50 protein-coding genes and 1 pseudogene (2 of these 51 only partly in view) are annotated in these 57671 nt (G+C 45.7%); 27 read left to right on the forward strand and 24 right to left on the reverse strand.

The genetic code is table 11. The features are described from left to right. The 13 genes from L2717_RS05450 to gmk form a co-directional block, all read right to left on the reverse strand. Positions 1-418: the 5' portion of a COG4648 family protein gene (locus L2717_RS05450; protein WP_220771926.1), read on the reverse strand. It extends 131 nt beyond the left edge of the window; 418 of the gene's 549 nt are visible here — the first part of the coding sequence; the start codon lies at positions 416-418; its stop codon lies off the left edge, out of view. Then, positions 418-666 carry an acyl carrier protein gene (locus L2717_RS05455; protein ID WP_220771924.1) on the reverse strand — a complete coding sequence of 83 codons (249 nt, stop codon included), beginning with the start codon at positions 664-666 and terminating at the stop codon, positions 418-420. The genes L2717_RS05450 and L2717_RS05455 overlap by 1 nt, the downstream gene beginning before the upstream one ends. 9 nt (positions 667-675) lie before the next feature. Beyond that, the gene (locus L2717_RS05460; RefSeq protein ID WP_220771923.1) at positions 676-930 is read right to left on the reverse strand and encodes a phosphopantetheine-binding protein; all 255 of its coding nucleotides are present in this window, start codon (positions 928-930) and stop codon (positions 676-678) included. Beyond that, positions 914-1771, reverse strand: coding sequence for a lysophospholipid acyltransferase family protein (locus L2717_RS05465; protein ID WP_220771921.1), 858 nt, complete (start codon positions 1769-1771; stop codon positions 914-916). Before L2717_RS05465 ends, L2717_RS05460 begins: the two co-directional genes overlap by 17 nt. Continuing rightward, positions 1764-2510, reverse strand: coding sequence for a beta-ketoacyl synthase chain length factor (locus L2717_RS05470; RefSeq protein ID WP_220771920.1), 747 nt, complete (start codon positions 2508-2510; stop codon positions 1764-1766). Before L2717_RS05470 ends, L2717_RS05465 begins: the two co-directional genes overlap by 8 nt. A gap of 345 nt (positions 2511-2855) precedes the next feature. Then, positions 2856-3752, reverse strand: a complete 897-nt coding sequence (locus tag L2717_RS05475; RefSeq protein ID WP_220771919.1) for a DUF3014 domain-containing protein — start codon at positions 3750-3752, stop codon at positions 2856-2858. 211 nt (positions 3753-3963) lie between these two features. Beyond that, entirely contained in the window at positions 3964-6039 is a 2076-nt protein-coding gene (gene recG, locus L2717_RS05480) for an ATP-dependent DNA helicase RecG (RefSeq protein WP_220771990.1), read from the reverse strand. 189 nt (positions 6040-6228) lie between these two features. Next, positions 6229-7173: a calcium/sodium antiporter gene (locus L2717_RS05485; protein ID WP_220771918.1), complete on the reverse strand. Its 945-nt coding sequence runs from the start codon at positions 7171-7173 to the stop codon at positions 6229-6231. Between the two features lie 182 nt (positions 7174-7355). After that, a complete protein-coding gene (locus tag L2717_RS05490; protein WP_220771917.1) occupies positions 7356-9020 on the reverse strand; it encodes an AMP-binding protein in 1665 nt (554 codons plus the stop codon). 225 nt (positions 9021-9245) lie between these two features. Then, entirely contained in the window at positions 9246-9629 is a 384-nt protein-coding gene (locus L2717_RS05495; protein WP_220771916.1) for a RidA family protein, read from the reverse strand. 25 nt (positions 9630-9654) lie between these two features. Beyond that, a complete protein-coding gene (gene spoT / locus L2717_RS05500) occupies positions 9655-11760 on the reverse strand; it encodes a bifunctional GTP diphosphokinase/guanosine-3',5'-bis pyrophosphate 3'-pyrophosphohydrolase (RefSeq protein WP_220771915.1) in 2106 nt (701 codons plus the stop codon). Positions 11761-11804: 44 nt separating this feature from the next. Continuing rightward, positions 11805-12089 carry a DNA-directed RNA polymerase subunit omega gene (gene rpoZ, locus L2717_RS05505; RefSeq protein WP_076497135.1) on the reverse strand — a complete coding sequence of 95 codons (285 nt, stop codon included), beginning with the start codon at positions 12087-12089 and terminating at the stop codon, positions 11805-11807. A gap of 59 nt (positions 12090-12148) precedes the next feature. Next, the gene (gene gmk, locus L2717_RS05510) at positions 12149-12772 is read right to left on the reverse strand and encodes a guanylate kinase (RefSeq protein ID WP_220771914.1); all 624 of its coding nucleotides are present in this window, start codon (positions 12770-12772) and stop codon (positions 12149-12151) included. 257 nt (positions 12773-13029) lie between these two features. On the opposite strand from gmk, the gene L2717_RS05515 reads away from it, so the two are divergent. From L2717_RS05515 to L2717_RS05530, 4 genes are all read left to right on the forward strand, one after another. Continuing rightward, positions 13030-14631, forward strand: a complete 1602-nt coding sequence (locus L2717_RS05515) for a hypothetical protein (protein ID WP_220771913.1) — start codon at positions 13030-13032, stop codon at positions 14629-14631. A gap of 175 nt (positions 14632-14806) precedes the next feature. After that, entirely contained in the window at positions 14807-15679 is an 873-nt protein-coding gene (locus tag L2717_RS05520; RefSeq protein WP_220771912.1) for a nucleotidyltransferase family protein, read from the forward strand. Further along, a complete protein-coding gene (locus L2717_RS05525; RefSeq protein ID WP_220771911.1) occupies positions 15672-16736 on the forward strand; it encodes a phosphotransferase enzyme family protein in 1065 nt (354 codons plus the stop codon). Before L2717_RS05520 ends, L2717_RS05525 begins: the two co-directional genes overlap by 8 nt. Before the next feature lie 186 nt (positions 16737-16922). Then, positions 16923-18341, forward strand: a complete 1419-nt coding sequence (locus tag L2717_RS05530) for an MFS transporter (protein ID WP_220771910.1) — start codon at positions 16923-16925, stop codon at positions 18339-18341. A gap of 9 nt (positions 18342-18350) precedes the next feature. On the opposite strand, the gene L2717_RS05535 is transcribed toward L2717_RS05530, so the two are convergent. After that, positions 18351-19244: a sulfotransferase family protein gene (locus L2717_RS05535; RefSeq protein ID WP_220771909.1), complete on the reverse strand. Its 894-nt coding sequence runs from the start codon at positions 19242-19244 to the stop codon at positions 18351-18353. Between the two features lie 393 nt (positions 19245-19637). On the opposite strand from L2717_RS05535, the pseudogene L2717_RS05540 reads away from it, so the two are divergent. From L2717_RS05540 to L2717_RS05555, 4 genes and pseudogenes are all read left to right on the forward strand, one after another. Further along, a pseudogene (locus L2717_RS05540) lies at positions 19638-19828 on the forward strand (DUF4172 domain-containing protein); the annotation flags it as partial. A gap of 223 nt (positions 19829-20051) precedes the next feature. Then, positions 20052-23219 (forward strand): DUF3427 domain-containing protein, encoded by a 3168-nt coding sequence (locus L2717_RS05545; RefSeq protein ID WP_220771907.1) that lies wholly within the window; start codon positions 20052-20054, stop codon positions 23217-23219. Positions 23220-23675: 456 nt separating this feature from the next. Continuing rightward, positions 23676-24359, forward strand: coding sequence for a pyrimidine 5'-nucleotidase (gene yjjG / locus L2717_RS05550; protein ID WP_220771905.1), 684 nt, complete (start codon positions 23676-23678; stop codon positions 24357-24359). 207 nt (positions 24360-24566) lie between these two features. Then, positions 24567-25253 (forward strand): MarC family NAAT transporter, encoded by a 687-nt coding sequence (locus tag L2717_RS05555; RefSeq protein WP_220771903.1) that lies wholly within the window; start codon positions 24567-24569, stop codon positions 25251-25253. 113 nt (positions 25254-25366) lie between these two features. Here the strand turns inward: L2717_RS05555 and L2717_RS05560 are convergent, their stop codons facing one another. Continuing rightward, positions 25367-26230, reverse strand: a complete 864-nt coding sequence (locus tag L2717_RS05560; protein WP_220771989.1) for a YicC/YloC family endoribonuclease — start codon at positions 26228-26230, stop codon at positions 25367-25369. A gap of 410 nt (positions 26231-26640) precedes the next feature. Here L2717_RS05560 and rph point away from each other — a divergent pair, with 410 nt between their 5' ends. Both rph and pyrE read left to right on the forward strand, forming a co-directional pair. Beyond that, positions 26641-27354, forward strand: a complete 714-nt coding sequence (gene rph, locus L2717_RS05565; RefSeq protein WP_076497122.1) for a ribonuclease PH — start codon at positions 26641-26643, stop codon at positions 27352-27354. 143 nt (positions 27355-27497) lie between these two features. Beyond that, positions 27498-28139 carry an orotate phosphoribosyltransferase gene (gene pyrE, locus L2717_RS05570; protein WP_006079863.1) on the forward strand — a complete coding sequence of 214 codons (642 nt, stop codon included), beginning with the start codon at positions 27498-27500 and terminating at the stop codon, positions 28137-28139. A 160-nt stretch (positions 28140-28299) separates the two neighbouring features. Here the strand turns inward: pyrE and folE are convergent, their stop codons facing one another. The 5 genes from folE to coaBC all read right to left on the reverse strand — a co-directional run bounded on the left by folE (position 28300) and on the right by coaBC (position 33634). Continuing rightward, complete coding sequence (folE, locus tag L2717_RS05575) at positions 28300-28950, reverse strand: GTP cyclohydrolase I FolE (RefSeq protein WP_076497120.1); 651 nt, start codon at positions 28948-28950, stop codon at positions 28300-28302. 269 nt (positions 28951-29219) lie between these two features. After that, positions 29220-31193, reverse strand: a complete 1974-nt coding sequence (locus tag L2717_RS05580) for an alpha/beta hydrolase family protein (RefSeq protein WP_220771902.1) — start codon at positions 31191-31193, stop codon at positions 29220-29222. 134 nt (positions 31194-31327) lie between these two features. Continuing rightward, positions 31328-31921, reverse strand: coding sequence for a nucleoid occlusion factor SlmA (gene slmA / locus L2717_RS05585; RefSeq protein ID WP_220771901.1), 594 nt, complete (start codon positions 31919-31921; stop codon positions 31328-31330). 34 nt (positions 31922-31955) lie between these two features. Beyond that, positions 31956-32414, reverse strand: a complete 459-nt coding sequence (dut, locus tag L2717_RS05590) for a dUTP diphosphatase (RefSeq protein WP_115406458.1) — start codon at positions 32412-32414, stop codon at positions 31956-31958. Next, positions 32411-33634 (reverse strand): bifunctional phosphopantothenoylcysteine decarboxylase/phosphopantothenate--cysteine ligase CoaBC, encoded by a 1224-nt coding sequence (gene coaBC / locus L2717_RS05595; RefSeq protein ID WP_220771899.1) that lies wholly within the window; start codon positions 33632-33634, stop codon positions 32411-32413. The genes dut and coaBC overlap by 4 nt, the downstream gene beginning before the upstream one ends. A 121-nt stretch (positions 33635-33755) precedes the next feature. On the opposite strand from coaBC, the gene radC reads away from it, so the two are divergent. From radC to L2717_RS05620, 5 genes are all read left to right on the forward strand, one after another. Further along, positions 33756-34433, forward strand: coding sequence for a RadC family protein (radC, locus tag L2717_RS05600; protein ID WP_220771897.1), 678 nt, complete (start codon positions 33756-33758; stop codon positions 34431-34433). Between the two features lie 121 nt (positions 34434-34554). After that, on the forward strand, positions 34555-34791 hold the full coding sequence (rpmB, locus tag L2717_RS05605) for a 50S ribosomal protein L28 (protein WP_220771895.1): 237 nt from the start codon (positions 34555-34557) through the stop codon (positions 34789-34791). A gap of 6 nt (positions 34792-34797) precedes the next feature. After that, the gene (rpmG, locus tag L2717_RS05610) at positions 34798-34971 is read left to right on the forward strand and encodes a 50S ribosomal protein L33 (RefSeq protein WP_160054468.1); all 174 of its coding nucleotides are present in this window, start codon (positions 34798-34800) and stop codon (positions 34969-34971) included. Positions 34972-35295: 324 nt separating this feature from the next. Beyond that, positions 35296-36615: an amino-acid N-acetyltransferase gene (gene argA, locus L2717_RS05615; RefSeq protein WP_220771893.1), complete on the forward strand. Its 1320-nt coding sequence runs from the start codon at positions 35296-35298 to the stop codon at positions 36613-36615. Positions 36616-36734: 119 nt separating this feature from the next. After that, positions 36735-37253 (forward strand): PH domain-containing protein, encoded by a 519-nt coding sequence (locus L2717_RS05620; RefSeq protein WP_220771891.1) that lies wholly within the window; start codon positions 36735-36737, stop codon positions 37251-37253. A gap of 30 nt (positions 37254-37283) precedes the next feature. Here L2717_RS05620 and rarD read toward each other — a convergent pair whose 3' ends face one another. Then, a complete protein-coding gene (gene rarD, locus L2717_RS05625; protein ID WP_220771889.1) occupies positions 37284-38168 on the reverse strand; it encodes an EamA family transporter RarD in 885 nt (294 codons plus the stop codon). A gap of 192 nt (positions 38169-38360) precedes the next feature. After that, a complete protein-coding gene (locus tag L2717_RS05630; protein WP_220771887.1) occupies positions 38361-38825 on the reverse strand; it encodes a thioesterase family protein in 465 nt (154 codons plus the stop codon). 256 nt (positions 38826-39081) lie between these two features. Here L2717_RS05630 and recQ point away from each other — a divergent pair, with 256 nt between their 5' ends. Then, positions 39082-40905, forward strand: coding sequence for a DNA helicase RecQ (gene recQ / locus L2717_RS05635; protein ID WP_220771885.1), 1824 nt, complete (start codon positions 39082-39084; stop codon positions 40903-40905). 23 nt (positions 40906-40928) lie between these two features. Here recQ and L2717_RS05640 read toward each other — a convergent pair whose 3' ends face one another. Next, positions 40929-42689: a tetratricopeptide repeat-containing diguanylate cyclase gene (locus L2717_RS05640; RefSeq protein WP_220771883.1), complete on the reverse strand. Its 1761-nt coding sequence runs from the start codon at positions 42687-42689 to the stop codon at positions 40929-40931. A gap of 506 nt (positions 42690-43195) precedes the next feature. On the opposite strand from L2717_RS05640, the gene leuA reads away from it, so the two are divergent. From leuA to glpK, 6 genes are all read left to right on the forward strand, one after another. Further along, complete coding sequence (gene leuA / locus L2717_RS05645) at positions 43196-44764, forward strand: 2-isopropylmalate synthase (protein ID WP_220771881.1); 1569 nt, start codon at positions 43196-43198, stop codon at positions 44762-44764. A 71-nt stretch (positions 44765-44835) separates the two neighbouring features. Beyond that, on the forward strand, positions 44836-45930 hold the full coding sequence (leuB, locus tag L2717_RS05650) for a 3-isopropylmalate dehydrogenase (RefSeq protein ID WP_220771880.1): 1095 nt from the start codon (positions 44836-44838) through the stop codon (positions 45928-45930). 23 nt (positions 45931-45953) lie between these two features. Next, complete coding sequence (gene leuC, locus L2717_RS05655; protein WP_220771987.1) at positions 45954-47354, forward strand: 3-isopropylmalate dehydratase large subunit; 1401 nt, start codon at positions 45954-45956, stop codon at positions 47352-47354. A 27-nt stretch (positions 47355-47381) separates the two neighbouring features. Then, entirely contained in the window at positions 47382-47987 is a 606-nt protein-coding gene (gene leuD, locus L2717_RS05660; protein WP_220771878.1) for a 3-isopropylmalate dehydratase small subunit, read from the forward strand. A 528-nt stretch (positions 47988-48515) separates the two neighbouring features. Further along, complete coding sequence (locus L2717_RS05665; RefSeq protein ID WP_220775138.1) at positions 48516-49865, forward strand: outer membrane protein transport protein; 1350 nt, start codon at positions 48516-48518, stop codon at positions 49863-49865. A gap of 390 nt (positions 49866-50255) precedes the next feature. Then, a complete protein-coding gene (gene glpK, locus L2717_RS05670; protein ID WP_220775124.1) occupies positions 50256-51740 on the forward strand; it encodes a glycerol kinase GlpK in 1485 nt (494 codons plus the stop codon). Positions 51741-51876: 136 nt separating this feature from the next. Here glpK and L2717_RS05675 read toward each other — a convergent pair whose 3' ends face one another. Next, positions 51877-52206, reverse strand: a complete 330-nt coding sequence (locus L2717_RS05675) for a hypothetical protein (RefSeq protein WP_220775125.1) — start codon at positions 52204-52206, stop codon at positions 51877-51879. A gap of 634 nt (positions 52207-52840) precedes the next feature. On the opposite strand from L2717_RS05675, the gene mraZ reads away from it, so the two are divergent. The 5 genes in view from mraZ to murE are tightly spaced (at most 31 nt apart) and all read left to right on the forward strand, a layout consistent with a single transcriptional unit that may run on beyond the window. Beyond that, entirely contained in the window at positions 52841-53299 is a 459-nt protein-coding gene (gene mraZ, locus L2717_RS05680; RefSeq protein ID WP_220773667.1) for a division/cell wall cluster transcriptional repressor MraZ, read from the forward strand. Between the two features lie 31 nt (positions 53300-53330). Continuing rightward, complete coding sequence (gene rsmH / locus L2717_RS05685) at positions 53331-54272, forward strand: 16S rRNA (cytosine(1402)-N(4))-methyltransferase RsmH (RefSeq protein ID WP_220773666.1); 942 nt, start codon at positions 53331-53333, stop codon at positions 54270-54272. Positions 54273-54282: 10 nt separating this feature from the next. Further along, positions 54283-54597: a cell division protein FtsL gene (ftsL, locus tag L2717_RS05690; RefSeq protein ID WP_220773665.1), complete on the forward strand. Its 315-nt coding sequence runs from the start codon at positions 54283-54285 to the stop codon at positions 54595-54597. 13 nt (positions 54598-54610) lie between these two features. Further along, positions 54611-56365 (forward strand): peptidoglycan D,D-transpeptidase FtsI family protein, encoded by a 1755-nt coding sequence (locus L2717_RS05695; protein WP_220773664.1) that lies wholly within the window; start codon positions 54611-54613, stop codon positions 56363-56365. Further along, a protein-coding gene (gene murE / locus L2717_RS05700; RefSeq protein WP_220773663.1) for a UDP-N-acetylmuramoyl-L-alanyl-D-glutamate--2,6-diaminopimelate ligase crosses the window boundary here: on the forward strand, positions 56362-57671 show its 5' portion. Its footprint extends 193 nt past the window's final position; the window shows 1310 of its 1503 coding nt (coding positions 1-1310); it begins with the start codon at positions 56362-56364; the stop codon falls past the right edge of the window. The genes L2717_RS05695 and murE overlap by 4 nt, the downstream gene beginning before the upstream one ends.

Here is a 57671-nt window from a genome sequence, read left to right on the forward strand (position 1 = left end):
CTATCGTGCCATTTAAGATAAATAAGCCGCACCAAAGTAGGGTGACTTTTTTAAGATAAGGTATGGCTTCATCCGGTAAATCGGGTTCTTTTAAGCGGGCTAAACGCTCTATCATGCAAGGGCCTTTGTGCAGCGAGTAACTGAACAGTGCCAGCATAGTAAGATTAATTACCACAGGGTAATACAGTAGCCAGTCGCTGCGCTTTGTCAGATAACTGCCTGCGGTGAGCCCAATCCCCACTAGTAATGGTAAAACTAACGTCTTAACCTTTTGCTTTTGTAGTATTAAACGCACTGTCAGTAATAAACACAGTACTAATGCTATGGTGCCAGCAGGTAAATAATTCAGCCCTAAATATACCGCCAGCGGATAGGCCAATAAGGTTAGGGCGGTTAATACCTGTAGCAAGGCGCGCATTAGTCTTTCACTAAACCTTCGATGGCATTAACCACATCGTTGATGGTGCGTACTGATTTAAAGTCATCGGGTTTAATTTTTTTGCCCGTCAGCTGCTGTAGTTTAATCACCAGATCGACGGCATCGATACTGTCTAGATCGAGTTCTTTGTACAGATTCGCTTCTGGCGTTATCGCACCAGCATCTATTTCGAATTCGTCCACTAAAATAGTGGTCAGCATCGCGAGGATTTGTTCACGACTTTGCATATTCCTCTCCTATGGACGCTGTGATTCGATAAAACGAGCTAAGCTGGCAACACTGTTAAAATGGGCCTTAGTCGCATCAGAATTAGCTTCGATTTTGATATCAAATTTTTTCTTAATAGCTAAACCCAGCTCGAGGGCGTCGATAGAATCTAAACCTAGACCTTCGCCAAACAGCGGCGCATCGGTTTGGATATCATCAATACTGACATCTTCTAAATCGAGACAATCGATGATTAACTGCTTTATTTCATTGTTTAAGTTCATAAGTATGTTCTAGTTGTTGTTTATAATAATGCTCAAGATCCCGGGTTAATTGTCGGGCCATTTTTGCCTGTTCACCTAAAGCTGTTTGGTACTTTTGGTAAGAAACGATTGCGCCGATTTCAACGGCCATCCCTATGGTCTGTCTTGGGATCTCATACCAAGGTTGATCCTTTGTCAAACCGCGCACGTTGGTACGTAGCACCACAGGTAAAATATCTACTTCGACCCTTAGAGCAATATTGGCGGCGCCGCGGGCAAAGGGGTTAATTACCTGACCGACAACCGTGCGCGTACCCTCAGGGAAGATAATTAAATTGGTGCCTCTAGCCAGTACTTCGCGGCAATCTTCTAGCAGGAGTTCCGCGCCGCGATTAGGAATATAACCCGCGCAGGATAAGGCGCCACGCAAAAACGGATTGCGCCATAAGCCTTGCTTGACGATGCAGCCTGCATTAGGCATTAGGCTTATTAGTACCACCACATCAACTAAGCTGGGATGATTGGCGATAACAATAATGCCTCTGGCAGCATGTAATGTTTGCGCATTATGGCAGCTGACTTTGATCACGCCAGCCCAAGTGAGCATAGCGACAAAGCCTTTGAACATAATATGCACGGCTTTTTGTACCCGAATAACCCGCTCCTCAGGTGTACCCGGCCAACAACGCAGTAGCGGCAGAATAGTTAACGAGCTGAATAAACCGCCTAAACCAAAGGTAATATAACAACTTACACCACCTAACCAACGTGACAGATAATGCAATCCTGTGCGGCGAGGTTCGGGCAAAGTGTTTGCCACGTTTAGCTCAAAATGCTCTTGACTGCGCAGGGGTTTAGACATGTTCTAAGCGCCAATACCATCGAGATAAGCAGCCTGAAATATTTTGTGATGTCGCTAGGGCGTGAATAAATTCGCCATAGGTCAAAGGATTAAGCTTTGATGATGCCTCACTGGATAGCGGGCTTACTGTGAGCTTGACTGATGCCTTGGCATCAAAGGGCGCGAGTATAAAGCCGAGCGCCAAGGGAAGCTCAAATTCTTGAGTAAATTCATCGTATACCGGCGGCACAGGATCATCGCCAAACACCAATAATAGTGGTTCAGTAGATTGATGCAACTGAGCGAAAGCCTCAACCATCGCTTGCGATAGGGTTTCTGTTCCTGCTGCCACCGAGGTCGACTGGGTGGTATTTTTCATCACTATGCCAAAAATACCGCTAGCCGTATTGTGCACTGATTGGCTAAATCCTAAGGGAGATAATGGCTGTTTGGCAATAATGTCTTCGAGTAAACCGATAGTACGGGGTAATTCACCGTGGCGCGAAGAAAAAATAGAACGGCAATTGACAGGTGCCTTGCATTGAAAACTCACGTCTAACATCATTTTAGTTAAGCGACTAAAACGGCGGCGCTGCATAGCAGGGATGTGCGTTAGGGCGGGAGAGCGGTTGTCTTGCTTGGATGAGCTTATCGTCAATGTCGATTCAGCCGAACTTTTGCGCCAATCACGCCAGCTCTGGTGGTGCTGATATTGGGGAGCCCATGCGCCCCAAGATAAAATGCTGAATGTTAGTTGCACTACTTTGCCTCGACACTTAATTTAAGCTGTCTTAGTTATCCCTAACCTATAAGTTAGAACATGGATGGATTGACTCACCACAGTTAGGTTTAAGCATGTTGAAAACGCAAGTTTTAACCCTCTACAGCACGGCTATTCTACACTAAGACCTTCATTTTTATGAAACCATTTGCATCGAGTGGGTTAATAGATTGAAAGTATATGTTGCTAATTTCAACCGCTAAATGGATCTTGCTCAACAATCTTTACTGTGGTGACAATATTCAAAATCTAGGCCAGCATAAAAATAAAAAAAGGCGCCTGCAGCGCCTTTTACGGTTAACTCGATAATTTATGACAAAGAGTCTACTGCGCGAGTTGGTTCTCTAACTTGCGTAACGCGACTTTGAGTTTGCGAGTATTTTCTGGCCCCATGCGGATGAGCAATTTTTGTGCGCTAGGTAGCGCCTCTAAATTAGGGTCAACAAATTGATAGTTAACACTAATCGAGCTTAATTCAATGGGGTCTTCAATAATAGGTGCCGCTAGTAACAATTTAATAGCCTGTAGCATTCTGTCGTTGAATTTGGCATTACTGTAGCCGAGTTCGCTAAAGGCCTCTTCTAGCATGGGCGTCATTTGCTTATAAGTAGCCATTAAGCTTTGTTCGTCCATTTTGACGATTGAATCAACATAAGCATCGTATCGGTGGAAACCCTCTGGGTTCAAATACACCTTATTAGTGATTTCAGAAACTGTGAACTGTTTTTCTGGGCCTTTGATTGGGCTGACCTTACGGGTTAATTCGCCTTGAGCTAAATTGTCTACAAATACGACAAATTGGCGGGCTAAATCCTGTTGTACTAATGAAGATGCGACCACATTATTATTAATCAGCGCAAGGACTTTTTGTTGCACGAAAGTATCACTTTCAGCCAATGCGGGTACGGGATCTGCTATCACTTCAGGCTCAGGCACGACAGATGTATTGGTATTACTGCTGTCTGTTTCTTGTGTTACTGGCGCGACCTCTTCGGTTTCTGGCTCTGGTGCACTTTCGAGCGTCATTGGCTCAGACGACGGCGTTTCAGGTAACACTATCGGTGCATTCGGGATAAGTTTGGGTGAGTCTGAATCATTACTATAGTAATAATATCCTCCTGCAGAAAGCAGAATAACGAGCACTATCGCCAAAAGTGCGAAGCGATTACTGCTAGAAGACGTTTCTTTAGGGTCTATTCTATCATCTTGATTAACTTGCATTTTACATCCTTAGCTTGAGTGTTAAGGTTAACTTGGTGAATACATGTCGCTAATATTAACGTGCAAGAGCGGTGTTATGTTTGTACCACTGGTTTATTCTGCAAGTTTCCATACGCTTGTCTATAGCGCTTAGCTGAACATGAACAATTTATTTTAACTATCGAGGCACATTACTTTTCTTTAGCTTATCTTTGAGGCCTAAGTTAAAAACTTAAGCCTGCACATAATGTTGCCTATGGCCGAGCCAACGTAAGATAATCGCGTCGACCTTTTCAGGTGCCTGTGCCATCACATGATTTGCCAGTTTTTGAATGTGTGGGATTAACGCTTGGTCCCGCACCAGATCAGCAATTTTAAGCTCGGCGAGTCCCGTTTGTTTAGTCCCTAGCACTTCACCTGGACCACGAATTTCTAAGTCTTTTTGCGCTATGATAAAACCATCATTACTTTGCCTGAGTACACTCAGCCTTTGGGTTGCAGTATGACTTAGCGGCGCCTTGTAGAGTAACACACAATGGCTTGCTATGGCGCCTCGACCGACTCGTCCGCGTAGTTGATGCAGTTGGGCTAAGCCTAAACGTTCAGGGTTTTCGATGATCATTAGGCTAGAGTTGGGTACGTCAACGCCGACTTCAATTACCGTCGTCGCGACTAATAAATGGATAATTCCTGCTTTAAAATCGGCCATGATCTGCTGTTTTTCAGCACTTTTTAATCTCCCGTGAACTAGACCAATATTTAATTCGGGCAAGGCGAGGCGCAGTTCTTCGGCCGTGTCTTCGGCGGCTTGGCATTCGAGCACTTCGGATTCCTCAATCAGAGTACACACCCAATAGGCCTGACGTTTATCTGTGATGACGGCGTTGCGTACCCGTTCGAGCACTTCTTGGCGACGCGTATCGGCAATCGCCACGGTAGTCACAGGAGTACGCCCTGGAGGCAGCTCATCAATAATTGAGGTATCGAGATCCGCGTAGGCTGTCATCGCCAGCGTGCGGGGGATCGGCGTTGCCGTCATGATCAATTGATGCGGGTGGAACCCTTGACTCACGCCCTTTTCTCGCAGATCTAAGCGTTGGTGTACGCCGAATCTGTGCTGCTCATCAATAATAATTAGTGCGAGTTTGTTAAAGACCACATGCTGCTGGAATATTGCGTGGGTACCAATCACCATCTGCGCCGCGCCCGATTGTATATCTTCTAATGATTGCGCTCTAACCTTGCCCTTGAGCTTACCCGCCAGCCAACCGACTTTAAGTCCGAGTGGCTCGAACCAAGCGGCAAAGTTAGTTGCATGCTGCTCGGCTAGTAACTCAGTTGGTGCCATCATGGCAACTTGATACCCGTTTTCAATCGCTTGCAGCGCTGCCATCGCCGCGACTAAGGTTTTACCTGAACCTACATCCCCTTGCACTAAACGCATCATAGGGTGTGGTTTTTCTAAATCTTTGCCTATATCGGCCACCACTCTTTGCTGGGCGCCGGTGGGCTTAAAAGGCAAAGCAGCGAGGAAAGAGTTGAGCAACTGCCCCGTAGCGGGCATGGTGACGGCGGCGTCTAAATTACTGCGCTGTCTTAGACGTAACATGCTGAGATTATGGGCGAGTAATTCTTCCTGCACGAGTCGCTGCTGTGCTGGGTGTTGGCCTAACTCTAAATCAAATTGTGATATCCCCGCAGGAGGACGGTGCAGCGTCTGCAGCGCTTGTTTAAGGCTGATGTTGTTTGGTTGCAACTGTGGTGGCAGTAGCTCGGTTAGGCCGCCATCTTCCAGCAATACCAAAGCTTGCTCGGTCAGTTTTAGCCAACTTGCCTGCTTTAAGCCTTCAGTAGTGGGATAAATTGGCGTTAGCGTATCGCTTAATTGAATATCTTCACCTGGATGTACCACTTTATATTCTGGATGCACTATCTCGGCTTGATGGCTGCCACGGCGGACTTCACCGTAGGCGCGGATCATCAAACCATTTTGCATGGCATTGCGCTGGGCGACGGAAAAGTTAAAAAAGCGCAGGCTTAAGCTGCCAGTATCGTCGCGCACATTGCAGACCAGCATGCGCTTGCGGCCTTGAATGATTTGTGTCGATTGGATTTGTGCTTCTACGGTGCCATAACCGCCTTGGCTTAGAGCGGCAATCGGATAAATTTGGGTTCTATCTTCGTAACGCAGCGGTAAATGAAACAGCAGATCTTGTACTGTTGTGATGCCGAGTTTTGCGAGTTTCTCCGCGACCTTTTTGGCGACGCCTTTGAGGTCGGTGATCGGAACAAGATCCAATTGCTGCAAGTCGTTAGCACTCAATCACTGTGAATTTATACATATATTAACAGAGAATAAGCGTAAGGCAATCTCAAGGGTTATAAGGGAGAAATCAAACGGTGTTTAGCAGCCTTACTAATACCAATTTGTAAGGCATAGATAGCAAAACACCGAAATGATTCCGGTGTTTTTAATCGCTATTTGCTGGCTTTGCTTTTAAACCAAAGCTTGTGTGCTAGCTTGGTTAACTAAATAACCCATGTAACCTAAGTAGCCTAGCAATAGTACGGTGCCTTCGCGGCGGCCGATACGTAAACCTGTCCAAGCAAAAGGTAAAATGATGACTGCAAATGCCAGCATCACGATAAAATCTATCGGCTGAAAGCCCAATGACGATACCGGTTGCACGATAGCCGTGATACCTAAAATGCCTAAAATATTAAAGATATTCGATCCGACAATGTTACCGATAGCGATATCGCTTTGGCCTTTGAGTGCCGCAATAACTGAGGTAACTAATTCAGGCATACTGGTGCCAATTGCCACGATAGTTAGGCCGATAATGACTTCACTCACGCCAAATGTTTTAGCTAAGTCTACTGCGCCATTAACAAACAAAATACCACCGCCGACCAACATACTAATACCAACAACAATAAATAGGGCTGAAAGTAATGGGTTATTTGGACCTGCTTCAATTTCTTCCTCTTCATTGCTATTTTTCGAGCTGATGTAACTAAAGGCTAAATAACCGATAAGTAATGATAGCAATACCACACCATCAATTAGGCTCAGTTCACCATCTAACAAGAGTCCCCAGAACAACATTGAAGCCAATATCATCAAAGGGATATCGCGTTTCACGACTTGGGATTGTACTTGAATAGGGCGGATAAGCGCTGTGATCGCTAAAATCAAACCTATGTTAGCAATGTTAGATCCAATGACATTACCTAAGGCAATACCGCTGTTGCCGGCCAGTGCTGATTTAACACTTACAGCCAACTCTGGTGCGCTAGTACCAAAGGCTACAATCGTTAACCCTATGATAAGTGGTGTAATACCTAAGCGTAGTGCGATGGAGCTCGCACCGCGGACTAGGGCTTCTGCACCTAGGGTCAAAATAATAAAACCACCAAGAATAGATAATGTAATTAGCATCTTAGGACTCTGTTAAACCTGTTTTAAGTGGGATGGTAAAAGGACTCTATGCCCTTAATCGACTGGCGGCATGATACTTGATTCTGTAGTACTTTGACAGATTATGTCATAAAAAAGCACGCTGTTAGCGTGCTCTATCATAATGGCGGGTTGATATTAGCCATGTCACTGTTTTGGTTTAACTATTTTTTAGGTAACTCATCTTCCCAGCGCACTTGTGCGCCGCGAACACCGTCCACTCGCTCGCTAAAGGCTTTTTCAAGCACATGGCGTTTGATTTTTAGTGTCGGCGTGAGTGCGTCGTTTTCAATCGTCCAAGGCTCGGTAACGACTATAATCGCATCGACATGTTCGTGGGACTCTAAGTGTGGATTGACACTATCGAGTGTTGCCTTAAGCGAAGAACGGACTTCCTCGCGTGCTTGTAAGTTTGCGCCTTCTGATAGTTGCACTAACGCAACGGGATGTGGCAAACCAGAGCCTATTACGCAGATAAGCTCCACATGCGGATCCTGGGCTAATTTACGCTCGATAGGTACGGGCGCGACATATTTGCCCTTGGCGGTTTTAAAGTTATCTTTGACTCGGCCAGTAATGGTCACACAACCATCGGCATCGATAGAACACAGATCGCCAGTATGGAAAAACCCGTCGGCATCAAATGCTGCAGCAGTCGCTTCTGGTTGTAGGTAATAAGCCGTCATTAAGCCGGGGCTTTTTAGCAGTAACTCTCCATCCTCACCTTGGCGGATGTAGCAATCCTCAACAGGGCGGCCGACGCTGCCAATTTTACGGGCATCGAAGGGATAATTAATAATGGAATAGGCGCAGTTTTCTGTCATTCCCCACGCTTCACAGATATTAAGACCAATGCTGTGATACCAGTGGATCAGTGACGGCGGAATGGGTGCTGAGCCAGAACCCAGTAAACGGCAATGATTTAATCCTAAGCCTTTATGGATTTTGTATTTCACTAAGCTGCTGATCAAGGGAATTTTTAACAGCAAGTTGAGTTTGCCCACGCCAATTTTGTCGATAATATTTTTTTGAAACAGGCTCCATAAGCGCGGTACCGAGAAGAAAACTGTCGGTTTGGCTCGCTGCACATCGGCAACAAAGGAGTCGAGGCTCTCGACGAAGGCGACCACACTGCCTGAATAGAAAGAGGAACCCTCAATCGCCACACGTTCGGTAATGTGCGCTAAGGGTAAATAGGATAAAAGTCGGTCGTTGCCGTCGGTACGTAAATCACGCACTACCGCTTGGCAGGTCCAGCCATAGCTGGCGAAGGTTTGAAGTGCGCCCTTAGGTTGACCCGTTGAGCCAGAGGTATAGATGAGTGTCATCACTTGATCTAGAGTGGGCAGCGGCGCATCAATTAACGGAGAACCTAGCTTAAGTAATTGATCCCACCGATATTGGGCTGGCATTGTCTCGTAGGGCATCGCAAGGCGCAGTAACTCGCCGCCGACACCCGCTTCTTGGTCGGCCCAGTGATCGAGCTTACCAAGAAAAATAGCTTTAGCGCCGCTGTGCTGTAATACAAAGCGAATCGTATCGGTATTGGCTGTAGGGTATATCGGCACGCTGATGTAGCCACCGAGCATTAACGCAAGGTCAGTGATAAACCATTCCGCACAATTTTTAGAGAGCACGGCAACTTTATCACCGGGCTCTAAACCGAGGTGGCGTAAAGCGCCCGCTAATTGTTGAACCTTTTCTTGAACCTCGCCCCAAGTGAAATCAAGGTATTGACCCTTGATTGGTTGGCGTAAATAGATTTGATCTCCCTGAGTTTTTGCCCAGTGCGCCAGCATTTCAATTGGCGTCTTAATCGCTGTATCCATTGGCAATTCCCTGTTCTTTATTGTTTTTTGGCTTGGTCCAGTATGGCGAGTTTTGTGATGTGGCGCAAATATTTTGCATAATTGTAACATTTAAAATTTGAACACTAAGCTGACAAGCTGAGCGTGAAATAACAATAGAGTATAAACAGGGGATATCAGAGAGTTTTTATAAGGTAATAAAAAAGGCGCCGTAGCGCCTTTTCGTTGAGTTGATGCGAAGATGAGCTACAGCTCCATCACGCCATCCATTTCAACTTGCGAATCTTTTGGCAATTGCTTCACGCCGATAGCTGCGCGCGCAGGGTATGGCTGGCTAAAATAACGGCTCATGATTTCATTCACTTTTGCAAAGTGGCTTAAATCAATCAGGAAGATATTTAACTTCACGATATCGTTAATTGTGCCACCCGCAGCAGTGCAAACCGCCGTTAGGTTGTCAAAGACTTGCATAACTTGTGCTTCAAAATCGTCGCTAACAATTTGCATTGTGCTCGGTACGAGCGGAATTTGGCCTGATAAATACACAGTACTGCCAACTTTAACCGCCTGTGAATAAGTACCGATTGCCGCAGGGGCATTTTCAGTTGCGATAATGATTTTTTCTGCCATGACGCTCTCTCTATTCTTGAGTTAATTAACGATTACGTGACGTGCGCAAGACTTCGGGCAATACCCTAATACGGCGCATCACGTTGGCTAAATGGACCCTGTCTTTGACTGAAATCCGTAGATTAATCAAATACACACGGCCATCACGTTCTTCAGTGCTGAGGTTATGAATGTTTGAACCTTCAGCGGCAATAATTGAGGTAATCTTCGCCAGTGCGCCATGGTGATTAACAATTTCAACCCGCAGATTAGCCTGATAGTCGACACCTTCGACATTATCCCATTGCACTGGAATGTACTTGTCAGGTTCACCTTGATAGCCGCGAATGTTCGCGCAGTTTTCCATATGCACAACCAGACCTTTACCCGGGCTCACGTGAGCAATAACCGCGTCGCCGGGAATGGGGCGGCAACAATTGGCAAAGGTGACCAACATGCCTTCGGCGCCACGGATTGGCATCATATGGCCATCGCGGCTCTCTTGATTCTCAAGATTATCGCCAATCAAACGCTGGGCGATAACAATACTCATAGCATTGCCAAGACCAATGTCGGCCAATAGTGAATCCATTGTCGTGTGCTTAGTATCACGCACGACTTTTTCAATTTGTTCAGGCGCAATGCTATCGAGCTTAGTTTTACCGAGCGCATGGTTAAGCAGGCGGCGACCGAGTGCAATGGCTTCATCACCCTTAAGGCTCTTAAGCACTTGGCGGATTTTAGCGCGTGCCTTACCTGTGACGACAAAGTTTAACCAGGCAGCATTAGGGCGAGCGCCTTTAGCGGTAATGATTTCAACAGTTTGGCCTGAAAGTAACGGCTGGCTGAGCGGATAGGCTTGGCGATTAACGCGGGCACCGACGCAGGTGTTGCCCACGTCTGTATGTACTTCGTAGGCAAAGTCTACCGCAGTGGCATTAACGGGTAATTCGAGAATACGACCTTCAGGAGTGAACACATAAATTTCTTCAGGGAAGAGTTCAGTTTTCACGTTTTCAACGAATTCGAATGAGGTACTGGCGCTTTGTTGTAATTCCAACAAGCTTTGCATCCACTTACGGGCCCGCACTTGAGTTGTTGTGCCTTGTCCTGTTTGTGCACCGCCTTTGTAGGCCCAGTGTGCAGCAACGCCTTTGTCGGCCATTTGGTCCATATCTTCGGTACGAATTTGGATCTCAACGGGCACGCCGTGTGGACCAAATAAGGAGGTATGGAGTGACTGATAACCGTTGGCTTTAGGGATAGCGATATAATCTTTGAAACGACCGGGGCGAGGTTTGTAAAGTCCGTGCATGGCGCCAAGTACGCGATAGCAGGTGTCGAGGGAATCGACCATCACCCTAAAGGCGTAGATATCCATCACTTCTTGGAATTGCAGTTCTTTACTCTGCATCTTGTTATAGATGGAGTAGAGGTTTTTTTCGCGGCCTTTGACTTTTCCCGGAATACCCGCATCGTTTAAGCGCGTATGTATAGCGGCTTCAATGCCTTGGATCAATTCTTTGCGATTACCGCGGGCGGCTTTAACGACTTCTTTAAGCACCCGATATCGCATTGGATAATAGGCTTGGAAACCTAAGTCTTCTAACTCGGTCTTGATATTATGGATACCGAGACGGTTAGCGATGGGCGCATAGATTTCTAGGGTTTCGCGGGCAATACGGCGACGTTTGTCGGGACGCAGTGCGCCTAAGGTACGCATGTTGTGGGTTCTATCGGCAAGCTTGATGAGGATAACGCGGATATCCTGCGTCATCGCCATCATCATTTTACGGAAGTTTTCAGCCTGAGCTTCTTTCTTGTCGCGAAATTTAAGCTTATCGAGTTTTGACACGCCTTCAACAAGCTCAGCCACCGCGACACCGAAAAGTTCGGCTAAATCGTCTTTGGTGACATAAGTGTCTTCTATCGTATCGTGCAGCAGGGCTGCCATCAGCGTCTCATGATCAAGACGCATCTCTGCAAGGATGCGGGCGACCGCAACCGGATGAGTAATATAAGGTTCGCCACTCGTGCGCATTTGCCCTTCATGGGCATCACGCGCAATTTGGTACGCTTGCTTGAGCAACTCTACCTGTTCGGGTTCTAAGTAACCGGAAGCAGACTCCTTTAGACCTTCAAACAGATACAAGTGGCAGCTCTCCTTTACCTAAACAGGTATTTACTCAATTATGCTTATAACGATAATGAACGGCCTTCAGCAATAGCTGCAACCGCTGCAATTTCAGCGGCTTCACGTTCACGTACCGTTTGACGCTCATCGGCATCTAAGGTGTGAGCAGTGACTAAACCTAGTTCGATTTCACGCAGGGCGATAACCGTTGGCTTGTCGTTCATCTCTTCAACCATAGGGTCTTTACCCTGCACGGCGATTTGGCGAGCACGACGCGCTGCAACCAGGATCATATCAAAACGGTTGCCGATTTGTTCTACGGCGTCTTCTACAGTTACGCGAGCCATGTGTTGAAACTCCAGTTTATCTAGGGAAAAAATGACGCAAAATTGTACACTATGGCAGGTTAGTCTGCCAACAGATCGTGAAGCATAGCATTTTGCGCGTGGATCTGACTAGCACCTGTTAAGCGCTTGCTGCGAATGATCGCACGCAAATCGGCTAAGGCGGTGTCAAAATCGTCGTTGACGATAATAAAATCGTATTCTCGATAATGGGATATTTCCGATACGGCCTGTGCCATGCGGCTGGCAATAACATCGGGACTATCTTGTCCACGGCCGGTGAGACGGCGTTCAAGCTCGGCTTTCGATGGCGGTAGAATAAACACACTCACCGCATCATCCATTAGCGCTTTCACTTGCTGCGCCCCTTGCCAGTCGATATCGAGGAAGACATCAATACCTTGGCTGAGTGTATGTTCGATGACATGGCGCGAGGTGCCATAGTAATTGCCAAAAACTTCTGCCCACTCAAAAAAAGCATTTTCAGCAATTAACGCTTTGAATTGGTCAACATTAACGAAGTGATAGTGTTGACCATCAACTTCACCTGGGCGTGGTGCACGGGTGGTGTGTGATACCGAAACCTGCATATCGGCGGGCTTGTCTTTAAGTAAGGCCGAGATTAGCGAGGATTTACCTGCGCCACTGGGCGCCGACACAATAAATAAATTTCCGCGTGCGGTCATGAGCTAAATATCCAATTGATTAACGCAAGAAGGGCCCTGAAAGCCGTATATTATAGCGATTTTGACCACAGAATTACTAGGGCTTGTTACTTGGCAATTTAAGCCTATTTTAGATTTATTCGTTTATTATATGCATTTTTACCCGACTGGGGTCGTAGGCGCTGACAATTGCGGGTAAATTAGTTACGCTCGTGCCTCATTAGGCAATGAATGATTGTCTTTTGGTACTTAGTTTTTACAACAATAAAGGAAGGGTCGTGCTGTTAAAATCTCTTTTCTGCCTTCACGGGCGTGATTCTCGTCCCCGCTTTGTCGCTATTAGTGTTGGTGTATATGCCTGTATTTTAATTGCCGCTGTGGCATTTGGGGCAAATTTTCTAATGTATTTGCTGGCTCTGCTGGGTTTGCCTTTATTAGGGCTCACTAGCCTGCGGCGTTTAGTCGATGCCGATAAGTCAAAAGTGCTGACGGGTGCATTTTTATTACCGCTGCTTATTTTACTTGGGTTATTTATTGCCGATGCCCACATTGCGCTTATTAGCCTGTGCTTAATTTTAGCGGCAGGGCTCACTTTTTGGGGTTGGCGTTTACCTGCGCCTACGATAGTTGATTATCGCTACGGCTATTTTGGCCCAGAGCTTGATGCGCCAACATCACAAGCCATGCCACGGCGCCGTGTGGAACCCACAATCATCCCTAAAACAACAGATGCGAGTACTATAGATTCTAAACAAGTGATTACACGACAGGCGGCTAACTCAAGCTCAGATATTCAGCTACAGCCACAGGTTGAACGCCATGAGCCGCATGTTGAGCAAACACATGCCCAATCAGTCGTAGTCACAGAACCAGAAATCGATGTCTTTACCCATGACCAAGCCGTTACTCATGCCTCATTGGTTGATACCGAGCTTGAAATCCAGCGCCAAGATGAATTACGTTTTGATGCATTAACGCGATTGACGCAGAATCCTGCCGATTTTGTGGTACCCCATGCCCATGCTGATTTCCGCCCTAGCCATGCCAGCCGCGTCGAACACACCAATATCGAACTAGCCGATGTTGATGTGGCTAATATGGATTTAAACCATGTCGATTTTAATGCGCCTCAATTAGATCCCGCCGAGCGCAGTGCTGAACCGAGTTGGCGTTTGGCCGCCGAAGAAGATAACGAAACCGATAGCTTTAATGATGTAGAACATGCTGAAGAAGTGCGTCAACGCCGCGCTGAAGCGAAAGACTCTGGCTCGATGACTGAACTGTTTCGCGGTTTATTTGAATTTTTAGCACCGCTAAAGCGGTTCCTCGTGTTACCTAAAGTTAAGCTACCTAAGATTAATCTGCCCAAGGTGGAGCGCCGTTATTGGCGGCTAGCAGGAATAGGTGCTGGTGTGCTGGTGTTTATCGTCTTGGTGTGGGGGCTTTGGCCTAGTGGTGACGCTGAAGGCGATGGCGCACAGCTTGTGACTGTAAATGCGGTTGCGCCCTATGCAGGCGAGCGGGTCACGCTCGCCTTGCCCGACGGCTTTTCTGTGGCGCTTGAAGACGATATTTTAATCATGCGTTGGCTCGGTGAGAAGGGTAAGGCGAAAAATCTGTGGTCCTTAGCGACGGCAAAGGGCGATAAAACTTGTAGCCTGTTGTCTTTTAACAGCGGCACTGATTACCGCCCTCTGACGGTGGACTTAAAAGCCGATTCGGCTACCGAGGCGCGTTTTTCACCACTGGACACTCAAGGTATTATCATTGACCTTGCTCGACGTAGCAGCATTAGCTTGTGTGGTTATAAATTCAGCCTCAAGGGTAGCCAAGCGATACTGGAACAAAATCGTACCTTTGGCAGTTATATCGCTCGTTAACGTACTGAAGCAGCTTAAGTCGATAAAAATTCTGCTTAAATGCTAGTCACAATTAGAGGGGTAGATTACACTTTTGCTCCTCTTTTTCTCAAACCGTGTTTTAAATGCCTCAGTCTTGGTATCTAACAATGCAGTTGGGGAATATCTTAAAATTTGAACAGAACATCAATCCAGCATGAATACAGAATTGACCTTAGTCATTATGGCTGCAGGGCTAGGTAGTCGTTTCGGCGGCGATAAGCAATTAGCGGCGCTCGGCCCTGCTGGCGAACCCATGTTGGTGCTATCAATCATGTCGGCCATTCGCAGTGGCTTTCAGCGTGCAGTGCTGGTGATCCGCCCCGAGTTAGAAGCTGAATTAACTGCAATGCTAACCCAGTTTTTACCCGCCGATTTTGAATATCACTTTTGCTATCAGGTTTTAACGGATTTACCCGAAGCGGTGCAGCTAGTGGATCTCAGCCACAGGCTTAAGCCTTGGGGTACTGCCCATGCACTGTGGAGCGCGCGTCATCTGGTTAAAGGCCCCATGGCGGTTATCAATGCCGATGACTTTTATGGCGATAGCGCCTTTTTTTCGTTAGCCAAAGGCTTAAAGTCAAAGCCGACACAGTGGATGATGGTGGCGTATCCCATCGAACTCACATTGTCGGAGCACGGCGGCGTTAACCGTGGTCTGTGTCAGGTCGAGGATGGAAAGCTTAAATCGGTTGCCGAGTGGCTCAATATCGCTGAGCAAGCGGGCCAATTAGTGGGTGATGGCCCACAAGGTCATGCTAATTTACCAGCAGAGTCCTTGGTCTCTATGACATGCTGGGGCTTCTCCCCAAGCATATTTGATGTTATTAAACGTGAATTAACCGAATTTATCGAGCAACAGGGGCTAGAAGCTAAATCTGAATGCTACTTACCCGCCATAGTGCAAGCGGGCATTGAGCAAGGTTTGCCCGTGTATGTCGATGTGGCCTGTGAGCCTTGGCTCGGCGTGACTTATCCGCAGGACACTGTCTGGGTAAAACAAAAATTAACGGAGTTATTGAGTGATTAAACTCATTAGGCAGTTAGTCTTGCCTCATTTTGGTATTGATGCCGCCGAGGCAAAAATTACAGCCCTCGGTAATGGCCACATCAATGACACCCTTTTGGTACGCTGGCCTGCGGGCGAATTAGTATTGCAGCGAATTAACACTGAGGTGTTTAAAACCCCCAGCGCTTTGGTTAGCAATGCCGATAAAATTAGTCATCATCTATGCGCTAAGTCGTTGCAGCAACAATATGGCCTTAAAGTCGTTAGCCCTTATTTAACTCAAGAGGGAACGTTGGCTATCGATTTAGGCGAACAAGGATTTTGGCGGGCGATAAGCTACTTGCCCCATAGCCTGAGTATTGAAGTCGTCAAGTCGGAGCAAGAGGCTGAAATGGCGGCCAAGGCCTTCGGCCATTTTGCTTCTGCTTTGAGTGACTTTGATGCCACTCAACTTGAAGATGTGATCCCCCAGTTTCACCATTTACCGGGGCGCATGGCTCTGTTACAACAGGCGGCTGAGCTCGATAGTCTGCACCGCTTAGATGTTTGCCGTCATTGGGTCGATTACGCTTTATCTCAACAGACCTTGCTTAATGAACTGGCCGATATATCGCCAAAACTGCCGCTACGCATTTGCCATAACGACACTAAAATCAATAATATGCTGTTTGATAAGCGCGATATGTCTAGCATGGCGATTATCGATTTGGATACCTGCATGAAAGGTCATTTGATGTATGACTTTGGCGACATGGTCCGCACCTTCTGCTCGCCAGAGGAAGAAGACTCTACAGCTTTGGATAAAGTCCAAGTGCGCCAAGACATCTTCGCCGCGATTTGCCGTGGCTACTTGAGCGAGTTGGGTGACGTTTTAACTGAAGACGAAAAGCGTAGTCTGTGGCTCGGTGCGCGGGTGATTTGTTTGATGATAGGTGTGCGTTTTTTAACGGATTATCTTAACGGCGATGTGTATTTTCACATCCACCGCGAAGGCCACAATCTGGATCGCGCTGCTAACCAGTTTACCTTGTACCAAAGCTTGCTTGACCAAGAGGCTGAGCTTAAAGCTAATTTCTAAGTGAGTCATTAATATTTTAATATCAATTGGTTGGTATTAAATTGTTGGTTCAATATCTTGATTAATAATCATGCCTAGGGCTCTGCTCTGGGCATTTTTTTGACCTAAAACCTAGGCAGAGGCCATTTCATCGGACATAATCGAGCGATAATTAATCCCTTAATATCATATGGATTTGTGCTTGGTATGGATTCATCTGTGGCCCCGCCGCTAGTCACTTGCTCACGACGCAGCGAACGTAATTCGTGGTTAAGATGCACCCTGCGCCGCTCGCAGCAGGAGGCGATTGCCTCATCAATGATGACGGCTACCAGTGATAACTTTTTCAATGCCTATGCTATTTTTCTCGGTGCCAGCCTTGCGCAAATGGGGTTTGTGACGGGTTTACCACAGCTTTTTGGGGCGATAGCCCAACTTCTATCTGTGTGGCTTGCAAGCCATTTCTCCCGTCGAACGTTTATCGTTTTTTGCGCTGTCTTTCAGGGCTGCATAGTGTTAGCTATGGGCGCGTTGGCTGCTTTTGGCTCAGAGCATGCCGTGTGGATCTTTATCGCCTTAGCCGTTGGTTACCATGGTTTTATTAATCTTATTCAGCCCCATTGGCGCGCGTGGATGGGATCTATCGTACCTGAACGTCGCCGAGGCGCTTTTTTTGCCGCCCGCACTCGGCTCACTATGGGCGCATCTTTGAGTGTGTTCTTTATTGGCGGCGGCATACTCACCTTAACTGACTCGATGCAGATGGCGTGGTTGGGTTTTAGTCTGTTGTTTTCTATCGCGGCAATGGGGCGTTTTGTGTCGGCTTGGTTACTGCTACAGATGCATGATCCCGATCCGCGCGTGCCCAAACAGCGTGGCGTATTTTTGCAAACGATTGGTCATTTTCGTGCGGCGTGGAAAGATAAAACCTTTCGCCAGTACAGTTTGTTCGTTGCCAGTATGCAGGGAATAGTGGCAATCTCGGCACCATTTTTTGCCGTTTATATGCTGGAAGGCTTAAAGTTCACTTACCTCGAATTTGTATTTGCCAGTGTGGCTTCGATAGCGACTCAATTTGTTACCTTACGATTTTGGGGCCGCTTTAGCGATCAATTCGGCAATCGTTTAGTGATGATTATCACCAGTTGTATGATCCCCAGTTTGCCGCTGATGTGGCTGTTCTCGGATAACTATCTGTATATCTTAGCTATCCAAGCTTTTTCTGGCTTGGCATGGAGCGGCTTTACCTTAAGCACGGCAAATTACCTTTATGATATCCGTCCCTTTCGCAGTGACTTTGCGACTTATGCTGCCCTGCAAGCGGCATTAAGTGCGGCCTGTGTTTTTGTTGGTGCGATATTGGGCGGTACGATTGCCTCCCATGCGGCGGATTTTTTAGCCTGGACGGGTTGGGATAGCGTGTTATCGAGCCCAATTTTTGTGGTGTTCTTAGTATCGACTGTGCTGCGAGCGTTAGTGACACTCTGGTTTATTCCGCGCTCGGTTGAACCTAAAGTGCGCCCAAGGCCGCAGCTACTAAAACTTATCTTCCGTATCCGCGGCTTTAATGCCATTTCGGGCGTGAGCCTTGATTGGCTCACTGTGGTAAAACGCCGCAAGCAATAGGGCGTACAGCTAAAGCGTATAGTCGAAAAACTTACGGCTTTGCGGGCCAGCGCTATTACTGTTCACCTTGTTTGGATGTTTATATTCATGCCAAGCTGCGACGTGAGTGCCAGCATTTAATTTAGGAAAATCTAGCACATGCTCGCTGGTATTGACTCTGTCTTGATGGATTAGCGTGCTGTTTGTTTGAGTGTTGCTATGCGCCCTATCGGTCATTTGGCCTAAGGTTGGGCCATTGGTGGCTAAGCCTAAAAATTGCAACAAACGACTCAAACTCCCCGCATGGCTGATGTCGAGCGAGATAAAATCTTCTCGGTTATGAAAGTAAGCGAACACTTCGTTTTGATGCCTGTGATAACAATCAATAAGATGCGCCTCATCTGCAGGGTTTGCCTCTTTATCGATAGCAAAAGTATGTTGAAAGCTGCGTTTCATAATCGGGTGAAATCGCCCCGATTTTGCTTCTAAATGCGGCAGCATTTTACCTAGCAGCATCTGCATTGAAGGCACCCATTTAGCCAAGTCACGCTCGAGGTAAACAAATTTAGCCTGCGGGAAAAGACCATCGAGCTGCCGATAATCACTAAAACAGGGCACATCAGAAATCGCATCAGCCAGCATAAACGCCTGTTTAGTAAAGGCCATGTGCGCCACTTTAAGCCCTTGCTCCAATAGCGCCACACTCACACTCGTGGTGCCCGTGCGCGGCAAACCTATGATAAAGACCTTCAATTTTTCCGCAGTTACCTGTTCGCCACCAAGTGCATTCGACAGTGAGGGATACGTCTCATCCGGTGTTGCAAGCTGTAAGTTGCCAGCATGATCTGCATTGCCGATACGCTGTGCATTAGCAGTACATTGCGCGTGAGCAGAGGCTGTTGAATTGTTGGCATTATCAGGCATAGATTAGGCTCAGAATGTGTGCAAGTGGTGCGGTGTAAGCAATGAGTTTTCACATCGGTGTTTCGCATTGGCGTGTCAAATCAGCGGCTACAGTATATCTCAGCGCGAAGGCTTTGTCGGTGGCTAGGTAAAAGTAACGCGCCACGGCAATGCACCCAGTAAAGGCGCACCGTATTGTGTGATAACTGAAGTGCCGCTGCACAATAATAGTAAGTGTGGAAGCTCATAAGGCTTAGAAACTGAGCTCCCGGATTACCAACAAGGCTCATTTCCCTGCATTGCATAGTCATTTGGTATTGATAAGGCGATTATTAGCGCTATTCGACTCATAATGTTAGGCGAATAAGTTTGTTAATCGCCTCATTATGTGAGGCAAATAGCGAATATCACCTCAAAGCCAAGGTGCTCAATCGCATGTTAGACGGTAGGGATTAATACTAGCCAATATCAAAAGGTCGCTAAGGTGAACCGCGCCACCGCCACTCGCCACTCGCCATCCTGCGCAAATGGTCGAATAGCGCTTTTTAGCTAAAGCCGACGCCGGCGGCCGAAGTACGAGGTACTTATTGCCGAGTGGGAAATAGAGGCAAGTTTACCTTTGTGGTGGTGCTCAATAATCAATAGCCTAAAGCGCTTGTGAAAGTGTTGCTGCTGAGTCACTCATAGGTAATTAGTTCCACTAAAGCCAAGCAGTATTAACTCCCTATCATAAAAGACAAAACCATTTTGAAAATCGTAATTTGAATCAAGTTGTTATGTGATATATTCGCTACAACTTTGATTGTTTGTCTTGGGGCATATCTGGCTATGGAACAGGTCGGGATTTACGAAAAGCTGATTACTCAACTTGTTGAGAAGCGCTTAGATAAGGACATATTTTTTGTTGGTGAAAGAAAACTTGAGGTTGCAGAGGCCAGTATCTGGCTCTCGCGTTTTCTAGCAAAAGTCATTGCATATGTCATTAACTCTGTTCCAGCAGGTGAGGATCAAGTTATCAATCAGATCAGTTTGGCTAATCGGCTAGTGATGTGGCTCAAAGAGCATATTAACGATGATGACTTTATTGATGAAAATCTCATCGATAGCCAAGGTCGGATACTCACAGCACTTTTTAATAAACAGAACCCGATAGCGACTGATTTACCTAAATATACGGCCGCCATATTTCCATTAACTGGGCTCACTCAAAGTGAGCTTTTTTGCGGTAGTAACGCGGGATTGTCTCTTGAAAGTGAGCTTAAACGTGAGATCCGCTCATCAGACAAAATCTATTGGCTGGTATCGTTTATCAAGTGGGCGGGTATTCGTATCTTCAAGAATGAACTTGAGGAATTTACGCGCAGTGGTAAAGAGTTACGCATCATCACGACATCTTATATGGGCGCGACTGATGCTAAAGCCGTCGAGTTTCTAGCCAGTTTACCCAATACCCAAGTCAAATTAAGTTACAACACTAAACGCGAAAGGTTGCATGCAAAGTCCTATTTATTTCTACGAAATACCGGTTTTCATACCGGTTATATCGGTTCTTCAAATTTATCGCATTCTGCATTGACCAGCGGGCTTGAGTGGAACCTTAAGATCACCACCCAAGAAATTCCCCACATTATTGATAAATCACTCAGTACGTTTGAAACTTACTGGCAATCGAACGAATTTGAGTTATTCAACGGTGATGCGAGCAGTAAAGAAAAATTAAACAATGCGCTCAAAGAAGCGAAAGGCAGTGGCACTGAATCGAGCTCATTTCATTTTGACATTAAGCCGTTTGCGCATCAGCGAGAAATTCTTGAACAGCTTGCAGCAGAGCGCAGCGTTCATGGCCGTTTTAAAAATCTCATTGTCGCAGCAACAGGCACGGGCAAGACGATTATTTCCGCATTCGATTTTGCGCGATTTTATAAATTGTACCCAGAAGCCAATTTTCTATTTGTTGCTCATAGGCAAGAAATTTTACAGCAAGCTCTCAGTGCTTATCGCGGTGTGTTAAAGAATAATCAATTTGGCGAGCTATGGGTGGCAGAGCATAAACCTAATAGTTACAAACACTTATTTGCATCAATCCAAAGCTTGAATCTGCAACTTGGTAACCTGCCATTAGCGGCTGATTTTTATGACTATATTGTTATTGATGAAGTCCATCACGTTGCAGCCAATAGCTACCGTGGGCTGCTAGAGCATTTTGAACCCAAGGTTTTACTGGGGCTTACTGCCACACCAGAGCGGCATGATGGCGTCGATATTTTAGCTGATTTTTGCGGTGTCATTGCCGCTGAAATACGTTTACCCGAAGCTATTAATCAACGGTATTTATGTCCATTTCAATATTTTGCGATCGATGATAATACCGACCTTAGCAAGTTAAATTGGAGCCGTGGTCGTTATGACGTCGCTGAGCTGAGCAATTTATACACTCACGATGAACAACGCGTGACGCGCATTATTCGCAGCCTAGCTGAAACCGTAACTGATATAGACAATATTAAGGCGTTAGCCTTTTGTGTAACCAAGGAACACGCCGAGTATATGGCGAAGAAGTTTAATTTGGCGAGGATCAGCGCGGATGTGCTGACCAGTGATAATAGCTCTGAACGGCAACAAAAGCGGCAGAGCTTAGTCACTGGTAAATTATCCATTTTGTGTGTGGTGGATATTTTTAACGAAGGTGTCGACATTCCAGAAGTGGACACCTTGTTGTTTTTACGGCCAACGGAAAGCTTGACCATATTCCTGCAGCAACTTGGCCGAGGTTTGCGTCTCACCGATGATAAGCAGTGCTGCACAATATTAGATTTTGTCGGAAATTCACGTGATGAATATGATTTCTCACAAAAATTTAGAGCGTTAGTCGGTAAAACCAATCAGTCGATAAAAGATGAAATACTGAATGACTTTCCGCATCTACCTCTTGGCTGTCGAATCGAGCTTGAAGAAAAAGCGCAGTCGATGATTTTGCGTAATATTAGCCGCGCTACGCTCAATGCCAATCGATTAACCAGTCTAATAGCAAACTTTAAACATCAGACTAACTTGCCGCTCACGCTAGGCAATTTTTTACGCCTTAACCCGCAAGTTGCCTTGGAAGATATTTATCGCATCAGGATTAATGGTCAATGTGGCTGGACCTTATTAGTCGAGGCTATGCAGGGTCATCAGATTGCTGAACCTACAGCGCGGTCCAATTTAGCCAAAGCCTATTATCGCGCGATTAACTTTCACTTACTCAGTTGTACTTCACTATCCTATTTAATCTTTATCAAACAGTTATGCCAAAATGATTTTGTCTTTAATGGGGTGGATCCTATACAAAATCAGTTTGCCTTGATGTGTCATTACAACTTTTGGGATAAACCAGGTACGGCTTTAAACGTTACCAGCTTAAAGGTGAGTTTGCAGATGCTACGCAATAAGCCGTTGCAGGAAGAGTTATTGGCTGTCTTGGCGATACTGATTAACCGGATACACCATCAAGAAATGGATTTGGAATTGCAACAACCCACCGCTTTGAAAGTACATTCTCGTTATACTCGTGAGCAAATTTTAGCAGCGATGGGCGCAAGCACATTTGCAGCTAAATCGCCTTCAAGGGAGGGTGTGCTTGCGATTAGTGAGCAAAATCTTGAGTGCTTATTTGTGACGTTAAACAAATCAGAGAAGCAGTTTTCACCGACAACCATGTATCACGACTATGCAATTAGCGAGCATCTGTTTCACTGGCAATCACAAAATAGCGCACGGCCAGAACGAGGTCGGGGTCTAAGCTATATTGAGCAACAAAAGCTGGGAAAAACCGTGCTGTTGTTTGTGCGAGAGCAATCAAAAGATGAAAATGGCCGCACTATGGGATTCGTGAATTTTGGCAAAGTACATTATGTCAGCCATAACGGTTCACAACCCATGAACATCACATGGCGATTAGAGCTATCAATACCTGATGTAATGTGGCATCACGCCGCTAAGTTAGCGGTAGGCTAAATGTTATTTTTTAACTAATTCCTCAAAACACTATCAATACATTTATTATATAGGCCAATTATTTTGCTGCGAATAAACCGCTCAAATGCCATATTCGAGAAAGGATTAGTGGATAACATGGCTTGCAGAAGTGCGGGTTATTTGTTGTCCTAGATTGGCGCATGATCCCTTTAAGTTACACCGAGATAAGTCATGTGAAAATGGTCATTTCTGGCTTAACAGCCTGTTTAAGTTCTGATTTTAGATAGCTCAATAGTCCATTTGATTTTCGTGGTTATCATCCCTCGCGATGCAAGGTAAACTATCGCGTTTGCCGATGAGTATCGTGTGTTGAGGCGTTAGGTTAAACCCAGCGTATTTTTACCGTAAATCTTCATTTAAAAAATATCGTAGCTGCCGAATTGTCGCTGTGTTACCGCAGGGCGGCACCTAGAGTTTAGCCAGAAAGAGAAACCTATGTCCTTGCCATACCAATGGATTTTGTTTGATGCCGATGAAACCCTATTTTGTTTTGATGCTTTTGCTGGGCTTAAGCTGATGTTTCAAGGCTTTGGCGTGGATTTTACTCCAGCCGATTTTGATAAGTATCAGTTAGTTAACAAACCGCTGTGGGTCGATTATCAAGATGGCAAGATAACCGCCGCTGAGTTGCAGACCATACGTTTTGAGCCTTGGGCCGCCAAATTAGCCGTCACAGCATTAACACTCAACAGTGCTTTTTTATTGGCGATGGCTGAGATTTGTGCGCCGCTGCCTGGAGCGCGTGAGTTATTAGCCGCACTGCAAGGTAAAGCCAAATTGGGTATTATCACTAACGGTTTTACTGAGCTGCAAACTGTGCGATTAAAGCGCACAGGCTTACAGCATCATTTTGATATTTTGGTGATTTCAGAAAATGTCGGCATAGCAAAACCCGATGTAGGTATTTTTGAGCACGCACTTCACTTGATGGGTAACCCTGCGCGCGATACTGTGCTCATGGTCGGTGATAATCCACACTCAGATATTCAAGGCGGTATTAATGCGGGTATTCATACCTGTTGGTATAACGTTCATGACCATCAGGCGCCGGCGGGCATAGCCCCACATTATCAGGTTAGCTCACACCATGCGCTACATAGCCTTTTACTTGGTGCATAAATGAGTATTAAAGCTAACATTCACATAGTTGCTAAATCAGTCAGTTAACTCTTCATGGGTCTGTTGTTATGCTATCGATTTGCATCAACGCGGCTTCAAAAACCGGGTGAAATGACTTTGATATTTTCTGCTAGATTTGTTAGGTATAAGATGCGATGCCATTAGGCATTTATTATTCAGTATTGACCGTATTATTTAAGGGATAACATGTATTTTCAAGTCGTGACTTTGGCTTTATTGGCACTACTGCCAATGGTTAATCCGCCTACTACCGCCACCTTATTGCTAGGATTGAGTAAGGGAATGTCGCCGGAGCATGTGCGCCAACAGGTAAATTTAGCGGCTATTTACCTATTTTGTAGCCTGTGTATTTGCTTTTTTATTGGTTCTTCAATCTTAGAGTTATTCAGTATTTCGATTCCTGGTTTACGTTTAGCGGGCGGACTGATTATCGGTTTTATTGGTTTTAGAATGTTGTTCCCTGCACCAACAGAGGCCAATAATGTAGATATTAATCAGAGTATTGCTTTTGTTCCGCTGACGATGCCCAGTATGTGTGGACCCGGTACGATGGCATTGGTGATTAGTGGTGCTGCACAAATTGCCGCATTACCGGATGAATACAGTCGTTTTACCCTTTACAGCGGTATGGTGACGGCTTTTGCTTTAATGAGTCTTATTAGTTGGGGCGTGCTAAAACTTGCTGATCCGGTTTGTAAAGTCCTTGGCGCTACCGGCATTGATGCTATGACGCGGATCATGGGCTTTTTGCTGGTCTGTATGGGAATGCAATTTTGTATTAATGGCATAAAAGAAGTCGCACAGGATCCCGCTTTCCATACACAGGTGATCCAACAAACAACACCTACAACGGAAAATACGCCCACGCCATAACTGATAGATTCTCGGTAATTCTCCGAAAATAATAGAAGCTGAAAGCGTTAAAAAAAATGCCCTGATTTATCAGGGCATTTGAGTATGAGTCATAGATAAAAAACAGAATAGAATTATTCTACGTTCTGGATCTGCTCACGCATTTGCTCGATTAAGACTTTAAGTTCCACTGCGGCTGAGGTGATTTCGGCGCTGATAGATTTAGAGGCGAGCGTGTTCGATTCGCGGTTAAATTCCTGCATCATAAAATCTAAACGGCGACCTTCGCTACCGCCTTTTTTGAGGATGCGGCGCGCTTCGGTTACATGTGCTTCTAGGCGATCCATCTCTTCGGCAACATCTTGTTTCTGTGCCAGTAGTACCATTTCTTGTTCGATACGGGCAGGATCAAGTTCGCCTTTGATTTCGGCAAGGCGGTTGGTCAACTTTTCGCGTTGATACAACATCACTGTTGGCATATGCGCACGTACTACGGCGATTTGCTCGCTCACACCCTCTAAACGGCTTAATAACATGTCTTTGATGGCTTCGCCTTCACGGCCGCGGGCTTCGATAAATTGATCGATAGCTGCATCGAAAGCGGTCATCAGATCGGCGCCTATGGCATCCATATCTTGTTCACCGCTTGCTAGCACGCCCGGCCAGCGCAGGATGTCGGTAAGATTGATATCACCTTGACCCGCTTCTTGCTTGAGCCAATTGGCAGCGCCTAATAGCTGTTTGGCCAGCGCTTGGTTCAATTGCAGCTCGTTATTGCTGCTATCTGCCAATTCGTAGCGCAAATTAACTTCAACTTTGCCGCGACTTAAACGTTTACGTAGACGATCGCGTAGTACAGGTTCGAAACTGCGGAATTGCTCGGGTAAACGTAGATAAGTTTCGAGATAACGTTGATTGACTGAGCGAATTTCCCAGGAGGCAGTGCCCCATTGTGCTTTGTGCTCGATACGAGCGTAGGCTGTCATGCTTTGGATCATGGGTTGTCCTAATGGTTTAATCGTCATAATGAGAGCCGATTATAGAGTCAATGGCTTTAGGATTAAAGGCATACAGTAAATATACCCAAGCTACCTGAAGATACGAGTTTCAGAGCGCCTAGGGTGCTTCAATTCAAGGCGCAGCAGTGACAGAATGTCGGCTACCTTTTGAATTGATGCAACACGGGCGTGAATGCCATTTATGCAGGAGCAATAAATGGCCTTGCCTAAAGTGCGTTAAACTCCCGCTGAATTCTGCATCTTCAGGTTGTTTGGGTATAAGGACATGGATTAGGTGTTTGAGTGTGATGAGTTTGCCAGAGAATCACCCTAAGCATGGCATCCTAAGGCACAAGCCCCTATAATATGCAGCCAAAATCGGTCAATGACTCAGAATACAGGAATCTCGCATGCGTCCAAGTAACAGAACGCCAGCACAAACTCGTCCCATCACTATTACTCGCCAGTTTACGGCCCATGCCGAAGGTTCTGTGTTAGTGGAATTTGGCGAAACGAAAGTGCTTTGTACCGCCAGTTTTACTGAAGGTGTGCCACGTTTCCTTAAAGGTCAGGGTCAAGGCTGGGTGACGGCGGAATACGGCATGTTGCCACGCTCTACCCATAGCCGTATGGATCGTGAAGCCGCTCGCGGTAAGCAATCTGGCCGTACGCAAGAAATTCAACGTCTTATCGGCCGTGCTCTGCGCGCTTGTGTGGATATGAAAGCCCTAGGCGAAAACACGATCGTGATCGATTGTGATGTGATCCAAGCTGACGGTGGCACGCGCACCGCTTCTATCACTGGCGCCTGTGTTGCTCTAGTCGATGCATTGAACTGGGCACGCGGTAAAGGCATCATTAAATCTAACCCGCTGAAATTCCTCATTGCTGCAGTCAGCGTAGGTATTTACAAGGGTGAAGCGATAAGCGATCTAGAATATATTGAAGATAGCGCCGCTGAAACTGACATGAACGTGGTGATGACTGAAACGGGCAAGATTATCGAAATTCAGGGCACCGCTGAAGGCGAGCCATTTAGTCACGAAGAATTACTCGAACTGTTGGTTCTCGCCAAGAACAGTATTCGTGAAATTGTTGATGTGCAAAAAGCCGCATTAAATTAAGTCTGTTGTTATTAAGCCCCGTCATGGGGCTTTTTATTAGCTGTAATTTTTTAGTTGTAGCAAGATATGTACGTTAAGAAAGCCCTATACCTAATAAAAAATCACCAATAAAAATATCAAGTAGAAAATCGTAAGGAGAAAGTGTGAAAGCCTATCAACGTGAGTTTATTGAATTTGCCCTAGAACGTCAGGTGTTACGATTTGGCGAATTTACGCTTAAATCGGGCCGTATCAGCCCTTATTTTTTTAATGCGGGTTTGTTCAATACTGGACGCGATTTAGCGCGTTTAGGCCGCTTCTATGCTGCTGCGTTAGTGGATTCTGGCATTGATTACGATTTGCTGTTTGGCCCCGCTTACAAAGGTATTCCGATTGCCACTACGACAGCGGTTGCTCTGTGTGAACACCACGATATCGACATTCCATACTGTTTTAACCGTAAAGAGAAAAAAGATCATGGCGAAGGTGGCAGCTTAGTTGGTAGCGAGCTTAAAGGCCGCGTAATGCTGGTTGATGATGTGATTACTGCCGGTACTGCGATTCGTGAGTCGATGGAAATTATCGAAGCCCATAAGGCACAATTAGCGGGCGTGTTGATTGCATTAGACAGACAAGAGAAAGGCAAGGGCGAGCTATCGGCGATTCAAGAAGTTGAGCGTGATTTTGGTTGCGGTATTGTAGCTATTATTAAATTAGCCGACTTAATCAGCTATCTGTCTGAAAAACCTGGCATGGAAGTGCAACTTGCCGCCGTGAGCCAGTATCGCGAGCAATACGGCATTTAAGCGGTAATTTTTTTTATTCACCATGAGCCACTTAGCGTGATGAAGTTAGGCTCAATAAAAACGCTGCCTTCTTTATAAAAGAATCGCAGCGTTTTTTATTCATGCGTTTTGATTGGTGCGGATTTAGGCAGGCTTTAAATCGTCTTAAGCTTTAATGCTCTTATTTAGACTGATGCAAAAACTCGGCACGGGTCGCAGGGTTTGATTTGAAAACACCGCCAAGTGCTGTGGTAGTGGTTGAGCTGGTGGAATCCATCACGCCACGGGATTTAACGCAATAATGCACCGCATCCATTTTTACGGCTACGTCTTTGGTTTCAAGCAAGGTTTGCAGCGCGACTAACACTTGCTGAGTCAAACGCTCTTGCACCTGTGGTCGTTGGGCAAAGAAACGAACGATACGATTAATCTTTGATAAACCGATAATTTTTTTACGTGGCAGATAAGCGATAGTCGCAGTGCCATCAATGGTCACTAAATGATGTTCGCAGGTGCTGGTGAGGCTAATGTCTTGCACGCGCACCATCTCATCGAAGCCCATTTTATTGTCGATAACCGTGATCTTAGGAAAATTCGCATAATCTAAGCCGGAGAAGATTTCGTCGACATACATTTTAGCGATACGGCGCGGTGTATCGGCAAGGCTATCGTCTGAAAGGTCCAATGACATTAACGTCAGGATTTCTTTCATATGATGTTCAATTTTGTCTTTACGTTCTTCACTGCTGTAAACGCTTGGGAGCATTGGGGTTTCAAGTCCACGTTCTGATAATGCGGCTTGTACTTTTACTGCTGCTTCACTTAATGACATCTTATCCTCCACTACCTTGTAGCGGCTATAACAGAAAACCTATGCTGAACAGTATGGGGTATTTGGGCTGTCCTGCACTAGATACAAATTATTGTTATTCTCGCTAGAGCAAGAATAGGCTGATGAGAATAGCGCGAATAGCGGCTGATTCATACCGAAAAACGTTCATCGCAAACATGAAAAAGCCGATAGTCCTTATCGGATATCGGCTTTAAATCTACTGTGGCTAATCTTATTCAACGATAAACGTTGGCTAACGTCGCCGAAGTTTACAGTGTTAGATTTGTTTTTAGGAAACTCAGCATCTTTTCGTAGTATTTTGCTCTGTGTTCATCGTTATAAAAACCGTGGCCTTCATTGTCCATCACCAGTTTTTGGTACGGATATTGGTGAGCTTTTAAGGCCTTTTCGAGGGATTCTAGTTGTTCAATCGGCGCTCGATCATCTTCGCCACCATGAACCAGTAGCAAGTTCGCTTTGAGTTTATTGACGTTTTCAGAAGGAGACATTGCTTTGAGCACCGCTTCATCTTGCCCTAGTACTTCTTTGAGATAGCTTGTTCCTGCACGTCGACTGGCGACATCGCCTTCATTAAACATTAATTCTAAATCGTATACACCAGCTACACCTACCGCGCATTTAAACATATCCGGTGCAAGTACGGCACTCTGTAGCGCGCTATAGCCACCAAAACTGCCTCCTACAATACAAATACGCTCTTTATCGGCAAAGCCTTGATCAATGACATATTGAGTGGCATCTATAATGTCGTATTGTATTTCTGAGCCCCACTTTTGATAGCCAGCATGCTCGAATTGTTCGCCGTATCCGCCAGAGCCACGGAAGTTAACCTGCAGAACCGCAATGCCTTGGCTTGCTAAATATTGGTTTTGTGGATCAAAGCCCCACCAGTCACGGATACCGTGTGGGCCACCGTGCGGATTGACCACTAATGGTAGGTTTTTAGCTTCTTTACCAATGGGAAGTGTTAAATAACCATGGAGTTTTTTACCATCACGACTGGTGAAGCTGATAGGTTTAACCTCGGCCATCTTTTCTGGGTCGAGCCAGTTTCTAGCGGCGGCAAGATGTTCGAGTTTGAGTTTTTTCGTATCAAATATGTAGTAATCGCCTGGATTACGATCATTAAATGCAAGCACGATGAGCTTTTCTGCATCTCGAGTTTCACTCACGATGCGTACTTGATGGCCGGGCAGCGCACTTAATAAATCTTTTAGCAATTTAGCGTGCGAATCTTCATTATCAACAAAGGCATAGCTAGGATAGCCATTTTCGAATTCGACAGCGTAAAGTTGCTTATTAGTGCCGTTAATCCAAAAGTTGCTGGGATCAACGATTTCATCTTGAATAATTTCAGTTTTATCACCTGTTTCGAGATTTATTTTGTAGATACCTAAGGTTGTACCTTGTGAGCGTCCTGCGGCATAAATCGTATTCTTTTTATCGGTGAATGAAAGTGGGCTAAAGTCTGTGAGGTCTAAATTTAATTTATCGGTATTTATCCATTTACCCTCTTTACGGTAGAAGACTTTGGTGGTGTTTTTACTGTCTTCACCTGCAACGAAACGAACCTCTCCATCATGATCGGTCAGAAAGCGTGCCTGGCCTATCGGTGAGCCCGTAATGCGTTTGCGCGTACCATTAAATAGGTCTACGCGATAGACATCCTGCAATAACTCAACATCAAGATTTATTTTGTCGTTCCATGGGATGACGTTAACGAGCATATAACGCTCATCATCTGGCAGCGGGTCGAGGATAAAGGCACTTGCTCGCATCGGGGTATTTTTCTTGATATTTGAACCCGTTTGTTGCTCGCCACTATTGTAACCAAAGAGGTAAGCTTTACGTGAACCATCGGCATTAACCGCCAGTAGTTCACCATAATAAATGGGGGTGTCCTGCCAGCCTTTTAAGTATTCTTTTGCCAGTACCAGTCGCTCACTATTGGCCCATTCATAAGTGCCTACCTGAGCATTACTGGGGAAGTGAATCGCATTAATCAGTTTTTTTGTTTGAGCATCTAATACTAAGAGAACTTTTTTACCCTCAACATGGGTAATCGCGCTTAGGTACTTGCCCGTGGGCGAGATTTTTACATTTGAGTATTCATCACCTTTAGTGAATAACTGTGCCTGTGATAGGGCATTAGCTGTACATGTTGAGATGGGTAATATTGATAAGCAAAGCGCTGCTAAAGCAGATAATTGAAAGAGTTTCACCTGACATCCTTGTAAACTATTTGTAACTTTTGTTTTGTAAATGTATTTCTAGGATAAAACAAAAGTCATAGTGAGACAAGGAAAGTAAACTAAAAAAAAGGACGGTATTTACCGTCCTTTATGCTGAAAAATCATTAGCTTTGCAATAGTTGGTGTTGGATGAAATACCATTGTTCATCGAAGTGTGTAGTCGGTTTTAGTTTGAATTCACTGCGTACAAATTGGGCAATTCTACCTTCGGCAAAGGCTAGCAGTAAATTAGCCAATATGGCTTCATCTAGGTTAAAACCTTTACCCTCGCGGAGCATTTTTTCACGCAATATTTGCTTCAATTGAGTTTCAATTTTGGCAAATAAGTTGCTGATCCGGCTCCGTAGACGTTCATTTTCACCCAGCAATGCATCACCATTGAGAACGCGAGAAATACCAGGGTTACGTTCGGCAAAAATCAACAATAGTTGCAATACCAACTGGCAACGTTTCATGGTGTCTTTCTCGTCATCCATGATTAAGTTGATGCGCGATAATAACGACTCTTCGATAAATTCAATCAAGCCCTCAAACATCCGCGCTTTACTGGGAAAGTGGCGGTAGAGTGCGGCTTCCGATACGCCGACTTCTGAGGCTAGTTTCGCGGTGGTGATCCTTTGTCCCGGGTGGGTTTCTAGCATCTGCGCTAGGCATTGTAATATGTGTTCACGACGATTAATTTTTGGGCTTACAGCCATTACAGTATCCTTGGCTCAATAACGACTTAGGGGATTATTTAGTGCCTGAATGGCCAAATCCGCCTTCACCACGATCTGAGCTATCGAACTCATCAACGAGTTTGAATTGTGCTTGTATTACAGGAACAAACACCAGTTGTGCCAGACGGTCACCAATTTCTAAGGCGAAGGGTCTGTCGCTGCGATTCCAGCAAGACACCATTAACGCTCCTTGGTAGTCTGAGTCGATGAGTCCAACCAAATTACCAAGTACGATACCGTGTTTATGACCTAGGCCTGAGCGCGGTAAAATAACTGCCGCCAGTCCTGGGTCTGCAACGTGAATGGCTATTCCTGTGGGGATCAGCACGGTTTCACCCGGAGCGATCGTCAAAGTAGTGTCTATCATGGCGCGAAGATCCATGCCTGCGCTGCCTTGCGTAGCGTAAGCGGGCAGAGGAAATTCTGAGCCGATACGGGAGTCGAGGATCTTTAATTCAATCGGTGTTTTCATGTATTTGTTTTTTCTTTCACTATTAACGAAAGTAATTGCCGTGCCAGCGTGAGCTTATCCGTCGCTGGCAAATCTTGACTACCCTGCGGCCAGAACACGCGCAGGGCATTGGCATCGGCATTAAAGCCTATACCTGCGATGGAAACATCGTTTGCGGCAATCATATTCAAGTTTTTACGTTTGAGTTTATCGCGCGCATAGGCTTCTACATCATGGGTTTCAGCGGCAAATCCTACCATAAAAGGACGGTTAGGTAAGCTCGCAACCGTGGCTAAGATATCAGGATTCCTCACTAGCGCAAGTTGCATTTCTTCTGCAGATTTTTTGATCTTACAGCTGGCAATCTCACTAATGCGGTAGTCAGCTACGGCAGCGCAGCCGATAAAAATATCTTTATTATCAATATGATTCATTACAGCATCGAGCATGTTTTGTGCCGATTCAACGTCAATGCGTGTCACGCCTTCTGGCGTGCTTAAATTCACTGGACCTGAGACTAACGTAACCGCTGCGCCCATATCGGAGGCCGCTTTGGCTAAGGCAAAGCCCATTTTCCCTGAACTATGATTCGAAATATATCTGACCGGATCAATGGCTTCTCGGGTTGGCCCCGCCGTTATAAGCACTGATTTTCCGGCGAGAGGCTTAAGTTCAGCGCTGTCATTTTGGGCAAAAAATTGTGTCGCCAGCTCGGTAATTTCTAATGGCTCTAACATACGCCCAGGGCCGACTTCGCCACAGGCTTGGCTGCCACTGGCGGGTCCCCAAAGCGTAAAGCCACGGGATGTAAGGCTAGTTAAATTTGCTTGCGTTGCCACATTGCGATACATCTGCTGATTCATCGCTGGGCACAGTGCAATGGGCGCCTCAGTTGCTAAGCAAGTGGTAGTGATTAACTCATCGGCCATGCCGGCATTAATCCGCGCCAATAGGTTTGCGGTCGCAGGTGCGATAATAACCAGATCTGCCCAGCGAGCGAGTTCTATATGGCCCATCGCCGCTTCTGCAGCAGGGTCGAGTAAACTCGATGCGACGGGATGACCCGATAACGCTTGCAGTGTGAGTGGGGTGATAAACTCCATCGCACTTTGGCTCATCACTACGCGCACATCAAAGCCACGCTCCTTCAAGCGCCTGACTAAGTCAGCACTTTTATAGGCTGCAATGCCGCCGCCAATGCCCAGCAGGACGTTTTTATTTGTCAAACTCACAGACATCACCTGAGATAGAAATAATGCCGCAACGATAGCACAAAGTGGTGAATTTTAGTGACCCTCCCGGTTCAAAAAATCTCGTCCATACTCTGTAAAGTAAAATTATGTGAGGTGACACGGAGGTCGTATGGGTATTAAAGATTGGCCAGAGGGTGAGGGGCCTAGAGATAAGCTATTACAAAAGGGGGCGGCCCAACTATCGGATGCTGAGTTATTAGCGGTATTACTGCGAAATGGTGTCGCGGGATTGAATGCGGTTGATTTGGCGAGGTCATTAATTGGTGAGTTTGGCGGCCTCAGAAATTTGCTTTGCGCTTCTCGAAATCAGGTTTGTCGACTTCCGGGCGTAGGACCTGTAAAATACGCTCAGCTTCAAGCTGCGGCCGAATTAGCGCGGCGTGTAGCGCAAGAAAACTTGCAAAGAGGTCAAATTTTGACAAATCCCGATTTAACTCGGGACTATTTAATGAGACAATTGGCTGATCGCCCCTATGAAGTGTTTGCAGTTTTACTGCTAGATAGCCAGCATAGAGTGATTCAGTTTGTCGAATTATTTCGCGGTACAATAGACTCAGCCTCAGTGTACCCACGTGAAGTGGTGAGCTTAGTGTTGGAGAAAAAGGCCGCAGCAGTTATCGTTTGTCATAATCATCCGTCTGGTATTGCCGAGCCCAGTCAGGCTGACCGACGAATAACTGAACGATTAAAAAATGCGTTAGCAACCATAGACGTATCCTTATTGGACCATATGGTTGTAGGTGATCAGGAGATAGTGTCTTTTGCAGAACGAGGCTGGATTAATTAATCTAGCACTTGATCTTCACTCTGTGATCGTGTATAAAATGCGCCCTCTTTGTGCCTCGGGCGACGGCCATACGAGGCACATTAATGCTCGAGCGTTAAAATTGTTTTTGGAGAAGATTGACATGTCAAGAGTATGCCAAGTTACCGGCAAGAAGCCTATGGTTGGTAACAACCGTTCGCATGCAAAAAACGCGACCCGTCGTCGTTTTTTACCTAACCTACAAAACCACCGTTTTTGGTTAGAAGATGAGAAGCGTTTCGTACAGTTACGTATATCTACTAAAGGTATCCGTCTGATCGACAAGAAAGGTATCGAAGTTGTTGTTGCTGAACTTCGTGCACGTGGCGAGAAGGTATAATAGATCATGGCTAAATCTAAAGGTAATCGTGAGAAGATCAAATTAGTTTCTACAGCTAAGACTGGTCACTTCTACACAACTGAAAAAAACAAGCGTAACATGCCTGAGAAAATGGAAATCAAAAAATTTGATCCTGTTATTCGCCAGCACGTTATCTACAAAGAAGCCAAAATCAAGTAATTCTTGGTGAGTGTTTCGAGAAAAGCCCCTTATTTAAGGGGCTTTTTTTTTGCATTTTTTTAGCGGCGAATCATCAAGCTGAGATAATTGCATCGCAAAGTTAAATCGTTGGATTTTGAGCTGTGCAGTTAAAAAAGAATGAGCGCTTGCTGGAAATGTATAAAAGCTTAGGGCGGTAAGCATTTTAATTCATTAAAACTGTATTTATGTGAGAATAAATTCTTTATATGTGAATTAAAATGCAATACCATACGCAAAAGTTAGCGATTCATTCCTGGTATGTCGTCGTGACATTGCCAGCTCAAAATGAGGTGTATATAACGCGTGCGTACCACTGAACTGGTTGATGGATTTCGTCACTCTGCCCCCTATGTCAACGCTCACAGAGGTAAAACCTTTGTCGTGATGCTTGGCGGTGAAGCTTTGGCTCAAAATCAATTTCGCGCCATCTTAAATGATGTCGCCTTGTTGCACAGTTTAGGGATAAAAGTGGTATTGGTTTATGGTGCTAGGCCGCAAATTGATGCTGCATTAGCGATCAACGGTATTGAGCCTACCTACCACGAAGGCGTGCGTATCACTGATGAAGAGTCGCTCAAAGTGATCAAACAAGTTGCGGGTGCACTGCAATTTGATATCACAGCGCGTTTATCCATGAGTTTAAGCAACACACCGATGCAAGGGGCGCAAATTAACTTAGTTAGTGGCAATTTTGTCATTGCCCAACCACTTGGCGTGGATAACGGTATCGATTTTTGTTTGAGCGGCAGAGTGCGTCGTATTGATGTGCAAGGCTTAAAACGCCAGCTAGATAATCACTGTATCGTGTTGATGGGGCCGATTGCGGCTTCTGTTACTGGCGAGAGTTTTAATTTAACGGCTGAGGAAATTGCTACTCAGGTGGCGATCAAGCTCAAAGCTGACAAGATGATAGGTTTTAGCTCGCAAAACGGTATTCTTGATCGTAACGGCGATGTGATTGCAGAATTGATGCCCAATGATGCGCAAAACATTATGGATAAGCTGAGTGAGCAAGGGTCTGCTTGCGTTGGCACTATGGCTTTCTTGAAAGCAAGCATTGATGCTTGTCGTAATGGTGTGCCTCGTTGTCACTTAGTCAGCTATCTTGAAGATGGCGCTTTACTGCAAGAGTTGTTCTCACGCGAGGGCATTGGTACGCAAATAGTGACTGAGAGCGCTGAGCGCCTGCGCAGTGCGTCTATCGCTGATATTGGCGGTGTACTGAACCTGATTCGTCCATTGGAAGAGCAAGGCATTCTGGTGCGTCGTAGCCGTGAGCAGCTCGAGATTGAAATCGAACAATTTATGCTGATTGAGCGCGATGGCTTAGTGATTGGTTGTGCAGCGTTATATCCTTTTGAAGAGGACAATGCGGGCGAGTTTGCTTGCTTGGTCGTGCATCCTGATTATCGCGATGCCGATAGAGGTAGCTTGCTGTTGAAAAACATCATCAATAAGGCGAGGAATCGGGGTTATTCACGTTTATTCGCGCTAACAACCCGTAGTATTCACTGGTTTTTAGAACACGGTTTTGTGATTGAAGATGTTGAAGCGCTGCCACAAAAGAAAAAGCAGCTATATAACTATCAACGTCGTTCAAAAATCCTCGCACTCGATCTGTAGATTATTCTAAATCATCCCTATTAATGCCAGCCGAGTACTCATATTAGCGCTGGCATTTTTGTTGATATAATCGGTGTTTATTGGCAAATTAAGGTTTAACCGCACAGGAGGTGCTGCCGATGAGTCCCCAAGTATTCGAACTCGCCCCGTTAACCCAAACCTCTATGTTAAGTTTTATCGTCTTGCTATTAGGCTTAGCCGGTATCTTATTGATGTTGTGGTTCAAAAAAATGCCGAATATCGCTAAATCTGCCAGTTTAGGGATACTGCTTGTGATGATGGGCGGCTTTTCTTGGGTATTCTATCAATCTAGTCATGCGGAGTTAGTGTTAACTGACACTGGGCTCACATTGGATGTCCCCTTCTACAAAGTGCAGCTATCGCGCGCGGATTTATTAGTTACCGAGGCGCGCATAGTCGATTTACAACAAGAGGTAGGTTTAACGCCGAGCTTTAAGGCGAACGGCATCGGTATGCCAGGGTTTCAATTGGGCTGGTTTAATCTACAGGGGAAAGGGAGATCATTTTTAGCGATAACAGATAAATCACAGTTGGTGCTGATCCCTACAACCAAAGGATATGATCTATTGCTGACGGTACCCCGAGGTGCTGAGTTAATTGCACAGCTACAAAAGTGAGTCTTTTGCCGCTGTGCAAAGGGTAAATCCTTACGTTTTTTTGCGCTTATAGGCCATATCTAAGGTGAAAATAAGTAATGCCGCCCAGATAAAAGCGAAAGTGACGCCTTTTTCTGCATCGAAGGGTTCATTAAACAGGCTTACAGCTAAGATAAACATAATACTTGGGCCAATATATTGGAAAAAACCTAGCGTAGATAAAGGAATACGAACAGCAGCACCCGCAAAACACAGTAGTGGAATGGAAGTAACAATACCCGCAGCCATTAATAAAAGGTTTAATTGCCAATCGTTGGTTAGCATACTGGCTGTAGCGGTATCTGACGTAGCAACAAGATAAATCAGCGCAACGGGCAGCAGTACGGCGGTTTCAACTAATAAACCTGCCTTAGCATCTACATTGACCTTTTTACGTAGCAGCGCATAGAAACCAAAGGTGCCCGCCAGTGCCAAAGAGACAATTGGAATCGAGCCGAAAGAGATTAATTGGAGTAACACGCCCGCACTGGCAAGTGAAACCGCAAACCATTGCAATTTACGCAGTCTTTCGCCTAAAAATAACATACCGAGTAAGACGTTAAGTAAAGGGTTAATAAAATAACCTAAGCTGGCATCGAGCATGTGGTCATTATTCACTGCCCAAATAAACAGTAGCCAGTTTCCTGCAATCACGATAGAGGTGATAGTGAGCACCATCAGTTGCTTAGGCTGTTTAAGCAGTAAACGTAAGCGAGAAAAGCCGCCAATAAACAGCATGATGATCAACATAAACACAAATGACCAAATCACACGGTGGATTAAGATTTCGGTAGCGGATACATGGTTGAGTAATTTGAAATATAAAGGCGCAAAGCCCCACATACAGTAAGCACTGACTGCGAGCAGGATCCCTTTGCGGTATTCACGATCTGACATGAGACATCTTCGAAGGACAACAAGACGGCGATTGTAGGTGTGTCTGCTAGCTGACTCAAGATATTAACCGCGCTATTTTCGTTACAGGATATCTCAATAAGCAGTTAAGGGGTAATGAGCGTTAGTAAAACAGCTTGTTAATCAAGCTGTTTACTTTGCTGATTTTAAACGTAGTAGGTGACAGTTAAGCCGTTAGCCGACCATATAGGTGCCGGTTCCAAAAGCAATGTGAGTACCTTGCTCGTTATGCAGCTCCATGCGGCACACCGATACTCTATTACCCGCACGGATCACGCTACCTGTGCCCGTAAAAGTGACTCCGCGGCCGGGGCGTAGGTAATCGACCCGCATATCAATAGTCCCTAAGGTTTGAAGACGTTGCTGTAATTCTTCAATGCTCCAATCTTCACCGCTAGCGACAAGGCCGGCAAAAGCTGTTAGGCCACCAACAACATCCAAGATCGTCGCGGTCACGCCACCATGGAGAATTTGTTGGTGAATGTTACCAATTAATTCGGGTTTCATATTGACCACGACTTCGACACCATTGATGTCATAGCGTTTAATCTCTAGCCCCAGTAAATTATGAAAAGGCACATGTTTATCAAATACGTCAGCCACTCTTTTTAATATTTCGGCTTGCATAGGGGTTGTCATTAGGATTGTCCTTGTCACGAAGTGACGGTATGAGGCTTTATTGGATTTATTGGATTTATTGGATTTATTGGATTTATTATCAACGCTAATTCTATAAAAGTACGACTTAGAGCAATTAATCTACAGTGAAGCTAGCGACGAATGCAACTCTAGCCACGCAAGATAAGTTAGCCGGATAGACGATGTTACATTGGCGCAAGACAGAAACGGTTCACTGCTTTAGAATAGGCGCCCTCACTTTTGACATAGAAGATTCATGGAAACGCCTGTCCTCGAAATACACGATGATCCCCTTTCACAACGCCTTGCACAGGTGTTCGGTTACCGCAACTTTCGGGATGGTCAACGTGAAGTTATTGAGCGTGTTTGTGGTGGACAAGACTGTTTAGTTATTATGCCTACTGGTGGCGGTAAGAGTTTGTGTTACCAATTGCCGGCATTGTTGATGGATGGCATTACTATCGTCGTTTCACCCTTGATTTCTTTGATGAAAGATCAAGTTGATAGTTTATTACAAACCGGTGTAGCCGCCGCATACCTTAACTCTTCTTTGCCACGAGAGCGCAGCGCCGAGGTGTTAAAACAATTACGCCATGGCGAATTAAAACTGCTGTATGTGTCACCTGAGCGTTTGTTAAGCAGCGATTTTATTGAACGAATGCAGTCGCTGCCATTAGCCATGTTCGCGATTGATGAAGCCCATTGCATTAGCCAATGGGGACATGATTTCCGACCTGAATATGCCGCGCTCGGGCAATTAAAACAACTCTTTCCCTATGTGCCCATGATGGCGCTGACTGCAACGGCAGATCAGGCGACCCGCCAGAGTATTTGCGAGCGGCTCGGTATCGATCCTTTCCGTTTACTCTCCAGTTTTGACAGGCCCAATATTCGCTATACCGTCGCCGAAAAACTCAATGCGGCTAATCAATTACGGCATTTTCTCACTCAGCAAAATGGCACTAACGGTATTATTTATTGTAGTAGCCGTCGACGAGTCGATGAGGTTGCCGATCGTTTATGTCTGCAAGGCTTTAATGCTAAGGCCTATCATGCGGGTATGACGCAAGAAGATCGCGGCGCCGTACAAGATAGTTTTCTGAAAGATCAAATTGATATCGTCGTGGCGACGGTGGCTTTTGGTATGGGGATTAACAAATCGAACGTACGTTTTGTGGTGCATTACGATATCCCTAAAAGCATCGAAGCCTATTATCAGGAAACGGGTCGTGCTGGCCGTGATGGGCTAGACGCGGAAGCGTTTATGCTATTTGATCCTGCTGATATTGGCCGTGTGCGGCATTTAATTGAGCAAGCAGAGCCAGGGCCACAGCAACAAGTAGAATTCCATAAACTCAATACCATGGCCGCCTTTGCCGAGGCGCAAACCTGCCGTCGCCAAGTGTTGCTGCATTATTTTGATGAGAGTGCGCTTGAACCCTGTGGTAACTGCGATATTTGCCTTGACCCACCTAAACGTTATAACGGCACTGAAGATGCGCAAAAGGTGCTGTCATGTATTTTTCGTTTAGGGCAGCGTTTTGGTATTAATCATTTAATTGAGGTATTGCGGGGCTCGAAAAGCGCGCCAATAGTCGATCGCGGCCACGATAAACTCACGACTTGGGGGATTGGCAAAGATAAAAGTCATGAATATTGGCTGAGTGTTATCCGTCAATTGATCCATTTAGGATTAGCGAGTCAGGATGTGACGCGTGGATCTTCTATTACGTTAAATCCTTCAGCAAGACCAATATTAAAAGGTGAGGTGGTGCTAATGCTGGCCGAGCCGCGGATTCAGCTAACGACAACCAAACGTAAGGTGAGTCAATCCAAAACTCCGCTCAATTACGACCGTAAGTTATTTGCACGACTAAAATTATTACGTAGAACCATTGCCGAGCAGCAGGATGTACCACCGTATTTAGTGTTTAACGATGCTACGCTGGCTGAAATGGCCGCGATGATGCCGACCAGTGCGGGTGAAATGCTCGCTGTAAATGGCGTTGGTGAGCGTAAATTGAGTCGTTTTGGTAACGATTTTCTTGATGAAATAGCTGCTTACTTAGCAGGAGAATAATGAATTGCGGGATAATAATGGGATTAATTATTCTCACCACTCTTAACTTTACCCAATTGATTGATACTGGCGCGCTTGATTAATGACTCTAATGTATCAAATTGCTGCATCGCAGCGACACCAATATTGACCTTGCTCGAGCCTTGCCAAGGTTGAATGCACGCTACTAGCTGAGTAATGACTTTTTGGGCACCTTCGGTTGAGGTATGCGGTAAAACAATGACAATTTCATCCATTGAATAGCGAATTAATTTGTCTTGTTCTCGCAATCGATGTTGTAACTCATCTTGCAATGAGGGTAAGTCCACTTGACGGATTTGACTGGCATTAAAGATCAATAAAGATAGCGGGTAATTACCTTGTTTAGCGTTATTTAATACCGATAGTATCTGCTGTACTAAAGTTTCAACAGGTTCATCACCTTCAATATGGGGGGCGCGCTTATTTTGCTTATCAATCAAATACCAAATCATTCCACCGAGTAAGAGCATTGCGATTAAAAATAGTGTGCTATAGACCCAGTCTACATTTAATTCTTGTAAGATTGAGTCCGACTCTGGCGCATGATCATTGCCAGTTAGCCCTATATTTTGTTGATTGAGGCGCGCTTTAAATTGCAATATTCGGGCATTATTCATTTCTTGATTCGCGAGTTCAGTTGCTCGATAGCGTTTAAGTAAGAAAGTATAAGCTTGCTTAAAATCATCTTGCTCTAAGTAATAGTCGCTCATGATCCCATAAAATCCTTTGAGATCAGAGTATTGATTCAGGCTTTCCCCTTGTTCAATGGCTTGATTCATGAGAATTAATGCTTCATCGTCTTGGTGTTGGGCAAAACGTATTTGTGCCAGTAGACGGTTTGAGCGCATTATCGCTACTTTTTGATTTTGTTTTTGAAATGTATTGATCGCGATAGCAATATACTCTTCGGCATTCTCAATACGGCCTTTATCGAGTGCGATGGAGGCTAAAATGGCATAGCTATAGGCAAGTTCTAACGGCGATTCGAGTTCAGGTAGCAGTATTTTTGCTTGTATTTCGAGTTGGTCGCTGTAATCGAATTCTTGATTATCGAGCGCTATTCTGGCCGCATTTCGTAAAATGATATGTAAAACTTTCCCTTTGGCATCTGAGCTCTGTATTCCTAGATTGGTGTAATACATGGCTTGGGGGAAATCATGGGTCGCATAAAGTAAATTACCCATAGCGGCATAGATATAAGCTTGTGGTGGCCAAATCCAATTTTGGGTTTGAGTATGGATATCAGGATAAATATCGATCGCTAAACGTAAATCTTCGATAGCAGAAGAAAAATTATCGGTATCGGTGTCGAGTTGGCCACGTAAGCGTAAGGCATCGACTAAGGCTTGGGGTTGCTGGTAGCGCCTAGCTAAGGTAATGGCTGAATCAAGTAAGGGTAGGGCATTTTGAATATTGTTGTTATTAAGATTGGCATCGGCTTGGCAAATTAAAAAGTAAGGACGGGCTTGATCTAGCTTAAGTTGCTTAGCGCGCGCATCACCTAGTTGGGCAACGTTGATTGCCGCTTCATTTTCTCCGAGTTGTAGCAGGTTTTGACACTTCAACACGCTCAATCTGAGTTGATTGATATCTGAGTTTATATGGTTAGCTGCGAATGTTTTTTCTAAAAGAGCAAGCTGAGAAAATGCTTTGCTAGGATATTGGTAGACGAGTTCTGTCAGTTCATCTAACTGGTCTATAGCACTAGCCCCAAAGGGGAACAGCCATAAAAACAGGCTCAGTACCATGACGCGAAAATCCATTTTGTACTCCATAAAATGCGTAAGTTCTACTATCCATAATCATTAAAACGGGATTATAACTTTTCTTAAATGTTTTTTGCATAAAAAACTATTTATCCTAAGAGTTATAAGTTAACACATCCATATAATTTCTTAATCCAAACAGTTGGTTAATTCTGTAAAGTATGTCACTAATACAAGGTTAAAGCGTTAATAATTAGCTTTATATCTAACTAAACCTGTTAAACATGAAAAAATTAGGGTTGACACTCATAGCTAGGCAAGTTAAATATTAACCGTCCTAAATAATTTGAACAGAATAAATATTTAAATTAAATGAATAGAATTAGCCGCAAACTCGACCTCCTTCTCTCTCTCCTCGCGAAATATACGCGGAGGTCTTAGTGTTGCACGCTCGATATATTAGGCAAAGCATTCACAAACCCCGCACAAATGTTGCGGGGTTTTTTGTATCTGAATACGGTAAAAGTTAAATAACGAACGGAAACGTTCCATGGAGAAGCGAGATGTCTAACAGAGTCATTATATTTGATACGACCTTACGTGATGGCGAGCAGGCGTTAGCGGCCAGCCTTACGGTCAAAGAAAAGTTACAAATCGCTATCGCACTGGAACGTCTCGGTGTTGATGTGATGGAAGTCGGTTTCCCGGTGTCTTCACCCGGTGACTTTGAGTCGGTACAAACTATCGCGCGCACGATTAAAAATAGTCGCGTTTGTGCTTTAGCCCGCGCACTTGAAAAGGACATTGATGCTGCGGCGCAGGCCTTGTCTGTTGCAGAACAATTCCGTATCCATACGTTTATCTCCACATCGACCATTCATGTGGAAAGCAAGTTAAAGCGCTCCTTCGATCAAGTATTAGAGATGGCGGTGGGCGCAGTGAAATATGCCCGTCGTTTCACCGACGATGTGGAATTTTCCTGTGAAGATGCGGGTCGCACGCCCATTGATAATCTGTGCCGTATGGTAGAGGCCGCGATTATTGCTGGCGCGCGCACCATTAACATACCCGATACGGTTGGTTACACAGTGCCAAGCGAATTTGGCCATATTATTCAAACCTTATTTCACCGTGTACCTAATATTGACCAAGCGGTGATCTCAGTGCATTGCCACGATGACTTAGGTTTGTCTGTGGCTAACTCGATAACTGCAGTGCAACACGGTGCCCGTCAAATCGAATGTACCATCAATGGTATAGGTGAACGTGCGGGTAACTGTTCATTGGAAGAAATCGCGATGATTTTAGCAACGCGCAAGGGGATGTTAGGCCTAGAAACCGGCATTAACGCTAAGGAAATCCACCGCACTTCTAATTTAGTCAGCCAGTTATGCAATATGCCAGTGCAGGCGAACAAGGCGATTGTGGGCGCCAATGCGTTTACTCATTCATCAGGTATCCATCAGGATGGCATGTTAAAAGCGCAAAATACCTATGAAATCATGACTCCTGAAAGCATAGGTTTAAATCGTAATAACTTGAACATGACCTCGCGATCAGGCCGCCATGTCATCAAGCATCGCATGCAAGAAATGGGTTATAGCGAGCACGATTACAATATGGACTCCCTGTACGAAGAGTTTCTAAAATTGGCAGATAAGAAAGGCCAAGTATTTGATTATGACTTAGAAGCTCTAGCTTTTATGGAAGCTCAAGCCGAAGAGGATAACCACTACCAATTGCAGCAATTAGTTGTGCAGTCTGACTCTACAGAAGGCGTTGCCACTGCCACAGTGCGTATCGAAGTGGATGGTGAAATTAAAACTGAAGCTGCAACGGGCAATGGTCCTGTAGATGCTGCCTATAACGCCATTGCCCGTGCAACGGATCGCCGCATCGACATCATCAGCTATAAGTTAGGTGCTAAGGGCGTAGGTCAAGATGCCTTAGGCCAAGTGGATATTACTGCGGTTTATCACGAGCAAAATTTCCATGGCGTGGGTTTAGCTACCGATGTGGTTGAGGCTTCGGCGCGTGCTTTAGTGCATGTGATGAACTTAACCTGCCGCGCAGACAAGGTTGCTGATTACAAACAAAACATGCAAAAGAGTCGAGAGTTAGGCGGCGTTTAGTTACTAAAAATATTTAAATCATGGCAAGGGTCGAGCATAAAAAATTCACATTTAAAGGAGTTGGCTGGCGTATGAGTTATCAAATAGCAGTGTTAGCAGGTGATGGTATTGGCCCAGAAGTCATGGCAGAAGCGCGTAAAGTGCTGCGTGAGGTGGAAGCGCGTTTCAATCTGGATATCGAATACACGCAATACGATGTCGGTGGTATTGCCATCGATAACCACGGTTGCCCATTACCCGATGCCACGCTAAAGGGTTGTGAAGCGGCTGATGCAATTTTATTTGGTTCAGTCGGTGGCCCTAAGTGGGAAAAGTTACCGCCGAATGAACAACCTGAGCGCGGCGCGCTATTGCCTCTACGTGGTCACTTTGAACTGTTCTGCAACTTACGCCCGGCTAAATTGCACGATGGCCTAGAGCATATGTCTCCGCTGCGTAGCGATATCTCGGCCCGTGGCTTTGATGTTTTATGTGTGCGTGAGCTAACCGGCGGTATTTATTTTGGTAAGCCAAAGGGCCGCCAAGGTGAAGGCGAGAATGAAGAAGCCTTTGATACCATGCGTTATAGCCGCCGCGAGATTAGCCGCATCGCGCGTATTGCCTTTGAAGCCGCCCGTGGTCGCCGTAAAAAAGTGACTTCTGTGGATAAAGCTAACGTACTGGCTTGCTCAGTGTTGTGGCGACAAGTGGTTGAAGAAGTCGCAGTTGATTTCCCTGATGTTGAGCTTGAGCATATCTATATTGATAACGCGACGATGCAGTTGCTACGTCGTCCCGATGAGTTCGATGTGATGCTATGTTCTAACCTGTTTGGTGACATATTATCCGACGAAATCGCCATGTTAACGGGCTCTATGGGCTTGTTATCATCGGCAAGTATGAATAGCACTGGTTTTGGTTTATTTGAACCAGCAGGCGGTAGTGCGCCGGATATCGCAGGTAAAGGAATCGCTAACCCTGTCGCGCAAATTCTGTCGGCGGCCTTAATGTTGCGTCACAGCTTAAAGCAAGAAGAAGCCGCGTGTGCGATTGATCGCGCTGTAAGTAAAGCATTAAATTCTGGCTACTTAACTGGTGAGCTATTGAGCAGCGACAAGCGTAGCCAAGCTAAATCAACCGCCGAGATGGGTGACTTTATCGCCAATGCTATAAAGGAAGGTGTGTAATGACGACTGTGCCAAAAAACGCGGTGGCAAAAACGCTGTATCAAAAAGTATGGGATGCCCACGTTGTAGCGACTCCTGAAGGTGAAGCGCCGATCATTTATGTCGACAGACATTTAGTCCATGAAGTGACTTCCCCCCAAGCATTCAGTGGCTTAAAAGTGGCGGGCCGCAAACTGCGTGCACCAGAAAAAACCTTTGCTACTATGGATCACAACACTTCGACCCGTAGCGCCAGCTTGGATGCCCTAAGTCCAATGGCGCGCACACAGGTTGAAACCCTAGCGCAAAACTGTAAAGACTTTGGCGTGCGCCTATACGACATTCATCATCCTAATCAAGGGATTGTGCATGTAATGGGCCCAGAGCTGGGCATTACCCTGCCCGGAACCGTGATTGTTTGTGGCGACTCCCATACCGCAACCCACGGCGCCTTTGGTGCATTGGCATTTGGGATTGGCACATCAGAAGTTGAGCACGTTTTAGCAACGCAAACTTTGCGTCAGTTAAAAGCTAAAACCATGAAGATTGAAGTACGTGGTCAGGTGACTGATGGCGTTACCGCTAAAGATATTGTGTTGGCGATTATTGGTAAAATCGGCATGGATGGTGGCACAGGTTATGTAGTCGAGTTTTGTGGTGAGGCGATTGAAGCCTTATCGATGGAAGGTCGCATGACAGTGTGTAACATGGCGATTGAAATGGGCGCTAAGGCGGGCATGGTCGCGCCAGATCAAACCACATTCGATTATTTAGAAGGCCGCGAATTTGCGCCAAAGGGCGAAGATTGGCTTGAAGCCGTCGCTTACTGGAAATCGATTAAAACCGATGACGGCGCTGTATTTGATGCAACTGTGGTATTAAATGCCGCCGATATTGCGCCGCAACTCACCTGGGGTACTAATCCCGGCCAAGTCGTGGCAATCGATGGCAAAGTGCCTGATCCTAGTCATGAAGCCAACCTAAGCACCCGCGCGAGCATGGAAAAGGCCCTAGAATATATTGGCCTTAATGCCGGCACTCTGATGACGGATATCAGTATTAATAAGGTGTTTATTGGCTCTTGCACTAACTCGCGTATTGAAGATTTACGCAGCGCTGCTGTGCATGCTAAAGGCCGTAAAGTAGCGAGCGGCGTCACCGCGATTGTAGTGCCAGGTTCTGGTCAAGTGAAAGCGCAAGCTGAAGCCGAAGGCTTAGACAAAATCTTTATTGAAGCGGGATTCGAATGGCGTTTACCCGGTTGTTCGATGTGTTTAGCGATGAACGATGACAGATTAGAAGCGGGCGATCGCTGCGCCTCGACCAGTAACCGTAACTTCGAAGGTCGCCAAGGCCGTGGTAGTCGCACTCATTTAGTGAGTCCAGCAATGGCCGCTGCCGCTGCGGTTGCTGGGCATTTTGTTGATATTCGCAAACCTTACTAATTACCGTAACCCCAAGAGGATAAGTTAATGCAACCTTTTACCACCCATACTGGGCTTGCGGTCATGATCGACAGCAGCAATATCGATACGGATCAGATCATTCCTAAACAGTTTTTATCTAAGGTCACGCGCGATGGCTTTGGCGTGCACTTATTCCACGACTGGCGTTATTTAGATGATGCGGGTGATAAACCTAATCCTGATTTTTCACTGAATCAAAGCCGCTATAAAGGCGCGTCGATTCTGTTGTCGCAGGAAAACTTTGGTTGTGGCTCAAGCCGCGAACATGCGCCTTGGGCACTGGCTGACTTTGGCCTACGGGCGATTATTGCTCCCAGTTTTGCCGACATTTTTTACGGTAACTCAATCAATAATGGCTTATTACCGGTGGCATTAACTCACGCGCAGGTGCGTCAGTTGATGGATGAAGTGGTGGCAGAAGAGGGGGCAGAGATCACGGTCGATCTTACGGCCTGTAAAGTAATGTCACCGTCGGGCGCTGAGTTTAGTTTTACGCTGGCAGAGTCGGCACGGCATAAATTGCTTCATGGTTTAGATGCGATTGGATTGACCTTGTCCCATGCGGCGCAGATAAGTGAATACGAAACGCGAATCCAAGGCTGGCGTCGTTAGAATTTCAGCGTACATTTGTACTGTTGTTACGTGAGCTTTGTTAGCGCTTAGGTATATACCTAAGCGCTGTTGTTTTAAATCTCAACATAGTAAAAGTATAACTGCATGTATTTAAAGTATTAATGTTGTTTATTTCATTTTAATGATGCAAGGCACTATAAGTAACAGTGGTTTATGCTGAATTTATTAACATTGAATGAGTTACAAGTGTTTTAGTTTTTCAGTCCCATATGTGATTGTTTATATTTGGTATTTTTGTATTCTCTGGCTTTTTATTAACCCTGCACACGAATAAATATTGAATCTTTAAAGACTCAACTCTGTTTAAATAGTGATGTTGGTCACTAAATCTGTTTTAAAAATGCAGTTTTCTAGTGTTTTTATCTGTTTTATCTCCTTTGGTTGCAAACATCTTCTGCATAAGTAAACTGCTTCGCATTCAACATGGAGTGTTTGCTCTATTTTGCCTGAACGCCACAGTACTCATTCAAGTAGTACAGATAACAATAATATTATTAGAGAATAACAATGCAAAAACGCCTTCTAACTTTAGCTGTTACTGCAGCTTTGTTAACTTCAACGACTCAACTCCACGCCGCTGGTTTTCAATTAGCCGAATATTCTGCCACAGGTTTAGGCCGCGCCTTTGCCGGTGAAGCCGCTATGGCGGATAACGCCTCAGCTCAAGCGCGTAATCCTGCCATGCTGACTTACCTTGAAGGGCGTCAGTTATCTGCGGGAGGCATTTATGTAATGCCAAACGTTGATGTGAGAGGCGATGTAAGCCTAAGCTCGCCACTACTTAGCCCAACCCCGGTAGAAATGAAAGGTGGTGATGCGCTGGATGTCGCCGATAATGCGCTTGTACCTAACTTTTATTATTCAAATCAGTTAAATGACCAGTGGACTTGGGGCTTAGCCGTTAACTCAAACTATGGCCTAGCCACTGAGTTGCCAACGACCCATGCCGCCGCTATTTTTGGTAATAAGACTTCGGTTACCACAGTTGAATTTAATCCTAATATTGCTTACCGCATTAATGATGCTGTCAGCGTAGGCGGTGGTGTACGTATTGTTTATGGTGAAGGCGAAATCGGTGCTTCATTACCTGGTTGGGTTGATGGTATTAAACCTGCGCTACCGCCTCAAGTGGCTGGCATGTTACCTGCTGGTGGTACTGAGCTAAAAAGCATGAAAGGTGATGATGTCGGTTATGGCTGGCAGTTAGGGGCAAGCTGGCAGATTAACTCTATTCACCGTATCGGTTTTGCTTACCACAGTGGTGTTAGGCTGGACTTAGATGGTCATGCTTCTGGCGTCTTGTATACGGGCGGCCAAGATGTGTCTATTGAAGGTTATTTACCGCTTGAATTACCGGCGTTTGCTGAAATTGCTTCCCATCACCAATTGACCGATAACTGGGCCATGCATGCTAGCGTAAACTGGACAGATTGGAGTGTATTCGATCAACTGGTGGCTTATTTCCCTGGGGATGTTAAACCTAAAGGTGATTTAGAGTCTGATTTAGTTAAAGAAGAGCATTTCGAGGATAACTGGCGTTTCGCGTTGGGAACCACTTATCAAGTGAATAATGATTGGTTAGTCCGTGCGGGTGTTGCTTTAGATCAAACCGCCGCGACTGATGAATGGCGTACTACTACGATCCCAGACTCTGACCGTCTGTGGTTCTCTGTTGGGGCGGGTTATCAGGCAACTAAAAACCTGAATGTTGATTTTGCAGTGACTTACCTCAAAGCCACGGGTAATGCGCCAATTAATGAACAGCAAAACTTGCTGAACTTAGCGACAGTTAACTTTAACGGTGACGCGAGTGGTGATGTGTGGCTTGCTGGTATCCAAATGAGCTACAAGATGTAATCTTTATTTATCATAAAAAAAGCCCTGAATTTTCAGGGCTTTTTTGTGGGTGTTATTTTATTTGGTAAGCATATTAAACCGCGCGCTACTGGTCATGGGGTTTAATTACAAATATATTTATAAGATAAGTAACCTGAGCTCGGGATAAGCTCTGCGTCTCTACAGGTTATTTTTCCCTTTATCTGCGTTAACTTTGCTACTAATAGCCCACTATTAGGTACGCAAACTTGCCTTGATAACGGAAAAACTACCTCTGTAGAGTTAATTTTGCGAATAAGGTAATAAAATTAATTAGTTACCACAGCTACTATCCCGAGTTCAGGCTAAGTTGTCCGTCATTTCCTCGGTCGCGCAAAAGTGGCAGCTCGATAATTAAAGTAGGGTAACAGTGTGCAGAAAAAATACGTGGTGGCCTTAGATCAAGGTACGACAAGCTCGAGGGCGATAGTGTTTGATCATGACGCCAATATTGTCAGCATGTCTCAGCGGGAGTTTACTCAGTTATATCCCAATCCCGGTTGGGTTGAACACGATCCGATGGAAATCTGGGCAAGTCAGAGCTCAGTATTGATAGAAGTGTTAGCGCGAGCGGGTATTCACAGTGATGAAGTGGCCGCGATTGGTATTACCAATCAACGGGAAACCACTGTCATTTGGGAAAAGGCCACCGGTAAACCTATTTATAATGCGATTGTGTGGCAGTGTCGCCGCAGCGCGGAGATCTGTGAGCAGCTCAAAGCCCAAGGGCTTGAAGAGTATGTTCGAGACAACACAGGTCTATTACTCGACCCCTATTTTTCAGGCACTAAGATTAAATGGATACTCGATAATGTCCCCAATGCTCGTGCGCAAGCTGATCGCGGAGAATTGTTATTCGGCACTATTGATACGTGGCTGGTGTGGAAGTTAACCGAAGGCAAAGTGCATGTTACTGATCCCACTAATGCGGCCCGTACACTGTTATTTAATATTCATAATCTGACTTGGGACGATAAATTACTTAAAGCTTTAGAGATTCCTTTATCTATGCTGCCTGAGGTTAAACCATCTTGTAGCGTATATGGCACCACACGGATTGCCGGTGAAGGCAGTGAAATCGAAGTAGCAGGAATCGCGGGCGATCAACAGGCGGCTCTTTTTGGTCAGTTATGTGTCGAGCCTGGAATGGCGAAAAATACCTATGGCACAGGTTGTTTCCTGCTGATGAATACAGGGACAAAAGCGGTTCGTTCACACCATGGTTTGCTGACAACGATTGCGGTTGGCCCTAAGGGGGAAGTTAATTACGCGCTGGAGGGGGCGGTGTTTATGGGCGGCGCGACGATTCAATGGTTGCGGGATGAGCTGGGCCTCATCCGTGATGCTAGCGATACCGAGTATTTTGCCTCTAAGGTTGCAGATACTCATGGCGTATATCTCGTGCCTGCCTTTGTGGGGCTTGGTGCACCTTATTGGGATCCTAATGCCCGTGGCGCACTGTTTGGATTAACCCGTGGTGCGAACCGTAATCATATTATTCGGGCGGCGTTAGAGTCGATAGCCTACCAGAGTAGAGATTTGCTCGATGCCATGACCAAAGATAGTGGCGTGAGTCTTAAACGTTTAAAGGTTGATGGTGGCGCGGTAGCAAATGATTTTTTAATGCAGTTTCAAGCCGATATCACTGATGTTGAAGTGCTCAGACCCAGTGTTTGTGAGACAACGGCTTTGGGTGCAGCATTTTTAGCAGGGCTTGCGGTGGGCTTTTGGGATAGTGTCGTGGAGCTTGAGCATAAAGCCTGTATTGATAAACAGTTTATCCCCAATATTGACGTAGAGACTCGGGCGCGTTTATATGCCGGTTGGCAAGATGCAGTCGCCAGAACTCGTAGTTAACGTATTTAGCTTAATAATATGGCTCTCGTCGTTGCTCGAGCGTAGGTGTGGTTTTTTGTCATAACTCGATTGCTGCTTTTTATGTTAATGCTTACAAAGCAGCTATTTCGAGCGGATAGTGCCACTTAGCATATTTTTATACTTCTATATCAATAATGTGTTGGTTGGGTTGTTTTTGAATGTCAGCAACATCGTCCGTCACCTCAAGCACAGCACCTTCTTTTAATACTTCAGGTTCATCCGATGCTCGGCGTTGCTTATTCTTGTTACGATTGGACCCTTTGCGTCGTTCTCTGGTCTTAGTATCGCGACCTTCTAATGTGGGAGGTAATTGCGATTGTGGACTTTCGTGGCTATCGGCGGCATTTGCCGTAGCACTGTTAACTTGGTCGACGACCCGTTTGGGGTGCAATACCGCTTTGACTGGCTGGGCCAGCATGGCATAAATACTATCCAATCCACTCATAACGCCTCCTTGTTTTATCCATGTTACCATTATATCGGCAAAAGTTGGTTAACATGTAGGCTATATGTTGGTTGTTGCCGTTATGGGATACAGGTAAGAGGTTAATCAATCAGGATTGTTATAATTATTTTGCTGGATTTTGTCTCTTTTTTTGATATTTTTCCCTGTAGTCACATTAATGTTCCATTATCCACAGAAGTATAACGTCTTTATTTAGAATTAAATTTAGCTTGTTATGCTAATTCTCATTCTTTTTTGACTAACGAATAAAGCTGAAGTGAGGTTTATTTTATCATTTTGTGCGCTTCAGGTTATTTATCCGCCGGTAAAATTCTCTATCTATAGAAATAATTCGCTATTTTTTTCATCGCAAACACCTGAAAACTAAAGATTGCTGAATATTTCGGCGTACTGTATTCCGGTTGTTTCTTCTGTTTAGTCGATTCCTAATGTTTTTTCCTATCAAAAGTGTGTCGCTCGTTTAAGTGCCCAACATGCTGCTAACCCGCTTGCCGACTGGATTTATAAAAGGATCCGATCCCTTGACAATGCTTGTCGACTGTCCCTAAACTTAGCGGTTGTGGGAAATAGTGGATATTTGTGGGTCAAAAACTAAAGAATAGGATGAATTAACGTGTTTCGTGGAGCTAGTGCTATCAGCTTAGATACAAAGGGACGGATCGCTATTCCAGTGCGATACCGCGAACCTTTGCAGCTTGAGCACCAAGGCCGCATCGTGATTACCGTTGACCTCCAATCCGCTTGTTTACTCTTGTATCCAATCCATGAATGGGAATTGATTGAAGCTAAGTTGTTGAAGCTTTCCGATACCGATAAAACCCAGAGATCGTTAAAACGTCTGTTACTTGGTTACGCCCACGAAGTGGAACTCGACGGTAATGGGCGCATATTACTGCCGCCACCGCTAAGGCAATATGCCAACTTAGATAAGCGCATCATGCTGGTGGGGCAATTGAATAAATTTGAGCTGTGGAATGAGCAAGCTTGGCTGCAGCAAATTGATGAGTGTCAGGAAACGATTCGAAGTGAGGAGCTTGCCAATAACGAGCGCCTTGCGGATTTTTCACTTTAACGAGTCGTGCTAACTAAATAAGAAGAGAGTAATGAGTCAAGAATTTGCCCATTTATCCGTACTGCTTGCAGAAACGGTTGGCGGTTTAAACATCAAAGACGATGGCATCTATATCGATGGTACGTTCGGCCGCGGTGGTCATTCAAGACAGGTATTACAACATCTTGGCGAAAATGGCCGATTGATCGCAATCGACCGTGACCCTCAAGCGATCGAAGCGGCAAAACAGTTTAGCGATGATCCGCGTTTTCAAATCGTTCATGGTGGTTTTGGTCAATTAGCCGATTATGTCGAAGAACTTGGGCTTGTGGGCAAAATTGATGGCGTATTACTCGATTTAGGTGTGTCTTCACCGCAACTTGACGACGCTGAACGTGGTTTTAGTTTTATGCGCGATGGACCACTTGATATGCGTATGGACAATAGCCAAGGCCAAACGGCTGCTCAGTGGTTGGCTCGTGCGGAAATTGAGGATATGGCGTGGGTATTCAAAACCTATGGCGAAGAGAAAAATGCTCGGCATATCGCCCGTTGTATCGCTGCCGACCGCGAGAAAACACCTTTTTTACGCACTAAAGATTTAGCCGATCTGATTGCACGTATCACTAAAAATAAAGAGCGTAATAAGCATCCTGCGACTCGTGTATTTCAGGCCATTCGTATTTATATCAACAGTGAATTAGACCAAATTGAGCAAGCGCTTGAGGGGGCCGTTAATGTTCTTGCTCCTCAAGGACGTTTGTCGGTTATCAGTTTTCATTCTTTAGAAGACCGTCTCGTTAAGCGCTTTATTCGTCGCCATAGCCAAGGTGAAAGTGTGCCGCATGGCTTTCCGATCACTGAAGATCAAATCAACAAGTCGCGTAAGTTACGTGCCGTGGGTAAGGCAATTATGCCGTCCGACGAAGAAATCGAACGCAATGCCAGAGCACGTAGCTCAGTGTTACGCATTGCCGAGCGTTTAGATTACTAAGGTGCGCACAGTGAGTAAGCCCTCTATTAATCTGCCACAAATCGTATTGCACGATTTATGGCTGCACAAATGGATCTTGTTATTAGCGCTACTCGTGCTCTGCAATGCGGTCGCTGTTGTCTATGGTAGTCATACGACTCGTCAACTAACGACCCAGTGGGATCAACTACTGCAGGAGCGCGACAGATTAGATATTGAGTGGCGCAATTTATTATTAGAAGAGCAATCGCAGACCGAACATAGTCGAATTACGCGTTTTGCGTCAAAGGAACTCAACATGAGTCGTCCATTACCCAGCGAAGAAGTTGTGGTGAAGGTGCCGTGAGTATAGGGAAGATATGACTAGGCAAGCGAAAATCAAACGGGTAAGCAAACCGCAAAAACCACAACAGATCCATTGGCGTTTATACGTTGTGGTGGGGTTTGTGTGTGCGTTATTTTGCAGCCTAGTGGGACGCGCGGCCTACATTCAAATTATCGAGCCTGATAAATTACGCCATGAAAGCGATATGCGAACCTTACGGACCACGAGCCGTGAGGTACAGCGTGGCTTAATCACCGATCGCAATGGCGACATGCTAGCGGTTAGTGTGCCTGTACGTGCTGTCTGGGCTGATCCTAAACAAGTCAATGATAGCAACGGCTTTGCGGATATGCGCCGTTGGCAAGCTTTAGCTGATGTGCTGCACGAGCCTATTGAAGATGTCCTTGACCGTGTGCGCAGTAATCCTACTAAGCGCTTTACCTACTTGAAACGCCAAATTACTCCAGCAGTGGCAGATTACATCACTCAACTTAAGTTGCCCGGTGTATTTCTTAAATCTGAATCCCGTCGTTATTATCCTGGTGGTGAAATAACCGCTCAGCTTATTGGCATCACTAACATCGATGATGTGGGAATTGAAGGTGTTGAAAATGCTTATAACAGCTGGTTAACGGGTACGCCATCTAAACAGAAAGTACGTAAATCACGCGATGGCCATGTGGTTGAACGTCTTGATATTATACAAGAAGGCGAAAGCCCTAACGATCTTGTGCTGAGTATCGACCACCGCATTCAGCAGCTCGCATACCGTGAGTTAAAACGCACTACCGAAATGAACCAAGCAACCTCTGGCTCAATCGTTGTGCTCGATGTTCACACCGGCGAAGTTTTGGCTATGGTGAATACGCCTTCATATAATCCTAATGCGCGCGACAATCTGCAAACCTTCAGAATGCGTAACCGCGCCATGACAGATACCTTTGAGCCAGGGTCAACCATTAAGCCCTTTGTGGTGGCTGCTGCGCTTGAAGCTGGCACTGTAAAATCAACCGATATCATTGCAACGTCTCCAGGTTGGATGCGTTTAGGCGGCCGCCAAGTGCGCGACCCTGCAAACTATGGCGATATGAGCTTGGCGCGTATTTTGGCTAAATCCAGTAACGTCGGTATCAGTAAGTTGGCCTTATCTATTCCGGTTCAACAATTACTCGGTACGTATCAATCCATGGGGCTGGGCAGTTTTTCAGGTATTAATCTCACGGGCGAAAGCGCGGGCTTGATTCAAGATCGCCATCGTTGGTCAGACTTTGAGCGCGCCACACTGTCTTTCGGTTACGGCTTAACGGCCACCACGCTGCAACTTGCCCGTATGTATGCCACCTTGGGCAATGGTGGCACCTTATACCCTGTTTCAATAATGAAACTGAAAAAGCCACCCGTAGGCGAGCAAGTGATTTCACCAAGTGTGGCTCACGATGTGATGCAGATGCTGGTGGGAGTGACTGAAAAAGGCGGCACAGGTACTTTAGCGCATATTGATGGATACCCTGTTGCGGGTAAGTCTGGCACGAGTCGCAAGGCGGTTGCTGGCGGTTATGGGGATGATTATGTGGCTTTATTTGCCGGTGTTGCTCCGGCGAATAATCCTAGATTAGCCATTGTGGTGGTCGTGAACGAGCCTAAGGGCGATCTGTATTATGGTGGTTCAGTGGCGGGGCCGGCATTTGCCAAAGTCATGTCTGGCGCACTGCAAATGTTAAACGTTGAACCCATTACCGATAAAGAACAAGTGCAATTGGCGGGAATCGCCGCTGGGAGAGCAGAATGATGTTATTACGGGATTTGCTAGCGCCGTGGCTACATTATGCCGGCGCGCAGTCCTTCAATAATCTGACCTTAGATAGCCGCGCAATACGTCGCGGCGATGTGTTTTTGGCGCTGCCAGGACATAAGGTCGATGGCAGACAGTTTATTGAAAAAGCCTTAGGTTTAGGTGCTGCAGCAATATTGGTCCACACAGAGGACGCTGAGCAACATGGCAAAGTGTTGCTGCGCGAACCAATGCAGCAAGGCGTGCAGATTTTTTTCTTTCAGCTAAGTCGTAAGGTGTCGGCAATCGCGGCCCAGCGTTACCCCTTAGCGCATAAGTCAGGCGCGACGCCATTACTTGGGATTATTGGCATTACAGGCACCAATGGTAAAACGTCGACTAGTCAGCTGATTGCACAGTTAACAACCTTGCTCGGCCGTAAAGCCGCCGTTATGGGCACCCTTGGTAATGGTCTCTGGGGTGAATTAGTGGATAGCGGCAATACCACTGCTGATGCGATTACCTTAATGCGTCAACTGCAAGAATTTGAAGCCCAAGGCGCGAGTGTTTGCGCTATGGAAGTGTCGAGCCATGGTTTAGTGCAAGGCCGCGTCGATGCCGTCCCATTCGATGTTGCCGTGTTTACCAATCTAACGCGCGATCACCTCGATTACCACGGCGATATGGAAAGTTATGCCGCCGCTAAGCAAAGCCTATTTCGTTTCAGCAGCTTAGGTCATGGTTTGTTGAATATTGACGACGGCGTTGGCGAGTCTTGGTTGACTGAACTTAAATCTGTGCCTGCGCAATTGTGGGGCTTTAGTATTGAAGGTCATCAAGAGGCTAACTTTTATACCCAAAATACTAAGTTTGACGATCAAGGCGTTAGTGCAACCTTAGTGTGGCCCGAGGGCGAGACTCAAATCCATTCACCACTGCTGGGTGCCTTTAACCTATCAAATTTACTCGCTGCATTATCGGCTTTATATCTGCAAGGTTTTGATATGAAATCCTTAGCTGAGCAGGTGCAGTATCTAACGCCCGTCGCGGGCCGTATGGAGCGTTTTACTACGGTGGATAACATCACCTTAGTGGTCGATTATGCTCATACTCCTGATGCCATTGAACAAGCTTTAAATGCGCTACGCCGTCATTGTGCGGGTGATTTGTGGTGTGTGTTTGGTTGTGGTGGTGACCGAGATAAGGGCAAGCGTCCTTTGATGGGGAGAGCGGCTGAGCAATTTGCTGATCGCATTATGATCACCAGCGACAATGCGCGCAGTGAAGATCCTGCACAAATTATTACCGATATTATCCAAGGGCT

Origin of the sequence: Shewanella glacialipiscicola (genome assembly GCF_023283485.1) — a bacterium.
GTDB lineage: Bacteria > Pseudomonadota > Gammaproteobacteria > Enterobacterales > Shewanellaceae > Shewanella > Shewanella glacialipiscicola.

Bases quoted from the DNA above. Each gene is read 5' to 3' on its own strand.
- L2717_RS05455 (WP_220771924.1), bottom strand. From the start codon at position 666: ATGCAAAGTCGTGAACAAATCCTCGCGATGCTGACCACTATTTTAGTG.
- L2717_RS05460 (WP_220771923.1), bottom strand. From the start codon at position 930: ATGAACTTAAACAATGAAATAAAGCAGTTAATCATCGATTGTCTCGAT.
- L2717_RS05465 (WP_220771921.1), bottom strand. From the start codon at position 1,771: ATGTCTAAACCCCTGCGCAGTCAAGAGCATTTTGAGCTAAACGTGGCA.
- L2717_RS05475 (WP_220771919.1), bottom strand. From the start codon at position 3,752: ATGCAAGTTAATCAAGATGATAGAATAGACCCTAAAGAAACGTCTTCT.
- L2717_RS05485 (WP_220771918.1), bottom strand. From the start codon at position 7,173: ATGCTAATTACATTATCTATTCTTGGTGGTTTTATTATTTTGACCCTA.
- L2717_RS05490 (WP_220771917.1), bottom strand. From the start codon at position 9,020: ATGGATACAGCGATTAAGACGCCAATTGAAATGCTGGCGCACTGGGCA.
- L2717_RS05495 (WP_220771916.1), bottom strand. From the start codon at position 9,629: ATGGCAGAAAAAATCATTATCGCAACTGAAAATGCCCCTGCGGCAATC.
- rpoZ (WP_076497135.1), bottom strand. From the start codon at position 12,089: ATGGCTCGCGTAACTGTAGAAGACGCCGTAGAACAAATCGGCAACCGT.
- gmk (WP_220771914.1), bottom strand. From the start codon at position 12,772: ATGACCGCACGCGGAAATTTATTTATTGTGTCGGCGCCCAGTGGCGCA.
- L2717_RS05520 (WP_220771912.1), top strand. From the start codon at position 14,807: ATGAATACAGAATTGACCTTAGTCATTATGGCTGCAGGGCTAGGTAGT.
- L2717_RS05530 (WP_220771910.1), top strand. From the start codon at position 16,923: ATGGATTCATCTGTGGCCCCGCCGCTAGTCACTTGCTCACGACGCAGC.
- L2717_RS05535 (WP_220771909.1), bottom strand. From the start codon at position 19,244: ATGCCTGATAATGCCAACAATTCAACAGCCTCTGCTCACGCGCAATGT.
- L2717_RS05545 (WP_220771907.1), top strand. From the start codon at position 20,052: ATGGAACAGGTCGGGATTTACGAAAAGCTGATTACTCAACTTGTTGAG.
- yjjG (WP_220771905.1), top strand. From the start codon at position 23,676: ATGTCCTTGCCATACCAATGGATTTTGTTTGATGCCGATGAAACCCTA.
- L2717_RS05555 (WP_220771903.1), top strand. From the start codon at position 24,567: ATGTATTTTCAAGTCGTGACTTTGGCTTTATTGGCACTACTGCCAATG.
- L2717_RS05560 (WP_220771989.1), bottom strand. From the start codon at position 26,230: ATGATCCAAAGCATGACAGCCTACGCTCGTATCGAGCACAAAGCACAA.
- rph (WP_076497122.1), top strand. From the start codon at position 26,641: ATGCGTCCAAGTAACAGAACGCCAGCACAAACTCGTCCCATCACTATT.
- folE (WP_076497120.1), bottom strand. From the start codon at position 28,950: ATGTCATTAAGTGAAGCAGCAGTAAAAGTACAAGCCGCATTATCAGAA.
- slmA (WP_220771901.1), bottom strand. From the start codon at position 31,921: ATGGCTGTAAGCCCAAAAATTAATCGTCGTGAACACATATTACAATGC.
- dut (WP_115406458.1), bottom strand. From the start codon at position 32,414: ATGAAAACACCGATTGAATTAAAGATCCTCGACTCCCGTATCGGCTCA.
- radC (WP_220771897.1), top strand. From the start codon at position 33,756: ATGGGTATTAAAGATTGGCCAGAGGGTGAGGGGCCTAGAGATAAGCTA.
- rpmB (WP_220771895.1), top strand. From the start codon at position 34,555: ATGTCAAGAGTATGCCAAGTTACCGGCAAGAAGCCTATGGTTGGTAAC.
- rpmG (WP_160054468.1), top strand. From the start codon at position 34,798: ATGGCTAAATCTAAAGGTAATCGTGAGAAGATCAAATTAGTTTCTACA.
- L2717_RS05620 (WP_220771891.1), top strand. From the start codon at position 36,735: ATGAGTCCCCAAGTATTCGAACTCGCCCCGTTAACCCAAACCTCTATG.
- rarD (WP_220771889.1), bottom strand. From the start codon at position 38,168: ATGTCAGATCGTGAATACCGCAAAGGGATCCTGCTCGCAGTCAGTGCT.
- L2717_RS05630 (WP_220771887.1), bottom strand. From the start codon at position 38,825: ATGACAACCCCTATGCAAGCCGAAATATTAAAAAGAGTGGCTGACGTA.
- recQ (WP_220771885.1), top strand. From the start codon at position 39,082: ATGGAAACGCCTGTCCTCGAAATACACGATGATCCCCTTTCACAACGC.
- L2717_RS05640 (WP_220771883.1), bottom strand. From the start codon at position 42,689: ATGGATTTTCGCGTCATGGTACTGAGCCTGTTTTTATGGCTGTTCCCC.
- leuA (WP_220771881.1), top strand. From the start codon at position 43,196: ATGTCTAACAGAGTCATTATATTTGATACGACCTTACGTGATGGCGAG.
- leuB (WP_220771880.1), top strand. From the start codon at position 44,836: ATGAGTTATCAAATAGCAGTGTTAGCAGGTGATGGTATTGGCCCAGAA.
- leuD (WP_220771878.1), top strand. From the start codon at position 47,382: ATGCAACCTTTTACCACCCATACTGGGCTTGCGGTCATGATCGACAGC.
- L2717_RS05665 (WP_220775138.1), top strand. From the start codon at position 48,516: ATGCAAAAACGCCTTCTAACTTTAGCTGTTACTGCAGCTTTGTTAACT.
- L2717_RS05675 (WP_220775125.1), bottom strand. From the start codon at position 52,206: ATGAGTGGATTGGATAGTATTTATGCCATGCTGGCCCAGCCAGTCAAA.
- rsmH (WP_220773666.1), top strand. From the start codon at position 53,331: ATGAGTCAAGAATTTGCCCATTTATCCGTACTGCTTGCAGAAACGGTT.
- L2717_RS05695 (WP_220773664.1), top strand. From the start codon at position 54,611: ATGACTAGGCAAGCGAAAATCAAACGGGTAAGCAAACCGCAAAAACCA.